Here is a 57,671-nt window from a genome sequence, read left to right on the forward strand (position 1 = left end):
TTAAAATCATATTTTTTTACCCCATGTGATTCCGTTACTTCTTAGGTAACGGAACTTAAATTTGACGCAAAGATAGACAAAAACACGAATAGAAAGCAAATATTCCTCCACTTTTTTTCGTTTTATCTGAAACATAGAGCAAAAAACTATTCGAACATGAAATAACCTTATTTTCATGCTCTATACTTTTTATTGCCTGATCTCTAGATTTTCCCTGTTGAGTATTAGGCCTTTCCATATTTTACGCCTTTGTCATGTGTGTGATTTCTATTTTCATCATAGTGTACGCTTCGTGTATGTATTATCCGTTACCTAAGAAGTAACACACATATTTTAATTCTGATGATTAACACTTTACAGTTTTTACGCTACCTACACAACAGTTTCTTATGTAAGATAAATTCCCTTTATTTACCTCTGTACGTTCTTTAAGTCCAAAGCCTTTCAAGTAGATTTGTGTGGTTTTAATAGATTTGTGCCCCAATGATTCACTAATCATTTCAATGGAGACTCCCCGATACTTCGCAGTCGTTGCCCAAGAATGGCGCAGCGTATAGGAAGTGACGGGGGATTGCAAATGTAAAGCTCTTGCCAAGTCCTTCAGAGAATTATTAAATCGACGGAGAGCGGACTGATATTCCCGGTAACCTCTTTCATCCGTCCGTTTTTTATCCCCACGAAGAATATCAAACAGATAATCCGGACAATCAGGATGAGAATTTTCCTTGCTACGAAGCTGATTAATCATTTCCTTTGCAGTATTCAGCACTTCCACACTCATCGGAGTTTTGGTTTTGATACGATTGTATCGCAGTACATTCTGATCGAGTGCCGATTTCTCCAGATGAGCTAAATCCGCGAACGACATGCCACAAAATTGGAACATCAGGGCGGCAATAGCTTGCGTACGGCGTAAACGTTCCGATTTGGGATCTTCATACAGAAGCTTATGCAATTCCGTAGCAGGCAAAGCCTTCTTTTGCCAGACATCCACGCCTGTATAGACATCATGAAACAGTCGCGGAATATAAGGCGCACTGCCCGCTTCCACTCCCCGATTGTAAATACTACGAAGCATACGCATGTACGTAGAAATCGTATTGGGCTTCAAGCCACACTCATAAAGATATTGCCCGTAACGTCGTAAACGCTCGCGGGTGATCTGTCTGAACGACACATTAGACGTGCCGCAAAATTTGCTGAAAGAAAAAATGGCATTCTTGTAGACATGCGCCGTGGAATACCGTCCCTCCTTCCGCAAACGACCGATGTAGAATTCCGCACACCGGTTAAATCCATTTTTGTTCATCATTTGCATCACTAATAATTTTATATATTATACCATTTGGCAAGCAACAAAAAAACAAATCTTTTTGCAGAATTGAAGCACACTTGACAAATGCGATATTATTTTTTCAGATTATTAACCTATAAAAAAATATCCGGATGCCCACTAAACGGACATCCGGATATCACTCTCTTTCTACCTTCTGACTAATTACCTCTCTGAATAGTTTGCCAGATTGTAACATACCGGCTTCGTGCTATTACCTACGCGGTAGATACCGAACTTAAAGTAATAACCATCATCGTCGTTACGTCCAATCATGATTTTCTCATTGTCTACAATGTGTTTATTAACCTTTTTCCCTTTTTCCTGATAGTCCATCTGTACATCGAGCATACCCGGCTTTACAATTGTTTCCGCCTCTTTGCCATAGACTGTCCAATCGATATGAATACGGAATGTAATCCAACAATCTTTCGGAAAATCGGCGAAAGGCATTTTGTAAGCAATGGTCGATGCTTTATATGTAGATGTCACAGGTTTCATAACCGGTGTCTTTTCCGGATTTGCGTTGCAACGGTCGTCTTTATCAGTCAGCCATTTACGGTCGGAATTTGCTTTGATGTAAAACCATCCGCCTGAAAATCCGAATGCCAATGGAGGATAGCCACCTTGTTCCACCAGCCATCCGTTAGCCTTTCCGGCTTGATAAACGGGATTGCCTTGTTTGTCTTTCACCGGATTACCTTGCTTGTCCAGCTTGGGTTTCTTTTCGTATCCCATGTTTTTCTTAAAAATAGTAGTCTTGTCCAGTTCCATGAACTCATCAGCTGTCAGTTTCTTCACTTCACCCTGTGGAGTCTGTACCAAAGTACGATCCGGCATTCCATGCCATTGAGCAAAAATGGTGGAAACATCACTGCCTAATGTAGAAGGGATATATACCGAAAACTCATAATCGCGGGAAGCACCTTGCGGACAAATACCTTTTCCATGATGATATACAGTTTTCATTATTTGTGCTTTCTTATATGTATCGGCTGGTTTGCCTTTGAAATCATCGGAAGTTGCATAACAATAAGAAAATTCCGCACGCCCTTTTGTTTCCCCCGCTGCATATCCGGATAATGTGTTATCATCTTCTTTCAGTTCAAAACGATAAGAAGGTTTTCCGTTGAACATAAGGTTGAAATCACGTTGAATGGCATGCGCTTTTTTAGCTCCGACTGCTACCCAGCAACCATCTATAATCTGATTGACACATGCCGAATCTGCCTGTACATTTACACGCTCGGTCAGTGGCACCAAAGTCTGTGTTTCTATAGCCGGACCGGGTTTCTCGACTTGTTCAGCCATCGCCGTGCATCCTGATGCCAGCACGCAAATAATAAAAATGCTTTTCTTCATTCTATTCGATATTAAGTTTGTTGACGGTGCAAAAATACGAAAGGCAACCTCATCGGTTGCCTTTCGTTTGTCTCAAATGTTTTCACATTTGTGTAATTTTGCTGTCAACACCTGCCTGGAGGCTTAATTGGGTGCTTCATCGTTCAAATCTTCTTCAAGCATATCGACTTTCTGTATGCTCATTTTTCCATCAGCAGTGATCGTTATAGAAAGCGGCATATACAAATCTGTCTGCGGATAACAAACACTTGCGGCATATACAATGCCCTGCGGAGTGGTCTTGTCGTATACAATTCCTTCCAATATAGATTTCGAGAGAAATTTTGCATCGACTACGGATGAAAAATCATTCTTGGTAAATGTCTTGTTCAATACCGTTTCGTTACCGCGTGTCAGGTGCAGCACTATTTTATTATCGACATAAGTATCTCCCATCTCATTTGTTACATGAGGCAGACTTTCGTCCGGAGTACGTGAAACAAAGGAATGATAATCTTTTCCTTTGAATTTAAAGTTAGTTTCGCTCTTAGACGTCTGCATACGCTGCAATCCGTGAGCATCTATACTGTCTATTCTTGCCAGCAGCGACTGATTATCTGAAGATCCTTTTTTACCGCCACATGCAGTCACAGCCACCGCCAACGGCAACAAAAGCAAATAAATTAGTTTTCTCATACGTAAGTTTTCTGTTTATAAATAGATGGCAAAGGAACAAAAAGAGCGGGATATTTACAAGTGTAACCGACATTTTTCCTACATTTGAAGGAAAGAAGGAATGGAAAGGCTATCACAAAGGGGGGCTTGACAACAGTGGCAAACCGGCCAGTGCATTTAATGCTTTCAAGAGATAAGATTATTGAATCCTTTTTTATAACTTTACGCCGAATCCAAAATATTTTATACCTGAAAAGTAAAAATGAACATGAAACACCCCAAACAGTTATTAGCTGTACTTTTGATGGCCGCCGCCTGCACTATGCAAGCGCAACGCAGTGAGGCACTGCTGGAGAAGAACTGGAAATTCAGTAAAGGAGATTTTAAAGAGGCCAGTCAGCCGGAGTTCAATGACACTAAATGGGAATCGGTTGTTATTCCACACGACTGGGCGATTTTTGGTCCATTCGACATGAACAATGATCTTCAGAATGTGGCAGTGACACAGAACTTTGAGAAAAAAGCTTCCTTGAAGACAGGACGTACCGGCGGTCTTCCTTATGTAGGTACCGGATGGTATCGTACCAGTTTTGACGCCCCTGCCGACAAAGAAGTGACACTACTCTTTGACGGTGCCATGAGTGAAGCGCGTGTCTACATCAACGGAAAAGAAGCTTGTTTCTGGCCTTTCGGCTACAATTCTTTTCACTGTAATGTGACTTCCTTATTGAATAAAAACGGTAAAAACAATACGCTTGCCGTGCGTTTGGAAAACCGTCCGCAATCTTCGCGCTGGTATCCGGGAGCAGGTCTGTATCGCAATGTACACCTGATTGTGACTGACAAAATCCATGTGCCTGTATGGGGAACGCAAATCACAACTCCTCACGTCAACAAGGATTTTGCAGCCGTACGTCTCCAAACGAAGATAGACAATGCCGGTGAGAAAACAGCCATCCGTGTAGAGACGGAAATTCTTTCTCCGGAAGGTAAAGTTGTTACCCGGAAAGAGAATACAAGCCGCATCAATCACGGACAACCTTTTGAACAAAATTTTATTGTAAACGCGCCCGAACTCTGGTCGCCGGAAAGTCCGTCGCTTTACAAGGCTGTCTCTAAAATTTATGCGGATGATAAACTGGTAGATACTTACACCACACGTTTCGGTATCCGCAGCATTGAATACATTGCCGACAAAGGATTCTACCTGAACGGGGAGCACCGCAAATTTCAGGGTGTATGCAATCACCACGATTTAGGTCCGTTGGGCGCCGCTATCAATGTAGCAGCACTGCGTCATCAGCTTACGCTATTGAAAGATATGGGATGCGACGCGATCCGTACTTCTCATAATATGCCGACTCCCGAACTCGTTGCATTGTGTGACGAAATGGGATTTATGATGATGATCGAACCGTTCGATGAATGGGATATCGCCAAATGTGAAAATGGTTATCACCGCTACTTCGATGAATGGGCGGAACGTGATATGATAAATATGCTTCATAATTACCGGAATAACCCTTGCGTCGTTATGTGGAGTATCGGCAACGAAGTACCGACTCAATGCAGTCCTGTCGGTTATAAAGTGGCCAAATTCCTGCAGGATATCTGCCATCGTGAAGATCCTACCCGTCCTGTCACTTGCGGAATGGACCAGGTGACTTGTGTACTTGCCAACGGATTTGCAGCAATGATTGATATTCCGGGACTTAATTACCGTACGCAACGCTATCAGGAGTCATACGACCAACTCCCGCAGAATCTGATTCTGGGAAGCGAAACGGCTTCTACTGTCAGCTCACGCGGCGTGTACAAGTTCCCGGTGGAGGATAAGAAAGGGGCCAAATATGAAGATCATCAATGCTCTTCATACGATGTGGAGGTTTGTCCCTGGTCGAATATTCCGGACGAGGACTTTGCATTAGCTGACGATCATCATTGGACCATCGGACAGTTCGTATGGACCGGATTTGATTATCTGGGTGAACCGTCACCATACGATACGGATTCATGGCCTAACCACAGTTCAATGTTTGGTATCATCGACCTTGCCAGTTTACCCAAAGACCGCTATTATCTTTACCGTAGCGTGTGGAACAAGGAAGCGGAAACCTTACATATCCTGCCTCACTGGACCTGGCCGGGACGTGAAGGTGAAGTGACTCCCATTTTTGTGTACACTAATTATCCTACTGCCGAATTGTTTATCAATGGCAAAAGTTATGGAAAACAAAGCAAGAATAATAGTTCGCTAAAGAACCGCTATCGTCTGATGTGGATGGATACAAAGTACGAACCGGGGGAAGTGAAAGTAGTAGCCTACGACAAAAACGGAAAAGCGGTAGCTGAAAAAGTAGTCCGTACTGCCGGAAAGCCTCATCACATCGAACTGGTAAGCAACCGTAACGAACTGACTGCAGATGGAAAAGACCTGGCTTATGTGACTGTTAAAGTAGTAGACAAAGACGGTAACCTCTGCCCAGCCGATAATCGTCAGATAAATTTCTCGGTAAAGGGAACAGGTAAATATCGTGCTGCCGCCAATGGCGATCCGACGAACCTTGAACAATTCCATCTTCCAAAAATGCATGCTTTCAACGGTATGTTGACAGCTATCCTGCAAGCCGGTGAAACTGCCGGTGAGATTGTATTTACAGCAAAAGCAAACGGAGTGAAAGCCGGAAATATTCGTATTCAGACGAAGTAAGGCATACGCTTCAGCATATAACAAACCCACCGGATTTCTTTACTGAAAAAAAGTCCGATGGGTTTCTTCATACAACTATCTCTGAAACTTGCTCACTTGTGCTCAATAAAAGCGACGTTATAAGTACTCTAGCTAAATAGCTTTCCAGAAGGCCTGAAAATCACGATACCTGCCGTAGCAGACCAATTCGTCTCCTTCTTCCACTTTCTCATTTTCCGGTAATTCATTCTTCACATGAAGCTCGGTCAAAGAAATACCCAGGCAGTTGGTGACCTTATTCGCCCGTTTCAATCCTATCATTTTTAAATGAAACTCTTCATCCAGGTTTAACTCATTCACAAAATATCCTACAAATTTCTCCGGAACCGTGAACTTCACCACATAATAATCCTGATCGATGCGGAATCCTTCCATGTTAGTACCGAAGTCGAGCAGTTGTACCAGGCTGCGGGCAGCATCTTCTTCCGGGGTCAGGATTCGTTCCAGATCAAAAGCTTCAAGCACCGCTTTATGTACGGCATCAATAGCACGGGCAAAAATACGGGGAACCTTTTTCTGCTTCAACAGGGCAACGACTCGTATCGACGCACCAAAATTCTCTCCAATCGCTACAATAACTATATCCACACTATTCAATGGCAACACTGATAATGACTGTTCGTCAGTAGCATCAATGACAAAAGCTGTAGCAACCTTATCTTTGATGGAATCTACACGACTTTCGCTTATATCCGCACCTATAATTTCGTGTCCCAAGGCGGACAGTTCTTCCGCCAACACATGGCCGTAATTTCCTAAACCAATAATAATATACTTCATAGCTTTAGTTTATTATGATGTTATCACTTGGATAACGGTATTTTGTATTCTTTTTCTGTTTGACGATTCCCAACATCAATGTTATTAACCCCACACGACCAATAAACATCAACAAAGACACCAATAGTTTGCTCGCGTCGCACAAATGAGGGGTCAGATTCAGACTGGAACCCACGGTACTAAGCGCAGAGACACATTCGAAAGTTAATGCCATAATGGAAACACCCGGTTCGAGTATGCTCAATGTAAAAATAAAAATGAATAAGACTCCCAATGACATGACTACTGTTGCATTGGAACGCCGGATTGAATCGTAAGACAATTCTCTGCCGAACACTTCCACTCGTTCAGTGCCACGCAATACGGCTACAAGATTCAGAACTACGACCGCAAAAGCATTCACTTTCACACCACCTGCCGTGGACTGTGATCCACCGCCCACCCACATCAGGAATAGATAAACCAACAATGTCTGCACGCTCAATGATGCCAGGTCGACACTGCTGAAACCGGCTGTTCGCGGACAAGTGGCATTAAAGAAAGCTTGTGTCCACTTATCTGCCACAGGCATACCGGCAAAAGAACCATTCCACTCAAAAGCAGCAATAGCTAATGTACCGATTAATAAAAGCAGGAAAGTCATGATTAACACGATTTTCGTATTCAGGTTATAGAGGTGCTGCATTTTATGCCGATCCAGTTTGCGGGTACGAATCAATTTCCAGAAACGACGGAGGTGATACAATACAATATCCTTGAAATTGACAAGGATGGGGAAACCGATACCACCAAATATAATCAATAGAGAAACGGTAATAAACAGCCAATTGTGGTTAGTCATCACCATCGGATTTCCTAAATTGCCGGAAAGCGTAGAAAAGCCCGCATTGCAAAAAGCTGAAATAGAATGGAAAGCAGCAAAGCCCAACTCTCCTTCCAGAGTCATTCCCAACGTTCCGTGAATACTAAACCAAATCGAAACCATACCGATCCCTTCAATCACTAAAGTGAAGCCTAATATATATAATAAAGTAGACAGCAAAGAACCTAATGAATTGGAACTAACCATATCACGCACAACAAGCTGGTTGTAAATGGAGGTATTCCCCATGAAGAACATGGCGAAGAAACTGGTTAATGTCATCACTCCCAATCCGCCAATCTGAATCAACAGGATAATGACAACTAATCCCGAAGTGGTGAATGTAGTAGACACGTCTACCGGTACCAGGCCTGTAACGCATACGGCACTGGTAGCGGTAAATAAAGAGTCTACCCAGGTGATACCATTTACCGTGCAGCGCGGAAGCATCAACAAGCCTGCTCCAATCAGAATAATAGCCATAAAACTGACTGCCAATATCAAAGACGGATTGGTACGCCGTCCCAACAGACGCACCAGCCCATTGGACAGATTGAGGAAAGAAAGAACTAACAATAACAAAAGATGATAAAACTTCCCATGTAAGAATTCCCAAATATGCAAAATAGCTCCTTCTTCTTCCGGACGATGGAATATAACAGGTACCAACGTGAGATATAACAATCCACTCAATATCCAGGCTAATCGCCGGTATTGCTTTTTAGTATTCCGGTATTCCAGCGAGATATGTAAAGTGACATCAATCAGAAAAATGATCCAGACAGTTTTATACAATGTCTGCAAATTCGCCACTTCATCAATAGACAAGGGAAAGCCATGTTCATATACTACTCCGACAATCAATGATAAAGATGCCAGATAAGTGAGTGCTTCTATCAGCCCTAACAAAATACGTACATAGGGTTTTAGGAGTTTATTCTGATACAATAAAAACTTATGATAAATCTTCATATCATCTTTTTTAACGGGGTCGTGCAAACTTAACTAAAATAACAATCAAACACGATTCTTTGTTGACAAAATTTTCTGAATATTAAAAATTTGACTACTTTTGGCAACAGAAAACTAAAAAACTACAATATTATGAGTAAAAAAAGAAAACGGTATATTCTACCGGAAGAAGAAATTCCACATTACTGGTACAACATTCAGGCTGATATGGTGAACAAGCCTATGCCTCCGTTGCACCCGGGAACCAAACAACCGCTGAAAGCAGAAGATTTATATCCGATTTTCGCAAAAGAACTGTGTCATCAGGAGCTGAATCAGACGGATGCATGGATAGAAATACCGGAAGAAGTGCGTGAAATGTACAAGTACTATCGTAGCACTCCGCTGGTTCGTGCTTATGGTTTGGAAAAAGCACTCGGCACTCCGGCTCATATCTATTTTAAGAACGAAAGCGTAAGCCCTATCGGTTCGCATAAGTTGAACTCTGCATTGGCACAAGCTTATTATTGTAAAGAAGAAGGAGTTACCAACATTACCACTGAAACCGGTGCCGGACAATGGGGAGCCGCTCTTTCTTACGCAGCCAAGGTTTTCGGCCTGGAAGCTGCCGTTTATCAGGTAAAAATCAGTTATGAACAAAAACCATACCGCCGCAGCATCATGCAGACTTTCGGAGCACAGGTCACTCCTTCTCCATCTATGTCTACCCGTGCCGGTAAGGATATTCTGACGAAACACCCCACTTATCAAGGTTCATTGGGAACTGCTATTTCGGAAGCTATCGAACTGGCACAAATGACTCCCAACTGTAAATATACGCTCGGTTCCGTACTTAGCCACGTGACTCTCCACCAGACTATTATCGGACTGGAAGCTGAAAAACAAATGGAAATGGCAGGCGAATATCCGGATATCGTGATCGGTTGTTTCGGAGGTGGTTCCAACTTCGGAGGTATCTCTTTCCCGTTCATGCGCCACACCATACAGGAAGGGAAAAAGACTCGTTTCGTTGCTGCCGAACCTGCTTCTTGTCCGAAACTGACACGTGGTAAGTTCCAATATGACTTCGGTGATGAAGCCGGATATACTCCATTGCTGCCGATGTTCACTTTGGGACATAATTTTGCTCCTGCTCATATCCATGCCGGTGGGCTTCGTTATCACGGCGCAGGTGTAATCGTTTCACAGTTGCTCAAAGATAATCTGATGGAAGCGGTAGATATACAGCAACTGGAGTCTTTCGAAGCCGGTTGTCTGTTTGCGCAGTCCGAAGGTATTATTCCGGCTCCCGAATCCAGCCACGCTATTGCAGCGGCTATCCGCGAAGCTAACAAATGTAAGGAGACAGGAGAAGAGAAAGTGATTCTGTTCAATCTTTCGGGACATGGTCTGATCGATATGGCTTCTTATGACAAGTATTTGGCCGGTGATCTGGTGAATTATACATTGAATGACGAAGATATTCAGAAGAATTTAGACGAGATAGGAGATTTAGCTAAATAAATTACCTACCAGTTTCAAGTTTCACCACCGATTACACAGATTAACACAGATTTAATTGTAATTCGAAGATTGTCGATATAAAAATCCGTGCTAATCTGTATAATTGGTGGTATTTTTTCATTCCCTATATTTACTTTCTCTCTATTGAATACCTCCATATAAAAGATTTTGCTATCTTTGATGCCATTATTAATCTTATGAACTAATAATGAACAGCCTTAAAAAAACAACAATCTGTCTACTCTTTCTATGTATAGGGGTTAATTGCGTTTTTTCTGAAGTTCCGGAGCAAATTAACTTCTCTTATATTTCTATTAACGAAGGATTGTCACAAAGCACCGTATTCTCTATCGATCAGGACCAAAGAGGTAATATGTGGTTCGCTACCTATGATGGAGTAAACAAGTATGACGGGTATTCATTTACAGTTTATCAACATAATGAAGAGGATCCGAACAGTATTGCTAATGACATTTCACGAATCGTAAAGACTGACAGTCAGGGACGTGTCTGGATCGGTACGCGGGATGGTTTGTCATATTATGACGAAGAAAAAGACAAATTCAGAAATTTCTTCTACGAGAAAAAGGGCAAACGGCAACAAATCAATGGTATTGCAGAAATCTCACCGGAACAGTTGCTTATAAGCACACAGGAAGGACTGACCATGTTCGATATTAAAGAATCTAAGTTTGTAGACGATTCTTTTAGTACCGCTATGCACAAGCTTATAGCTTCAGCTCTTTACAGACAGGGGGATATTATCTATATCGGTACCCCGGTCGACGGGCTTTACAGCTATTCCATTCCTCAAAAGAAACTGGAAAAGATTACTCCGATAACGGAAACGAAACAGATTCAGGCCATTTTGCAGCAATCTCCTACCCGTATATGGGTAGCTACCGAAGGAGCCGGTCTGCTTCTGCTCAATCCGAAAACGAAAGAGGTCAAGGCTTATCATCATTCTTCTTCCAATCCTAAAAGTATCAGTTCCAATTATATCCGCTCTCTGGCACTGGATTCGCAAAATCGCTTATGGATAGGAACGTTCAATGATCTAAACATTTATCATGAAGGAAGCGATTCTTTCGTTTCCTACAGTAGCAGTCCGGTAGAAAACGGCAGTTTGTCACAACGTTCGGTTCGCAGTATCTTTATGGATTCGCAAGGAGGTATGTGGCTTGGAACCTATTTCGGGGGATTGAACTATTACCATCCTATCCGCAACAGATTCAAGAATATCCAGCGTATTCCCTATAAGAATTCTCTAAGCGATAACGTAGTCAGCTGCATTACGGAAGATAAGGATAAGAACTTATGGATAGGAACGAATGATGGTGGTTTGAATCTGTATAATACAAAGACACAACAGTTTACGCACTATATCTTACAGGAAGACGAACGGGAAATCGGTATTGGTTCCAACAATATCAAAGCCGTATATGTAGATGAACAAAAATCACTTGTATATATAGGGACACATGCCGGCGGACTGACTGTTCTCCATCGAAACAGTGGAAAAATGGAAAGTTTCAATCAGCTGAACAGCCAGTTGGTGAATGAGAATGTATATGCAATTCTTCCTGATAAAGGGGGAAATCTCTTATTGGGGACATTAAGTGCTCTGGTTAGTTTTAACCCGGAAAAAAAGAGTTTTACCACCATTGATAAGGAAAAGGACGGTACTCCATTTACTTCACAACGAATCACAATCCTGTTCAGAGATTCCCATAAACGGCTTTGGGTCGGGGGTGAGGAAGGTATATCTGTCTTTCAGCAGGAAGGAATCGAGATAGAAAAGGTGCCTATTCTGCCGGAATCATCTGTAACAAAGACGTTTACCAATTGCATTTACGAGGCTGCCAACGGTATCATTTGGGTAGGTACGCGTGAAGGCTTCTACTGTTTTAATGAGAAAGAAAAGAAAATCAAACGATATACTACGGCTAACGGTTTGCCCAACAATGTGGTATATGGTATTCTGGAAGATACTTTCGGACGTCTTTGGGTAAGTACCAACCGTGGCATTTCCTGTTTCAATCCGGAAACAGAGAGGTTCCGTAATTTTACGGAATCCGACGGATTACAGAGTAATCAGTTTAATACTTCTTCGTTCTGCCGTACTTCAAGCGGCCAAATGTATTTCGGAGGTATCAACGGGATCACTACTTTCCGCCCGGAACTGTTGCTGGATAACCCTTATACGCCTCCGGTAGTTATCACTAAACTTCAACTGTTTAACAAGACAGTTCGCCCGGATGATGAAACCGGTATCCTGACTAAGAATATCAATGAGACAGAAAGTATCACCCTGAAATCATGGCAAACTGCTTTCACGATTGAATTTGTAGTATCCAATTATATTTCGGGACAACATAATACTTTCGCTTATAAACTGGAAGGATATGACAAAGAGTGGTATTATCTGACAGATAAACGTACTGTCTCCTACTCCAACCTGCCACAAGGCACTTATCACTTTTTGGTAAAAGCTGCCAATAGTGACGGAAAATGGAATACTGTACCTACAATGTTGGAAATCATAGTTCTCCCTATATGGTACAAGACCTGGTGGGCAATCATGATTTTCCTCGCCACTTTTATCGGGTTTATCACTTTCGTCTTCCGCTTCTTCTGGATGCGTAAGAGTATGGAAGCGGAACTGGAACTTGAACGCAGGGACAAGGAGCATCAAGAAGAAATCAACCAGATGAAGATGCGTTTCTTCATCAATATTTCGCATGAGCTTCGTACGCCGTTAACTCTCATCTTAGCTCCTTTACAAGAAATAATCAATAAGATTAGTGATCGCTGGACTCGTAACCAGCTGGAATATATCCAACGCAACGCCAATCGTCTGTTGCATCTTGTCAACCAGTTGATGGATTATCGCCGTGCCGAATTGGGAGTTTTCGAGCTGAAAGTGAAGAAAGAGAATGCGCATCAACTGATACAGGATAATTTCTTGTTCTACGATAAACTGGCACGCCACAAGAAGATTACTTATACTCTCCACTCCGAACTGGAAGAAAAAGAGGAACTTTTCGATCCGAATTATCTGGAACTGATTGTTAATAACCTGCTTTCAAATGCTTTCAAATATACAGAAAGCGGGCAAAGCATTACTGTTACGTTGAAAGAGGAAAACAATTGGCTGGTACTGCAAGTTAGTGATACCGGTATTGGTATTCCTATCAACAAGCAGGGGAAAATATTCGAACGTTTCTATCAGATAGAGAGTGAGCACGTAGGAAGCGGCATCGGGCTGTCATTGGTACAGCGTTTGGTGGAACTGCATCACGGACGTATTGAGTTAGACAGTGAAGAAGGCAAAGGCAGTACTTTCTCTGTTTATCTGCCACAGGATATAAACATCTACAAATCTTCCGAATTAGCTTCTAATGACGCGAAAAATGAGGAGGACCAAGTTTATTCTACCAACTCGAAAGAGATGTATTTCATTGATACGGAAAAAGTAGAAAACGAAACGATCGAAACTGGTGACAAGAAACGTGGTACGATTCTTATCGTAGAAGACAATAATGAAATCCGCCATTATCTAAGTAGCGGACTTGCCGAACTTTTCAATACACTGGAAGCCGGAAATGGTGAAGAAGCCCTGGAAAAGCTGAAAGAGAATGAAGTGGACATTATTGTGACTGATGTCATGATGCCTGTGATGGATGGTATCAAGCTATGCAAGAATGTGAAGCAGAATATCCGTACCTGTCACATTCCTGTGATTATCCTGTCTGCCAAAAGCGAAACCAAAGATCAGATGGAAGGCCTGCAAATGGGAGCAGATGATTATATCCCGAAACCGTTCTCACTGGCTATCCTGACTACGAAGATACAGAATATGATGCGGACCCGCAGGCGTATGCTTGAACGGTATTCCAAATCTCTGGAAGTGGAACCGGAAAAGATTACGTTCAACGCCATGGATGAAGCTTTATTGAAACGTGCCGTTGCCATCGTAGAAAAGAATATGGATAATATTGAATTCTCTACCGACGAGTTCGCCAGAGAAATGAATATGAGCCGTTCTAATCTGCACCTCAAATTGAAAGCTATCACAGGTGAATCGACTATCGACTTTATACGCAAGATTCGTTTCAATGAAGCGGCAAAACTACTGAAGGATGGCCGCTATACAATAGCAGAGGTCAGTACAATGGTAGGATTTAATACGCCGTCTTACTTTGCTACGAGTTTCAAAAAGTATTTCGGATGCTTGCCTACGGAGTATATTAAGAAAGCAAAGGGATAAACAACTAGAGAGGTAAATCCAAAAATATTATGATTTTTACGGATTGGATTCCATAAAAATCATAATATTTTTGGATTTACAGAGAGTTTATACATAACAAACAACCTCAATGTATAAAACAGTACTTTTCTTTTTTCAGTAGGGTTTTGAGCTAAATTCATAGTTACAAGGATTAATCTAACACAATAGTCTTTTTAATAATTCTTCTTGGAGCTATTATTTTCTTCGTTCCCTAATAAATTTGCGTTCCACTTAAGTGGAGCAATAGTTCAACTTAAGTGGTTCTATCGTTCGACTTAAGTGGAACGCAAACTAGAATGTAGAGCTAATTATTATTTATAGAAGATAGGAAACTAAACACAGTATTAAAACAGCTTATCTCTTATTGACAACTAGCGTTTAGTTCGTCTCCGTACCGTTTCCCTCCCGTATCAAAATGAATTAGTTCATTTCATAAAAGAATAGGATGAAAGTTACATTATGATGTATAAAAAGCTTAATATCAGCCTAAAAACCGTTTTTCTAAACATTATTAATATATGATTCAACAATATTAATATCAAAAAATCATTTTTTGAACAAAGTGTGAACAGGACAAATCATCATTTCTAAATAAACAGATTACATTTGCAAACAGTAAAATATAACTTTTAATAATTAAAACCTAATAAAGTATGAAGAACATCTTTATTTGTTTATTCGCAATGTTCTTTCTGTCTAATTGCACAGACGACAAAGACGAATTAATCATTGGAGAGCCCAACAACGACAAAGAAAACATTCTTCCCGATGAAGGTGAAGGAATTGAAAAAAAACTATTTGAAGTTATCAATCTAGATTATAAAGGTCTAGAAAAAGTAAAACAGTACTATGAAGCAGGAAACTATCAATTAGCTGCTAATGCATTACTAGATTATTATCGCATGCGTACAGATGTAGTAAACCCGAATGTAACTCTTTTAGGAACTACAGCATCAGCAGTGGAACTAAACATTGCAAATCAAGCTCTGGACTATCGCTTTTATGTAAGGAACTTCCCTGAAACTAGAGGAGAAACCGATGGAGTTAGAGACGAGTCGAAAGATATTTACTATTCTTTCAAAAATAGTGATGGAACAATAAATTGGGACTTAAAGGTTGACGGCATAACAGATAATGAGTTCAAATATCAGCGTCATCGTCATCAGTGGATGGTACCTCAAGCTAAAGCGTATTACATGACTAAAGACGAGAAATACATACTGTCTTGGAAAGAAGTTTTCACCGATTGGATGAAAAATTATCCATGTCCGGAAGTTATTAAGGATGAATATTTTCCATGGTCCGGATTACAAATCGCAGAGCGAGTTAGCTCACAAGCAGATTTAATGACCTATTATATACATTCTGCCAATTTCACTCCTGAATGGTTATCCATCTTTCTCACTCAGTATGTAGATCAAGTGGAGAGCATCCGCAAACTCTATAAACCGGAAGGTAATATATTAGTAACACAGTTATATTCACTTACTTTAGCTGGTGTTTTATTCCCGGAACTAAAGAAAGCAGAAGAATGGGTGGAAGAAGGTACCCGCAAATTAAACGAACAAATAAAAGAACAGTTCAATCCCGACGGTATACAAAACGAGCTTGACCCGAGTTATCATGTAGGTGCTATTTCAGACTTCTATAACGCCTACGAAGTGGCAAAAGAGAATAATAAAGCACATTATTTTTCAGCCGATTATATGCCGTCCTTACGTAAAGCAACAGAATTTGTGATGGACTTAGTTTATCCGAACTACTCTGTAGAAAATTTTAACGACACTCGTTCAGGACGTATGCAAAAGAGTATGTTGATAAAGAATTTCACACGCTATGCACAGATGTTTCCGGACAACGAAGGTATGAAATGGATGGCTACCCAAGGTAAAGAAGGTAAAAAACCAACTTATACATTAAAAGCATACGAATATTCCGGTTATTACATGCTACGTAATGGATGGGATCAAGACCCTAGTAAAGTGTCCATGTTCATTTTAAAGAACAACTATAATCCTAAAAAGAAATGGCATTGTCAAGCGGATAATAACACATTCAGCTTATTCCATAAAGGACGTAACTTCTTCCCTGATGCAGGTGTATATGCATATAGTGGTGATTCGCAGCGAAATGTATATGAGCAAACAGCTTGGCACAATACTATCACTATATTTGAAAACAACATTGACCAAATGTTAGGAAAGTTCATTTACAAGGGAACAGATGGTAACACGAATTATATTGTTACTGAAAACGCCGCCTACATACAAAAAGAAACACCGAAATCTGATGTATTAAATCATAGACGATCAGTATTCCATGTTAACCACAATGACATTGATAATGGATTCTTTGTTCTCGTAGATGAACTATATGGTCCGGAAAAGGGACAAAAATACAATCTAAACTTCAATCTTTGCGAAGGAACCAAAGACGGAAATGTTGTTGTTGACAACGATCAAGCAAATAACATATTAGGAGCGCACACTGTTTTTAAAGATGGCAATAACATTGTCATTCGTACATATTCTGAAAATGTGGATACTAAAACTGCATTGACTGCAAAAGCTAGTAACATATCAAATGATCATGGCGTAGTATCATATAAAGATCGTTTAAGATACCTTATCACGCTTAGAAAAGGAAAAGCAGAAACTGCAACTCGTGCCATTACTGTCATATATCCAACCTCCAATCCAACAGGTACCACAATTAATGCTGAATTTACCGATGGAGGTTACACAGGAAAAGCTGTTGCTATCAAAGTCACGGTAAATGGTACTCCTTATGAGTTAAGCTATACAATACCAGAAAATAATAACTAATATCATAACACTATGAATTTAAAAAAACTAACCTCTAGATTCCTGGCAATCTTATCTATAGTAGTCCTGACTCTTACAGGCTTCTCATGCACGGATACAGAGACTACCAACACAACTGGCTTTGCCATCTATTATTACAGCCTCACTGATATAGGTCCATCAATGAATGCAGTGATTGAAAAGCCTACATATACAGGAGGTGAACCGACAGATTTCGTTATCACCGGAATCACTTTTAATGGTGAACCATACACATCCGAATCATTTATCATTGACAGCAAGGATGGTAGTGTTCGAATTGTTAACTCTGATAATCTACCGGTGGGATTATATTCCATCTCTGTAGGATGTAATAGCAATGGCAACTACCATGAATTCAAAGATGCCATACAAGTAAAAATGTTGCCCAGCGTTCCCGATGGAATTAAAGTAGAACCTGATTATATTGAAATCGACTTTGAAGAAATTGGAGAATCGAAAGCTACTGCAAAAGTAATAACAGAAGGTGAACACGTCACAATCCCCAGCGGCGGTTATGCAATAGCAGATGGTCCGGAGAAAGAATTCTTCAAGATTTCTCAAAGTGGAGTTATTTCTATTAATCCAGATGAAGAGGCTATAAAGAAGATGAAACCGGGTTTGCACAAAGTATCATTAAAACTGACTACTTTAGCAGGAGAAGGTATATTTGCTGATGCTATCACATTCAATCTGACTTCCAAACCAATAGATGTAACGTATAACGCTACCAATAAAGGTATCATGGAGAAAGAGTCTGAAACGAACGGACAAACAGAATATATCAGCCCTATGCCTGTCATTGAAGGTTCAACAGAGGAAGCTAAGTTCAGTATAGCTAACATTATTCCGGAAATAGCAGAAGGAAAAGTGACTATCAATGAAACAACCGGAGCTATATCAATCGCCAAAGGACATGGTATCACAGAAGCCGGAAACTATGAAATCACTATAAAAGTTTCCAACAAATTCGCTCCTGAAGGTGTAGAAATGCCAACTAAATTCACAATTCAAGTAGTTGATGAAATCACTCCTATATCAGGATTTGAATACGCAGCTTTAGAGATAGCACAATACGCGCCTATATCAGCTCAACCCAAAGAAGGAATGCAAGGAAACTATGTCACCTATTCATTCGTAGACCTTGACCAAAAGTTTGAAGGACAATTGACTATCAATCCGAGTAATGGTAAGATCACTGCAAAAAAAGGGAATAGTATACCAGAAGGCAGATATGAAGTTAAGGTACAAGCAGATAACAGTAAGGGAAATCCGACTATCACAACTTTCTTATTAACAGTTACTCCAAATCCTAATAATATAGTGTATGTATATTACGGTAATAACCTCGGATTGGATAAGGCAACAGAAGCTTCACAATATCGTATTAGAAGTGCAGCAGAATTGGGTAGTTTGGTTTTAACTCCAGAAACGAATTTAGATGATAAAGGTATTGTTTTCAAATGGAAGATAGCCACTAAATTCAATTTAGACGATCCTAATCAAACAGGATATCCTATGATAGATGAAGCAACAGGTGTAGTTCGATTCTCCCCGGATAATTTCAAAGAAGCTGATGCTCCTATCGCTTATCTAATAGTAGAAGCCACAGCCGGAGAAGGTGATCTTGCAAGAACTTTTAAAACTTTCATTGCATTTGACTTTAATCCTAGTACAAATTCTATTAGAATAGAATATACTCCATTTGTATTCAAAGTAAACCCAAGAAAGGGAGGAATTTCTGTAGAACCTACGTTAGTCGGAGTAACAGATGTTTCACAATTTGTAATGGATTATCGTCGTTCATTCCGTTATCAAAATCTGGAAGGACCTAAAACACATAAATCGGGGGCAATCAGCACCAACAATAACAATACAAATCCTCCAACTCCAGCTGATCCAACCTATTTTATGAACCAAGTATGGCGTAATTATTATGGATCAAAAGCACCCAATTATGGAGCAAGAGCACCTATGTCCTATTATGATGGAATTTCTAATAAAATTAATAAGAAGTTATCAGATGCATTAGGTTATGTCGACCCGACCAAAGGATGGGCTGTCACCATTAATCCCAATAAATGGTTTGGTGATCCTGCGTATGGAGAAGAAAACGGACAATTTGCCAATGGTATTATGACTGGTCAAATGACCTATAGAACAGATGGAGATTCAGGCAAATTAAGCTCTGATAAGAATTGTCCCAAAGCATTCCCATTATTGATATGGTTTGATGAAAATTTCTAAATTAAAAGACATTACAATTATGTACAATATATCTACAAAAGCAATAAGCAAAAGAGGGTGGTTCACCCTCTTAGCTCTCATAGCTACAATCTGTGTTTCGGCACAAAACGTCAAAGGTGTGGTAGTAGACGAAACAGACATGCCTATGATTGGTGCTACCGTCATGGTAAAAGGAAGTCAAACCGGAACGACAACTGATTTTGATGGTAACTTTACTATCCAAGCCCAAAAAGGTTCAACACTGGTATTCAGCTATATTGGTTATAAAAATCAAGAAGTGAAAATTGCGCAAACAGACAAAAAGTTAAACATTAAAATGGAACCGGACAATGCAGTGCTTGATGAAGTTATTGTAGTGGGTTATGGTTCTATGAAAAAAAGTGACTTGACTGGTTCTGTAGCTTCTGTTGCCGCCAAGGATATAGAAGAATTTAAAAGCAGTTCTGTTATGGCAGCTTTAGGAGGTCAAGTGGCCGGTGTACAAATTACCCAAACTGACGGAACTCCAGGCGCAGGATTTGATATTAAGATTCGTGGTGTAGGAACATTAAACGGTGACGCTACTCCCCTTTACATTGTTGACGGTTTCCAAGTTGACAACATTGACTACTTGGCAAACTCTGATATTGAATCTATTCAAATTCTAAAAGATGCTTCTTCATCAGCTATTTACGGTGCGCGCGCAGCTAATGGTGTAGTGATGGTAACCACTAAATCAGGTAAGGTAGGTAGACCAGTAGTCAGCTACAATGGTTCTGCTACTTATCGTAAAATCACCAAACAATTAGACTTGCTCAACGCCTATGAATTTGTAAAACTACAGGGAGAACTAGATACCAAGTTTATCCCCGGTTATTACCGCAACGAAATCAATTCCGAAACAGGGGAGTATTACAAATATCGTACTTTGGACGACTATATTGGAGTAGAATCTGTAGATTGGCAAGGAGAAACTTTCAGTCCTACTTGGTCGCAAGATCATAACATTTCCGTAACAGGAGGTAATGACGGTACCAAATACTCTGCTTCTTTCTCTCATTACAAAGAAAACGGTATTTTCAGAAATAGCGGTTTTACTAAAACAACCGGTAAAGTTCGTATCAATCAGAAGATTAATAAGTATATTACAGCCGATGCTACTATCAATTATTCCAATACATTGAAAGAAGGTGCCGGAACTTCCGGTGATGGAGGACGTTTCAATATGTTAGGACAGATATTAAGATCACGTCCTACAGGAGGTCTGGCTAAAACCAATGAAGAACTACTGGCTAGTGCCATCGACCCGGCTATGTTGGAAACAGGCGAAAGTCTAGCACAGGTGAACCCCATCCTACAAGCTGAAAATACGACAGACAACAAGCGCTCTGAAATGTGGAGTGCCAATTTGTCTCTTACTGCAAAAATCACTAAGAAATTAACATTTAAGACAGCTGGTACATACAATACGACCAACACCCGTAGAGATGTATTCTACAAAACTCAGACAAGACAGGCCTACACTAATGGTCAAATGCCTTATGGAGAAACTCAGATGGGACGCGAAAAACGTTGGACCAATTACAACCAGTTAACATGGGTAGAAAAAATAAAGCAACATCGTTATGAAATAATGTTAGGTGAGGAACTCGCATACAGAAGTTCCGAATTCTTATTGGGACAAGCAAAAAATTTCCCTTCAGATAATATCGGTAATGACAATCTAGGTCTAGGTGCAGTTCCCAGTAAAGTAAACACCTCGTTTGGAGATAAAACCATGTTATCATTTTTTGCGCGGGGAAATTATTCATTCAACGACAAATATATGCTGACAGCTACTGTACGTGCGGATGGTTCTACTGTTTTCTCATACAAAAATAAATGGGGATTTTTCCCGGCTTTCTCCGCTGCATGGCGTATCTCGGAAGAAAAATTCATGAAACAGAATCTTCCTTTTGTATCTAACATGAAACTTCGTTTAGGATGGGGTATTGTAGGTAACGACCGTATTGCTAATTTCCTGTCATTAGACCTCTATACACAAAGTAAATATGGTATTGGTAACACAACTTCCACTGTACTGACTCAATCTCACCTGAAGAATAAAAATTTGAAATGGGAAGGTTCAAGTACTACCAATCTAGGTGTTGACCTTGGGTTCTTTGATAATCGCCTGAATGTTACAGCTGATTTCTTTATCAAGAATACCAAAGACTTGCTACTTGCGCAAAACCTAGCGTATGTTACCGGATTCTCATCACAAATGCAGAATATTGGTAAAATCCAGAATCGCGGTATCGAATTGGCTATTAATAGCACTAATATCCAAAATCGTAATTTTACCTGGAGTACAGACTTCAATATTTCATTCATTCGCAATGAACTGAAAGCTTTATCTTCCGGTGCCAACTATGCAGAAGCATATTCTAACTTCGATAGAACCAATTATACTCAATCAGACTATCGTGCCATAGTAGGCGAATCATTAGGATTGATTTACGGTTATGAATTCGATGGTATTTATCAAGTAGACGATTTCTACACTTCAGCCGCTACAGGAAAACTCATCTTGAAGCCGGGTATTACGAACAACACACGTTATGATGGTGGGGCTGCTCCGGGCGTAGTAAAATACAAAGACCAAAACGGTGACGGAAAGATCACTACCGCCGACCGCACAGTCATCGGTAATGCCATGCCGAAATGGTTTGGAGGTATCACCAACTCTTTTAGTTTCAAAGGAATAGATTTTAGTTTCATGTTACAATACAGCTATGGCAATGATGTGTTCAACGCAACCCGTCAGTTTGCAACCGGTTCACAAGACCAGCGCTACAATATGCTGGCAGAAGTCGCCGATCGTTGGAGTCCTACCAATGCATCCAACAAAGTACCCTCAACGAAAGGGTATGTAAAGGGAGACGTGTACTCACGCTTCGTAGAAGACGGTTCGTTCCTACGACTGAAGAACATGACATTAGGATACAGCCTGCCGAAAAAATGGATTAACAAAATCCACATATCCAAACTTCGCATATATGGTACTGCACAGAACTTGTTCTGCATCAGCGGATATAGCGGATATGATCCGGAAGTCAGCACAGCAGCCAGCAATCCTATGACTCCCGGTCTGGATTGGGGTGCATATCCAAAGAGCAGAGTATTTACATTCGGACTTGATGTTCAATTTTAAACGAGTATAACAATGAAAAAACTAATATATTATATATCAGCACTGGCTTTATGCACATTGTCTTTCACTTCATGTTCCGATTTATTGGATGAAGATCCGAAATCAGATATTAGAAAGAACCAATATATGAACAATGCATCTGAAGCCAACAATGTATTGTTAGGAGTTTACCGCAACATGGTGGCAGATAACCTTTATGGTATGAACTTATCATGCATATTTGATTTAACTAATGACCTGGCACAATGTGAAGGAAACAGTACCAGTAGTTTCCGTGAATATCCGGCTAATGCATTCAATCCCAACAATTCGTATGTGCAAAATACATGGGCATCCTTATATAGTGCTATTTATAGCGCCAACGACTTTATAGAGCGTCTGGAAGTTAAAATGGTTACATACAATCTAAACGATCAAGCACTCGCCACTATGTATTTAGCGGAAGCAAGAGCATTGAGAGCATTGTATTATTTTGAGTTGGTACGTTGGTATGGTAACATTGCATTAATTACTAACACATCCGAATCATCTAAAAATCCGTCAGAGTTCGTTCAAGCAGATCCTCGCGACGTATACAAGTTCATTGAAGAAGATCTTAAATTTGCTATCGAAAATTTACCGTTTGAATCAGATGACACCCTGCGTGCTAACACTCGATTCCGTTTTTCTAAAGGCGGTGCATTGGGATTGCTGACTCGTGTATATGTCACTTGGGCAGGCGAACCCATTAAAGATACAGAAAAATGGAAACAAGCTGCATTGACGGCAGAGAAGCTTATCAACTCCGGTAAACATCATATGTTAGATAATTATGAACAACTTTGGGAAAATACATGTAATGGTACATGGGATCCGGCAGAAAGTTTAATTGAGGTAAGTTTCTATGCAAATTCTGTTACTGGTACAGCCAGCGAAGACCCGGTAGGGCGTATTGGTAAATGGAATGGAGTCAGAGTTACCGAAATTCCAGGAACACGAGGACGTAATGCTGCCAACGTTAAAGTAGTACATACATTCTTCCTAGATTGGTTAAACAAAGAAAAAGGAGATAAACGCCGTGATCTTTCCATAGCTAATTACAAATATGATCCAGATAAATCTTTCTGGGCAAAACCGGAGGAAGTAGACAAACCTACAGCCGGCCAAAAAAATAAGCAAAATTATACTCCGGCAAAATGGGACACTGAAAAGTATGTAAAAGAATACAACTTCTTACTGAATAACGATAAATCAAATGTCAATTGGTATATATTACGCTATGCAGACGTATTACTCATGTATGCAGAAGCACTTAACGAATGGCATCATGGTCCCAACAATGCAGCATTAGCAGCTCTTAATATGGTTCGCCGCCGCGGATATGGACTTCCTTATAATGAAGCAAATACAACTGTTGATTTAAAATCAACATCATACGAGGGATTCCAAGAATATATCCGGAATGAACGTGCCTATGAACTCGCTTTCGAAGGAAATCGCCGCCAAGATTTAATACGTTGGGGGATGTATTATGAAACAATAGTGAATACTTATACAAAATTAATTGGTTGGTATCCGGAAGCAAACTATGTAGCTTACCAATATACCCAAAAGAATAAACACGAACTACTCCCTATCCCAGCTCGTGACATGAGTTTGATGGAAAACTTCAAGCAGAACCAAGGATGGGGCGACTAATCTTTTTCTGATAAAAAAATCTATAATTTCTCTCCAATATGCCTTAATTAGGGCATATTGGAGAAAATTAAAACCTTTTTCAACAAAATCAAAACTTGAAAAGCAGAGTTCAAACTCCTTTTGGACAATCCTGCAACACAAAGTTAAGCCTTTCCACTACTTTTGTATCAGTTACAAAACTTCTAAAAACAATCACTTAAAATGAATAACATGAAAAAGAAACTTGTTCTCTTTGCTTCGGTTAGTATTGCACTTGCATCGTGCCAGACAACCCCAAAGGAAGACTACAGTTGGATAAAAAAAGGACTGGATGTAGCTTCTGCCCAATTACAACTTTCTGCAGAAGAGGTTAGTGGTACGGGAATGTTGCCACGCTCCATCCGTACCGGCTATGACATGGATTTCCTTTGCCGTCAGTTGGAAAGAGATTCATCAACATTCAAAGATTCACTACGCGCACAACCCACTGCTGACCAGCTAGGCAAACGTCGCCTCTGCAACGTTTATGACTGGACGAGTGGTTTCTTCCCCGGCTCATTGTGGTACGCATACGAACTGACAGGAAACGATACACTGAAAACTCAAGCCATCCAATATACAAATCTGCTGAATCCGGTACGCTATTATAAAGGTACGCATGATTTGGGATTCATGGTCAACTGCAGTTATGGCAACGCAGAACGTCTTTCACCCAATGACACCATTGCCGCTGTGATGAGAGAAACTGCCGATAACCTCTGCGGCCGTTTCAACGATTCTATCGGCGCTATCCGTTCATGGGATTTCGGAACATGGAACTTCCCGGTTATTATCGACAATATGATGAACCTCGATCTTCTGTTTAATGTAGCCAAAGCGACAGGTGACAATAAATACAAAGACATTGCTATCAAGCATGCTATGACTACCATGAACAATCACTTCCGTCCGGATTATACTTGCTGGCATGTAGTAAGCTACAACAACGACGGAACTGTTGAACGCAAACAAACTCACCAAGGCAAGAATGACGATTCTTCATGGGCACGTGGTCAAGCATGGGCTGTATATGGCTACACAGCTTGCTACCGTGAAACAAACGACAGTACTTTCCTGAACTTCGCTATCAAAGTAGCTGATATGATTATGGATCGCGTTAAAACAGACGATGCTATCCCCTACTGGGATTATGATGCTCCTGTAACTAAAGAAACTCCACGCGATGTATCTGCTGCCTCTGTCACTGCTTCTGCCATGATCGAACTAAGCACCATGGTTCCCGACGGACAGAAATACTTGGATTATTCGGAAAAGATTCTGAAGAGTTTGTCAAGCGACGCATATCTTGCAAAAGTGGGTGACAATCAAGGTTTCATTCTGATGCACTCTGTCGGTTCACTGCCCAACGGTTCTGAAATCGACACTCCACTAAACTATGCTGACTATTACTATCTGGAAGCATTGAAGAGATTCATGGAATTGAAGAAGTTGAGAGTTGAGAATGGAGAGTTGAGAGTGATCCAATAATACAAAAGCAAGAGTGTTCTCAATCGTAAATTGTAAATCGTAAAATCGTAAATTATATCATGAATAAAACTTTAAAGTATATCGTTCTGCTGGCAATCGCTTGTTTTGTAGGCAAAGCTAGTGCCCAAGAACTGAAAAGCGAAGTCTTTTCAATTCTTAACCTGGACTATCCGGGATTGGAAAAAGTGAAAGCTTTGCATCAGGAAGGTAAAGATGAGGATGCTGCCAAAGCATTACTAGACTATTACCGTGCACGTACCAACGTAAAAACTCCGGATATCAATCTGAACAAAGTGACTATCAGCAAAGAAGAACAGCAGTGGGCAGATGACGGATTGAAACATACATTCTTCGTACATAAAGGTTATCAACCTTCTTACAACTATGGAGAAGACATCAACTGGCAATACTGGCCGGTGAAAGACAATGAACTCCGTTGGCAGTTGCACCGTCACAAATGGTTCACTCCGATGGGAAAGGCTTATCGCATATCCGGTGACGAGAAATATGCTAAAGAATGGGCACATCAGTATATCGACTGGATCAAAAAGAATCCGTTGGTAAAGATGAACAAGAAAGAATATGAGCTGATAAGTGATGGAAAAATCAAAGGTGAAGTAGAAAATGTACGTTTCGCATGGCGTCCGCTGGAAGTTAGTAATCGTCTGCAGGACCAGACTTCACAGTTCCAGTTATTCCTCCCTTCTCCTTCTTTCACTCCGGACTTCCTGACAGAATTCCTGGTGAACTATCACAAACATGCTATACATATCCTTGCTAATTATTCCGATCAAGGTAACCACTTGCTGTTTGAAGCTCAACGTATGATCTACGCCGGTGCTTTCTTCCCTGAATTCAAAGATGCTCCGGCATGGAGAAAAAGCGGTATCGATATTCTGAACCGTGAAATTCATGTACAGGTATACGAAGACGGCGGACAGTTCGAACTTGATCCACATTATCATCTGGCAGCTATTAACATTTTCTGTAAAGCTTTAGGTATCGCAGATGCCAACGGATTCCGTAAAGAATTCCCACAGGATTATCTGGATACTATCGAAAGCATGATTATGTTCTACGCAAACATTTCTTTCCCTGATTATACCAATCCATGTTTCAGCGATGCTAAGTTGACAACAAAGAAAGAAATGGTGAAAAACTACAAAGCATGGAGTAAACTGTTCCCGAAAAACCAGGCTATCAAATACTTCGCAACTGAAGGTAAAGAAGGTGCATTGCCGGATTATATGTCTAAAGGATTCTTGAAATCAGGTTTCTTTGTATTCCGTAACTCATGGGGAATGGATGCTACGCAAATGGTAGTAAAAGCTGGTCCGAAAGCATTCTGGCATTGTCAGCCGGATAACGGAACGTTTGAACTTTGGTTTAACGGCAAGAATTTGTTCCCGGATTCTGGTTCGTATGTCTATGCCGGTGAAGGCGAAGTGATGGAACAACGCAACTGGCACCGTCAGACTTGTGTTCACAACACAGTAACGCTGAACAACAAGAACTTGGATACGACAGAATCTGTGACTAAATTGTGGCAACCGGAAGGTGCTATCCAAACTTTAGTGACCGAAAATCCTAGTTACAAGAACCTGAAACACCGTCGTTCCGTTTTCTTCGTTGACAACACTTACTTTGTCATTGTAGACGAAATGATCGGTAGCGCCAAAGGTTCCATCAATCTTCACTATCAAATGCCAAAAGGAGAAATTGCCAACAGCCGCGAAGACATGACGTTCCTGACACAATTTGAAGACGGCAGCAACATGAAACTGCAATGTTTCGGTCCCGACGGTATGTCGATGAAGAAAGAACCGGGTTGGTGCTCAACTGCTTATCGCAAACGTTACAAACGTATGAATGTATCTTTCAACGTGAAGAAAGACGGCGAAGAAGCTGTACGTTACATCACAGTTATCTACCCAGTTAAGAAAAGCGCAGATGCCCCTAAATTTGCAGCTAAGTTCAAGAACAAAGCGTTCGATGAAAACGGACTGGAAGTAGAAGTGAAAGTAAACGGAAAGAAACAGTCATTAAAATACAAACTATAATAAAGCTGACTAAAAAGTCGGTCGCATCTCAATTTCTCCTCCTTCCGGAAGGAAGGGAATTGGAGATGCAACCGGCTTTTTAGTCACTCCCCTTCATCATTATGGAAAACTATTACACCCCCTCTGCCCTACTCCTCCCACTAGCTGCACTAAGTCTCGCTTCCTGCGGCAATCAAAAGAAAGAAGAGACCAGACAACCGAACATCATCTTCATGATGACGGATGACCATACCACTCAAGCAATGTCCTGCTACGGAGGAAATTTGATTCAGACTCCTAACATGGACCGGATTGCCAACGAAGGTATCCGTTTTGACAACTGCTACGCTGTCAACGCTCTTTCAGGACCTTCACGCGCCTGCATCCTCACCGGTAAGTTCAGCCACGAGAATGGTTTTACCGATAACGCCAGTACGTTCAACGGAAATCAGCAGACATTCCCCAAACTGCTTCAACAAGCCGGATATCAGACTGCAATAATTGGTAAATGGCATCTTATCAGTGAACCGCAAGGATTCGATCATTGGAGCATCCTTAGCGGCCAACACGAACAAGGTGACTATTACGATCCTGATTTTTGGGAAAACGGGAAGCATATTGTAGAAAAAGGATACGCCACGGATATTATTACTGATAAAGCCATTGAATTCCTCGAAGGTCGCGACAAGAACAAACCTTTCTGCATGATGTATCATCAGAAAGCTCCGCACCGCAACTGGATGCCTGCTCCCCGCCATCTGGGTATATTCAACAATACCACTTTCCCGGAACCGGCTAATCTGTTCGACGACTATGAAGGCCGCGGAAGAGCAGCCCGTGAACAGGACATGTCTATCGAACATACACTGACAAACGACTGGGACCTCAAATTGCTGACTCGTGAAGAGATGCTGAAAGATACCACCAACCGTCTTTACAGCGTATACAAACGTATGCCTATTGAAGTTCAGGATAAATGGGATTCTGTATATGCCGGACGCATTGCCGAATACCGCAAAGGTGACCTGAAAGGCAAATCATTAATCAGCTGGAAATATCAGCAATATATGCGTGATTATCTGGCGACAGTTCTGGCAGTAGACGAAAATATCGGCCGCCTGCTGAATTATCTCGAAAAAATTGGTGAACTGGACAACACAATCATTGTCTACACCTCCGACCAAGGTTTCTTCCTTGGCGAACATGGCTGGTTTGACAAACGCTTTATGTATGAAGAATGTCAACGCATGCCGCTTATTATCCGTTATCCGAAAGCAATTAAAGCAGGAAGTACCAGTAATGCCATCAGCATGAATGTGGACTTTGCTCCTACTTTCCTCGACTTTGCCGGAATAGAGATTCCATCGGATATCCAAGGATCCTCCCTGAAACCGATATTGGTGAATGAAGGCAAAACTCCTGCCGATTGGCGCAAAGCTGCTTATTATCATTACTACGAATACCCTGCAGAACATTCTGTGAAGCGTCATTATGGTATTCGCACACAAGACTTCAAATTGATTCATTTCTACAACGACATCGACGAATGGGAAATGTATGACATGAAAGCTGACCCAAGAGAAATGAACAATGTCTTCGGAAAACCGGAATATGCTGAAAAGCAAAAAGAGCTGATGCAACTGCTTCAGGAAACTCAAAAACAGTATAAAGATACAGACCCGGATGAAAAGGAAAAGGTTCTTTTCAAAGGTGACAGAAGACTGATGAAAAATCGCTAAATGATTATTTTGCGGAGTGCCCTGAAAGGGCTTAATTATATAGCGTAGGGCAACGCCCTACGTAAAAACGACAATCTGAATTTGCGCCCTGAAAGGGCATAATTGTATACAGTTCCGCCCTTTCAGGGCTTGTGGCTGGTGTGCTTTTTTCGTAGGGCGTTGCCCTACGCTATATAATTAAGCCCTTTCAGGGCACCCCCAATAAATATATAATTGTAAGAACCGATAAATTCTTATTTAACCGATAAATTCCCATTTATATAAAAAAGATTAACCAAAAACAATTATATCATGGATAGAAGAAAGTTTTTAAAAAACACAGGCTGGTCTTTCCTCGGACTGGCAGCTTCGGGCAGCTTGCTCGGTTCTTGCGCAGCAGGAAGCAAAGAGGCTAAGAAAATTATGCCATCAGCCAGCAACCTCAAAATGTATTGGGGCGACTTACACAACCACTGTAACATCACATACGGACACGGCGACATGCGCGATGCTTTTGAAGCAGCGAAAGGACAATTGGATTTTGTTAGTGTTACTCCTCATGCTATGTGGCCGGATATTCCCGGAGCAGATGATCCTCGCCTGAAATGGGTGATCGATTACCACACGGGAGCTTTCAAACGTTTGCGTGAAGGCGGCTATGAGAAGTACGTAAAAATGACAAATGAGTATAACAAGGAAGGTGAATTCCTGACTTTTGTAGGGTACGAAGCTCATAGTATGGAACATGGAGACCATGTTGCATTGAACTATGATTTGGACGCACCACTTGTAGAATGTACTTCAATCGAGGACTGGAAAGAAAAAGCAAAAGGACATAAGGTATTCGTTACCCCGCACCACATGGGTTATCAGGGTGGCTATCGCGGTTACAACTGGAAATGCTTTACCGAAGGAGATATTACTCCATTCGTAGAAATGTATTCCCGTCACGGTCTGGCAGAAAGCGATCAGGGAGACTACCCCTATTTGCATGATATGGGACCACGCCAATGGGAAGGAACCATTCAATATGGTCTTGAATTGGGTAATAAGTTTGGTATCATGGCTTCCACCGACCAACATTCCGGTTATCCGGGAAGCTATGGAGACGGACGCATCGGTGTTTTGGCTCCGTCACTGACTCGTGATGCCATTTGGGAAGCTCTACGTACCCGTCATGTATGTGCCGCAACCGGTGATAAGATTATTATCGACTTCCGCCTCAACGACGCTTTCATGGGTGATGTTGTTCGCGGTAACAGTCGTCGTATCTATCTGAATGTCACAGGTGAAAGCTGTATTGACTATGTAGATATTGTAAAGAACGGGCAGATTTTAGCTCGTATGAGCGGTCCGTTGACTCCCGTTGCTCCGGAAGGTGATACGGTACGTTGCAAAGTTAAAGTTGATTTTGGTTGGAATCGTGAAGAGAAATACGTACATTGGCAGGGCAAACTGTCGGTAGACAAAGGGCAGATTCATAGTGTAACTCCTTGTTTCCGTGGCGCAGCATTCACTTCTCCGCAAGAAGGTGAAACTGAATTCCACACACATGTCAACCGTATTGTATCCGTTGGCGACAAGGAAACCGAACTGGATATGTACAGCAGCAAGAATCCGAATACGACTACAGCAGCCATGCAAGCTGTAATTCTTGATGTGGAAATGCCGAAAGACGGTAAGGTCATTGCCGAATTCAATGGCAAGAAGTTTGAACATACGTTGGGCGAGTTGCTCGAAGGTTCACGTTCACATTTCATGATCGGTTGGTTGAGCGAGGCTATTCTCTTCAATCGTGCCATGCCGGAAAGCTGTTTCACTCTGGAACATTACATGGAAGATAAAGAGCCACAGCGGGATACGGATTACTACTATGTACGCGTTCGCCAACGTGACGGACAATGGGCTTGGAGTTCACCGATTTGGGCGGAAAGAGTGTAGTTTTTAAGTATTAAGTATCAAGTATTAAGTATTAACGTGGTATGGAGAAAGAATACGCTATAGGAATTGACCTTGGCGGAACTTCAGTAAAATACGCCCTTATTGATAATGAAGGCGTATTTTACTTTCAAGGGAAGTTACCGTCGAAAGCCGATGTTTCAGCAGAAGCTGTCATCGGACAGTTGGTTACTGCTATCAATGAAGTGAAAGCCTTTGCACAGGAAAAAGACTACAAAATTGATGGTATAGGAATCGGAACACCGGGCATTGTGGATTGTACGAACCGTATTGTTTTAGGAGGTGCGGAAAATATCAACGGCTGGGAAAACATTCACTTGGCAGACCGTATTGAAACGGAAACCGGACTTCCTGCTTTATTGGGAAATGATGCCAATCTGATGGGACTGGGAGAAACAATGTACGGAGCCGGTCAGGGAGCCACTCATGTTGTTTTCTTGACGGTAGGAACGGGTATTGGCGGTGCAGTAGTCATCGACGGCAAATTGTTCAACGGTTATGCCAACCGGGGAACGGAGCTGGGACACGTGCCTCTCATTGCCAATGGCGAACCGTGTGCTTGCGGTTCCGTCGGCTGTCTGGAACACTATGCTTCCACTTCTGCTTTGGTACGCCGCTTCAGTCAACGAATAATAGACGCAGGCATCTCCTACCCGGATGAAGAGATTAACGGTGAATTGATTGTCCGCCTTTATAAACAAGGGGATCCGATTGCAAAAATATCACTGGAAGAACACTGCGACTTTCTGGGACACGGAATTGCAGGCTTTATTAATATCTTCAGTCCGCAAAAGATTGTGATTGGTGGAGGACTCTCCGAAGCAGGAGACTTTTACATTCAGAAAGTAAGCGAAAAAGCACGTAGTTATGCCATCCCCGACTGTGCTGTGAATACTCAAATCATAGCTGCCGCTCTTGGAAACAAGGCCGGAAGTATTGGAGCTGCGTCACTTGTATTTACTCAATTATCTGCTCCAAACCTGATTAAATTATGAGAAAGAATTTAGGAATGTTGGCGCTGATTATGGCGTTCTGGTTCACCATTTCGTTTATTACTAATATTCTGGGACCACTCATTCCGGACATTATCCACAACTTCAATCTAAGTGACCTGGCGATGGCGGGATTTATCCCGACCTCTTTCTTCCTGGCATACGCCATCATGTCTATCCCTGCCGGATTACTTATTGACCGTTTCGGTGAAAAACCGGTATTATTCGGTGGCTTCCTGATGCCGTTCATCGGCACCATTCTGTTTGCCTGTATGCATACGTATCCGATGTTATTAGCTTCTTCTTTCATCATCGGATTAGGAATGGCCATGTTGCAAACTGTATTGAATCCGCTCCAGCGTACTGTAGGAGGAGAAGAAAACTATGCATTTATAGCCGAACTGGCACAATTCATGTTTGGCATCGCTTCTTTCCTAAGTCCTCTGGTATATACTTATCTGATTCGTGAACTTGACCCGGCAACCTATACAGCCGGGAAAGGTTTCTTTATCGACTTGTTGGCCGATATCACCCCACGGGAAATGCCATGGGTATCTCTTTACTGGGTATTTACCATCCTGTTGTTAGTAATGCTGATTGCTGTCGGTGTCTCCCGCTTTCCCAAGATTGAATTGAAAGAAGATGAGAAAAGCGGGTCCAAAGATTCATATCTGGCTCTATTCAAACAGAAATATGTATGGCTGTTTTTCCTGGGAATCTTCTGCTACGTAAGCACGGAACAGGGAACTTCTATCTTTATGAGCACCTTCCTGGAACAATACCACGGAGTCAATCCGCAAACTGATGGTGCGCAAGCCGTGAGCTATTTCTGGGGATTGATGACAGCCGGCTGTCTCGTAGGTATGATTCTACTCAAGTTGATTGACAGCAAGCGATTGCTGCAAATCTCCGGAATCCTGACCATCATCCTATTATTATCGGCATTATTCGGAAGCAAGGAAGTAGCTATGATCGCTTTCCCTGCTGTCGGATTTAGTATTTCCATGATGTATTCCATCGTATTCTCATTGGCTTTGAACTCTGCTTCACAGCATCACGGTTCATTCGCCGGTATACTATGTTCGGCAATCGTAGGTGGTGCCGGTGGTCCGATGATTGTGAGTACGCTGGCAGATGCAACATCCCTCCGCACAGGTATGCTGTTTATCCTTGTTTTCGTAGGATACATCACCTTTATCGGTTTTTGGGCACGCCCACTGATTAATAACAAGACCGTTCGTCTGAAAGACTTGTTCAAACAACGTTGAACGTTGAACAACAAATGACGAATAAAAAAATGCAAAGTTATATGATGAAACAACGAATATCTATTTTTCTCTTGTTCACCATTCTGCTATCCGCCAACGGGTATGCGCAAAAAGGAATCATGCGCCTGACTCAACAGACTTTGATGCACGAGGTACGCGAAACGCCTTCACCACTGGACGGGCAGCATATCACTGTCAATCCTCCTCGTTTCATGTGGCCGGACAAATTTCCTCACTTGGGTGCCGTATTGGACGGAGTGGAAGAAGAAGACTACAAACCGGAAGTAACTTACCGCATCCGGATTGCACGCGACCCGGAATTCAAATCGGAAGTGATAACCGCTGAAAGGAAATGGGCCTTTTTCAACCCATTCAAACTGTTTGAAAAAGGAAAATGGTATTGGCAATATGCCTACGTTGACAAGGATGGAAAAGAAGAATGGTCGCCCGTTTCTCATTTTTACATAGACGAGCATATACGTACATTCAACCCGCCTTCTCTACAAGAGGTGTTAGCCAAATTACCCAAGACGCATCCCCGCATCTTGCTTGATGCCAAAGATTGGGACAATATCATCGAACGGAATAAAAACAATCCGGAAGCACAGGCTTACATCCGGAAAGCCGATAAATGTCTGAATCATCCGCTGAAACATTTGGAAGAAGAAATTGATACGACCCAGGTTGTCAAGCTGACAAACATCGTTCAATATCGTTCCGCTCTGATTCGGGAAAGTCGTAAGATTGTAGACCGGGAAGAAGCGAATATCGAAGCCATGGTACGTGCTTACTTGCTAACGAAAAACGAGGTATACTACAAAGAAGGTATAAAGCGTCTTTCCGAAATTCTTTCATGGAAGAACAGTAAGTACTTCGCGGGAGATTTCAACCGTTCCACCATTTTGTCTATGAGTACTTCTGCGTATGACGCATGGTATAACCTGCTGACTCCGGATGAAAAGAAACTACTCTTAAGAACGATTCGTGAAAATGGAAAGAAATTCTATCATGAATATGTCAATCACTTAGAAAATCGTATTGCTGATAACCATGTTTGGCAAATGACTTTCCGTATCCTGAATATGGCTGCGTTTGCTACGTATGGCGAACTGCCGATGGCTTCCACCTGGGTGGATTATTGCTACAATGAGTGGGTATCCCGTCTGCCGGGCCTCAACACGGATGGAGGATGGCACAATGGCGATTCTTATTTTCAGGTCAATCTCCGCACATTGATTGAAGTTCCTGCTTTTTATTCCCGTATCAGCGGATTCGATTTCTTTGCTGATCCCTGGTATAACAACAATGCGTTCTACGTCATCTATCAACAGCCTCCATTCTCGAAATCCGCCGGGCAAGGAAACTCACATGAAAGTAAGCTGAAGCCAAACGGTACACGAGTTGGGTATGCAGATGCCTTGGCACGCGAATGTAACAATCCATGGGCAGCCGCTTATGTACGCACTATTTTGCAGAAAGAACCGGATATTATGGAAAAGACTTTCCTCGGAAAATCCGGAGACTTGACCTGGTATCGCTGTACAACAAAGAAAGCGCTCCCCAAAGAAGGCCCTACTCTTGCAGAATTACCGATGGCAAAAGTATTCAATGAAACGGGAATCGGTACGATGAATACTTCTTTGGGAGACATAGATAAGAATGCAATGCTGTCGTTCCGTTCCAGTTCCTACGGTTCCACTTCCCATGCACTAGCCAATCAAAATGCTTTCAATACATTCTACGGAGGTAAAGCCATTTTTTACAGTAGCGGACATCGCACTGGTTTTACAGACGATCATTGTATGTATTCTTACCGTAATACTCGTGCGCACAACAGTATTTTGGTGAATGGAATGACGCAGAAGATCGGGACAGAAGGATATGGCTGGATTCCACGGTGGTATGAAGGAGAGAAAATCGCTTACATGGTAGGAGACGCTTCCAATGCTTATGGTAAAGTGACTTCTCCCCTATGGTTGAAACGTGGCGAATTATCCGGTACGCAATATATGCCCGAAAAAGGATGGGATGAAAACAAACTGGATATGTTCCGTCGTCATATCATCCAATTGGGAACTACCGGAGTTTTTGTGATTTATGATGAATTGGAAGGAAAAGAACCCGTAACATGGAGTTATCTTTTACATACCGTAGAACTGCCTATGGAAATACAGGAACTGACGAATGAAGTGAAAGTTATTGGTAAGAATAAAGCCGGGGGTGTTTCTGTTGCCCATCTTTTCAGTTCGGCAAAAACGGAACAAGCGATGGTAGATACTTTCTTCTGTGCGCCAACCAACTGGAAAAATGTGACGAACGCACAAGGGAAAGCGTTGAAATATCCTAATCACTGGCATTTCTCTTCTACAACGGTTCCGTGTAAAACCGCCCGTTTCCTGACAGTGATGGATACGCATGGAAAGAACCGCCCGGATATGCAGGTAGTTCGCAAAGGTAATACCATTCAGGTAGGCGACTGGACTATAACTTGTAACCTGACAGAAAAAGGGAAAGCCGCCATCTATGTAAGCAATAAAACGGAAAAAGTTTCTTTAAACTATGATGCCGGTAAAAAGGAAGGCGCAACGATAGTCACAGATCAGGTAAAAGGCAAACAGGTTAACAAAGTCCTGACAGACTATTTACCGGATTTTGAGATTTAATTTCTCCCCGCTTTAGATGAAGAAACATATACTCCTATAAAAACGTTATATTTGCAGAGTAAAATTAAATAAAGAAGTAACCATGAAATATATCGGAGCACATGTAAGCGCGTCCGGGGGCGTAGAGTTCGCCCCCGTTAATGCGCATGAAATAGGAGCAAATGCTTTTGCGTTATTCACCAAGAATCAACGCCAATGGGTAAGCAAACCTTTAACAGAAGAAAGTATCAGCCTCTTTAAAGAGAATTGCGAGAAATACGGTTTTCAGCCGGAATATATCCTGCCACATGACAGTTATCTTATCAACCTGGGACACCCGGAAGAAGAGGGACTTCAAAAAAGCCGTGCCGCTTTTCTGGATGAAATGCAACGTTGCGAACAGCTTGGATTGAGACTTTTAAATTTCCATCCCGGCAGTTCTCTCAACAAAATTTCAATAGAAGATTGCTTGTCGCTCATCGCAGAAAGCATTAATATCGCTTTAGAAAAAACAAAAGGCGTAACAGCCGTTATTGAGAACACTGCCGGACAAGGAAGTAATCTAGGTAGCGAATTCTGGCAACTGAAATATATCATCGACCGGGTAAACGACAAGAGCCGGGTGGGTGTTTGCCTCGACACCTGCCATACTTATACGGCTGGTTATGACATTGTCAATGAATACGATAAAGTGTTTGATGAGTTTGACAAGGAAGTGGGATTCAATTACCTTCGAGGTATGCACTTGAATGATTCAAAAAAAGCACTGGGTACCCATGTAGACCGTCACGATAGTATTGGTGAAGGATTGATCGGAAAAGCATTTTTTGAAAGATTGATGCAAGATTCCAGATTCGATAATATGCCGTTGATACTAGAAACGCCGGATGAAAGTAAATGGAAAGAAGAAATTGCATGGCTAAAGAGCATGGAATAATGTTTTCACCACAGAGGACACGGAGGACACAAAGGTGAATTTGGTTTATGACTTACGGTTGTGACCCTAATTTTGATGCGTAATCCTCCTCCATAAAGTTGAAAAAACATGAAAACATCTGCCACCTGCAACCAAAAGCGTGTAATGCACTAGTTGATACATAGTTGGAGCGTGGCAGATACTGTTGCAGATAGGTTGCAGATCAAAGTATCTGCAACACAGTATAAGCCTTGCATAAGCCAATTCTCCAGGAGGGCAAAAGTTTATTGTATACATTAACCTCCCGTTTCCAGGCGGGGAACTGTCGTTTCCGGCATTAGAAATTACAGTTTCCACGGCAGGAAACGACAGTTTCTAAGGCGGGAAACTACAGTTTCTACGTAAGGATACTGTCGTTTCCCCGTAGAGACACTATCATTTCTCCATAGAGTGATCCCAATTATCCCATAGCTTTGCACAAAGGAATCAAGGCTTTTTCTTTGATTATATAACGTGTTGCAGATACTTTATCTGCAACCTATCTGCCGCAGGTATCTGCCACGTTCCAACTACTTATTAACTAGTGTATTACACGCGTTTCGTTGCAGGTGGCAGATGTTTTTATGTTTTTCAACTTTATAGTAGGAAAAACTTTCGTTCATTTCTGCACCGTTTCATTCTTTTTTATACTGTTATGAATTTATACTGCCAACACCTATACTCAATAAATATTCGCCATACTCACTAAAGGTTCATACAATTTCTCTATATCCTGTGAGTCCATCTCTATTTGAACTTGATCTCCAGGCATTAATTTCTGTCCTTTGGGAGGCCAATTCTTACGGTCACGATGCACATTTATAATTATGCAACGTTCCGGTAAACGAAGTTCATCCACCATCTTGCCATCTAAATAAGACCCGCTCATTACTTCTACAGACAATGTATAACGGGGCTCTTCCTTAAAGGCAGGTGAATGAATCATATCATCATATAAAATTACATTGAACGGTTTTATCTGAAGCATTTCCGTAAAGTAATAGGTTAATCCACCTACAACAATGGAAGGATAAAAGACTTCCAAATGTCCCGTAATCTCGGTTATTAAGACAATAGCCGTCAGAGGTGTACGAATGACTGCTACAAGAAATGCCGACATACAAATCAACATGATATAACTGATATTCTCATAAGCAATCACACCCTGTTGAACCATAATCAATCCCACTATTTGCCCCAAAAGTCCTCCTGTCACCAGTGTAGGGATAAAACTTCCTCCCGGTAAACCCGAAGAAAAAGAAAAGGTACTAAAAACGAAATGCAACAACATCATGCCAACAATCCAAAGAATATGTGTATCCGGATGCATGGCCTGTGATAGCAAGAACTGTTCCCCTCCTCCCGTCAGATTAAACTCGGCCATAGAAATCAAAAAAGCAATAAAAAGCAAATACAGCATCTTCACGTATTCAGGATGCTTAATAGCGGGATAAATACGTTTCATCTGAAGAGTAGTGACAGAAAAGAATTTTCCAAAAACAGAAACTACTGCCGCCAACAAAAGAAACAGTTTCACCTGCCCCCAAAAAGTCATTCCAGGCACAATGGCATCTATATGAAAATAAGGATTGATGGGAAAAATCCAACTGGCAACCCCGCCTGCCACGACTCCTGCCAAAAGCGTGGTAATGGCTGTTTTAGGTGCATCGAACCGCTCGATAGATTCGATAACCAACAATGAGGAAGCTAATGGGGCAGCAAAAGCAGCCGCCAATCCGGCACCTGCACCGGCAGACAATAATTGTTTCCGTTCGCCACTAAGCACCCTCCCCCATTTTGATACCAAATATCCGACATACGAACCTATCTGTACGGAAGGTCCTTCACGCCCCAAAGACAATCCGGTACTTAATGCAAGTATCCCACCCACAAACTTCGCAACCAATTCCAGAAAAGGATGCTTATAATCAACCCTCCCATTAATAACTCCACGTGTTTGCGGAATCCCCCCGCCGGTAATAAGCGGCATTTTCTTCACCAGCCAGGATACGAATACAAGTATTCCCCACATCAACAGGAAAAGAGGGATATACCAATACCACTTGGGATGAGAATCAAAGAAATCATGGCGGAGATTAAAGAAGAACTGTAACAGGTAATGATAAGGCACGGCAACAAGCCCCGTCAGTAATCCTACGAAGATACTGACAAAGTAAAGCCGCGCATCAATTAACTTCAATTTAAAGATTCGCCAACGGCCTTTATCCTTCAATCTACTAAAGAAATCAAACATTCGACAAAGTTTTCATTGTTTACGTACGACACAACAACAATCAAAACTCTATTGTGGTTTCAAGCAGACGAAAATTTAATCTTTAATTATCGCCCCATCATATTCAGACGAAGTATAGCGTGTACCATAAAGTATGAACCCAGTGCATTATAGTCTGTGTCGCGAATGGCAGTAGCAGTAATTGTGCGTATCATTGAAACGTCCTGACGGAGAATATCGTATATTTTGAAGCGGAGAAGTAATTGTTTCCGCTTCAGAAAAGCTTTCGACAACTGACAGTTCCACATCAGGTTTTCGCGGGCATAACCACTATAACCATAACCGGAACGTTGAAAACATGTAAGATCACTGAACAGTTCTATGTTCCACGGAAAATAATACTGCATTTCTGTTCCAAAACGATAATCATAAGTCTCCGTACGTGTCTCTTTTACATTATTATGGGAATTATTATAAAGTAACTCCGCACGGGCACTGATTTCCATTTTTTTTGTCCGGTAAGTTAATTGCAGGCGTTGGCGGGCTGTCAAATGTTTCACTGTGCTTTTCACAGGAGCTTCTTTGTTTATTGTGCTATATCCGTTCTGATTTCTGCATTGCAAATATGAATAAGTACGAAACCTCCAATTCCGGTTCTTAAAAGGAGTATTAAGAGAAAAAGACCCCATAATACGCCAGTTTCCGTTCATATTAAGGGGAGTAGTGGTCCGCACACCAGATTCACTGTCATAAGTCACCTGATTGGTAACACTATTAATAGTGTTCTCCGCCAAAACAGAAGCAACCATATTCCGTTGATGCTTGGCATTATATGAATTAAAGTTCAGCGTAAACGTATTCGTATAGGAAGGTTTCAATGAAGGATTACCAACCCTGATATTTAACGGATTGGTGCGGTCTGTTATCGGTTGAAGATCGCGTATATTGGGCTGGCGACTTTTCCCCCGATATACAATCTGCAAACGGGTACGCTTGGAGAACTTATAGCGGAAATTGACGGTAGGAGAAACATTAAAGACTGATTTTTCCAATGGTTCTTCCAACGATTCTTTTTTCTCTAAAAGAGAATGGCTGACAGACTTTTGGGGTTCAAAGTCAGCACCTATATTATAGTTGTATTTCTTCCGGGAAGTGCGGATAGCAAGATTAAACAGGTGATTGCTGTACTGATTCTCAAAACAGTTACTTGCGTCTTCGTCATAATCAGGAGCAAATTCTTCCGTCTTCTTATCCCAGTTATAAACAAACCGGTCGGAATTGTTAATCCGATGCTGATAACTGTAACGAAACTGAAGAAAATGAAGCCAGGGCAAGGGTTCCACGTACACCAGTTGCAGTCGGTAGTTATAGCCGTCCACCTTATCTTCAATCCTCTGATTCTTAACATTCTTCGTGTTATTCTTAAAGTAATGCGTAGTAGAAAGATTCGTTCTATCGGTTGAAGAAGCATTTGTTCCATAATCAACCTTCAAAGCGATGTTTCTTCCCATCCGGCTAAGTTTCCGGCTAAGCTGAAGCATCATGGTCATGTTATAAGAAGAGCTATGAGTGGTTCCGGATGATTTCCTTTCATTCAGCAATACGTCATTGCCCCACCCTTGCTGGAAGCCACTACTGCCTCTGTCATTAACAGCCGTACGATATTGAGGACGGAAAATCAATGTTGTAACGGAGTCCATTTTCCATTCTAAAAAAGCATTTGCTACGAGATTATCATTTCCCTGGCGATTGTGTCCGGTACTTTCAGTAATAGATTTGTCTTTACGAAGATAATTATCGACTGTAGTACGACTATCCTCCAACCGGTCTGTTCCCACATATTGAATGTTCGATCGGAGTTTGACACGCTGCCAGTCATAAGTGACGTTCACTCCCAAAGAACGGGAAGTGGTCAGTCCTTTTTGAGTGCGAAGATTACCGGAGGAACTGGCAGATTCTCCTTGCATCTCCGAAAATCCCTGATTGTTTGTATTATTCAGATTCCCGATAACCGTCAATTGAGAGTTACTCCGGAAACGATTTAAAGTATTAGCTAGTTCATAACGGTCTTTGCTTCCATATCCGCCCATGAAATTCTCCATCCAGCCCCGTTTCATATTTTTCTTGACCGACAGGTCAAGAATCATTTCCTCTTCGCCATCATCAATACCAGTAAGACGGGCAAGATCGGACTGGCGTTCGTAAGCTTTCAGTTTCTCTACCATCTCTACAGGGAGATTTTTAAGTGCTGCCTTCGGGTCGTCGGAAAAGAACTCCTTCCCATCCACCAGAATCTTTTTCACTTCCTTTCCATGAATCAACAGTTTGCCATCCTCGTCTATTTCGCCGCCGGGAAGTTGTTTCACCAATTCTTCCAGCATAGAGCCTTCAGGAGTACGATAGGCCGAAGCATTAAAGACGGTAGTATCTCCTTCGGTCACAACCATCGGTGCTTGTCCCACAACAACGGTCTCTGTTAATGAAATGCTCTCCGGAGTCAAAGAAATATCGCCTAAAATCGGTGTTTTGTTATCTGTTGAAGCTGATATAGTCCGAAAAACAGGGGTATATCCGATATAAGAAATATGTAACAGAATGGATTTACTTTTAGGAATAACGACGGCTAACTGAAATTTGCCTTGTGCATCTGTTGCCCCACCCGCCAGTAAGGTACTATCCGGTAAAGCCAAAAGCCGGACCGTAGCAAACGGTACCGGCTGATTGGTTTCAGTATCAATCACACGACCGGAAAAACGCTCTTTGCCGGACTGAGCAAAAACAGTCAAACTAATCAGTAACAAGACATAACAAGTAATCAAACGGTACTGAAAAGAATAAATATGGCTGCCTATGTTCAATTTGTGTTGATTTAGTAAAATAAAACTATAATAAAATAAACCTAATCTTTATTTCGGGGCTTGACGCGGAGCACGAGGTCTTTGTCCCTGGTGGTGTCCCTGTCCCGGTTTCTGACCTTTTCTGCGGTCAAATTCTTTTCTGAATTTATTAGCATTCATCTTTTCCTGCTGATAAATTTTCAGAATCTGCTTCTGCGAAAGTATCTTGCTGAATTCATTGTAATACTTTTCACGAACATCCAGCATTTTACGACTTTGAGTAAACTGGTTCCGCAACATGGTTGCAATCTCGTCGTCAGTCATGGACGGACGTTCTTTCTTAGCATTAGCGTCTGTGCCTTGTGCTTTAGTTTTCTCTGTTCTCGCCTTATGAGTCATCATACGACATTCACGCAATTCTTTCAGATACTTCTCGTATACCGGAGTAAATTTAGCTGCCGTTGCATCATCCAACATCAATGTATTTACTATTTGTTTAGTCTGCATCTGCACCATTTGTTCCGGTGTAGGACGCTGTTTTTTTTGTTTATTATCCGTATTCTGTGCAGACAAAGTCATCTGGCTTCCCATCAGGAGAACGGCCAAAATTACATAAATAAATTTAGTCTTCATAATCTTCACGTTTAAAATAATTAATTGAGTTACTTAATTCAAAAATATATCATTTTCAGAGAAGCTGACGAGCTCTTCCAACTCCTCATCTGATAGTTCTTTAATCCATTTATCTACCGGTTCCGTACCATTGGCTAATACTTTCGAAGAAGATGTTGTCACCTCATCTGCCTGTCGCAAAGACGGAACAAACAGAAATCCGACCCATACGGCTGCTATGGTAATCACCGTAGAAATAATCAGCTTCGTATGAGACTTCCGCTGTTGCTTCACTCCGGCACGTTCCATCACCTTTCGTTGCACGTCCTCGAAGAATCCATCGGGGGTACGGTAAGGTGTCCGTTTTCCAATATCATCAAAATCAAAATCCTTTTTCATCGTTCTATCTGTTTAATATATATTCCTTTATCTTCTCTTTCGCATAGTGGTAATTCACTTTTAGTGTATCCACTTTACTATCCAGTACACGGGCGATCTCTTCATATTCAAGTTCATCGTAATAACGCAAGTTGAATACCAGCCGTTGCTTTTCCGGCAGACTTAAAATAGCTTCCTGAAACTTTACTGCCAACTCATTCTCATAATCAATGTAATCGGAAGCCTTCAACTTACCCATCAACTCTTCCTGAACATCTTCTGCGGAAACAACTCCCTCATCTTTACGTCCGTTAAGCAAGCGTAAACTCTCATTCGTCGCAATCCGGTAAATCCAGGTTGACAATGAACTTTCTTCGCGAAACTGATCGATATGCCGGAATACCCGGATAAAGACTTCCTGAAGCACATCTTCCGCATCTTCATGAGATACAACCAGTCTACGGATATAATTATATATCGGCATCTGAAAAGAGTCCATCAGCATCTTGAATCCCCGTTCGCGATTCGAGGCACAAGCTTCACGAATTTTATTCTCGTTTATCATCAATTCTTTTTCTGAACTTTATTAGTTAGAACGCGGAAGACTGACGAAGTTAAATAGGAGATTTGGTATTTTGCTTTTATTAACAAGAGAGGGAGAACTGGCGGAAATCATTGTCGGTATATACGATAGGAATAAACGCATGATTCCTGATGACGTTTTGATGAAGGTAGAAAATTATAGTGACGCTATATGCTCGGGATAGTGACGGTATCGTTGTCTCATACCGTCACTATCTTTGCCGGATAGCGTCACTATGTTTTTAGTAGAAATACTCTATTTATAAGCTGTAAACAAGGAGATAATTACCAGAACTTATTGTGTTCCGCACTATATTCAAAGCCTGCGGCTTTCAACTGATTCACTAATTCATCCTTGTTCACATTCATATCTTCACAAAGTTCGTCAAGTGAAGAATAGCAGTCGCGCAACTTCATATTGATGACGCTGAACAACATCATCGGATCTTTCGGTAATTCCATAACATACAATCTTTTAAACCGGGTGCAAAGGTACAGCAATCCTGTTGAATGGCAAAATAAATCAATCTCCTATTTCTTCTATCTTCAAAGAGATTTTTTCTATTAGTTTGCTGATTTCTTCTTCCAATGGGATCACATTGAAGTCTTTCCAAAAGTTCTCATCGTATTTGAAATATGTGTCGGAGAAGATTGTACGAGTAGGCAATCTTTCTGTACGGGGAAACGCGACTACCTGTCCGGTTTCCACCTTGCAAGTAATCATCTCAAACCAGATATGAAGATCACGACTGCCGAACAGCATTTTTATACGTTTCACTTTGAAATGAAGATCGCCCCGGATATGATGTATGTAATAAGTTCCTTGCCACGGTTTATAAGAAATGGTATATACCACTTTTTGAGGAATCATGCGTATGTTGCGTGCGCGCCTTTCGACGAACATACCCGCCGCATTTTTCACATATACAGGATGAACTTCCAGACGGGCTTGCAATAAGGCGCTCGTTTCAGAATCAAGGAATAGTTCTCCGCAAAAAAGAGGTTCACTGATTCCTTTTTTCTGTTCAAAATGCACCACATTTACAAACCGGTCTTCTAAAAATGTCACGCCCTCCGAAGTATAGGTATAAATGCTATTCTCGATACTGGGAATCAGGAATTCGGGCATATCTTTTATGATATCCATCTGAATACAAGCCTGAATTCCCGACTTCACTTTTACCAATAAGCTATCTTTCGCTTCCACATTACTTAGCCGACTCATTTTCAACAGCTTCACTTGATCCGGCACTGCAGAATGTGAGGATGTCTTATAAACCTTGAACACTGCTTCCGACAAGTTTTGAAATTTGTTTTTCAACTGAACTCCTTCACGATAAAAGGTAGTCAGATACACGGGAGTATGCGAATAGTTCTGTTCCCTCCGTTCAATCATTTCCCGCAAAAGTTTCTTTGGTTCACTTCGACGAATCACTACTTCCTGCAAAGGAACCACTTTAGGTTCGAGACTAAGTATATTGTGCCGTCCAATCAACAAAGTAAACTCTATATCTTGTGAAAGATAACCTATATGAGAAAAGGTAATCGAATCGTTTTTTAAAGAATCGGGTAAGGACAGTTTAAAATCTCCATTCTGATTTGTTATGCTGCCGATAGATGTCCCCCTCACTCCAACAGTAGCTGAAGAGATGGGCACACCCGTCTCCTTATCCAGCAAAGTGCCGGTAATGGAAAAGTTCATAGGCTGCTTCGGAATGGAATCCTGTTGTATATGAATCTTTTTCTCCGAAGGGAGAGTAATCAGAATATGAGTGCCAATCACCTGAAACTCCAAACTGCTATCTCCTACTATATCGTACACTGCTTGGCGAATAGATCGTTCTCCTCCCTTTATCTTCACGACAGCATCATTATCAATGACTTTACTGTCATAAATAAACATATATCCCGACTGTTGGGAGACATTACCTAATAATGAATAAACAGTGCCTTTTGACTTGGGAAGCCGAACTATCCGTTCCAATACATCGCCCCCATCCGCTCTCATCGTATCGACTACGAAAAAGAGCATGAATAGAATGGATAGATAGCGATAAGCCTGTTTCATTTTCTCAAGTTTAAATGAGTTTTATTCTGATAACAAAAGAATATCCCCTTGCCGGACACATTGCAGACCGAATGCGCTAGCTATCAGAGTAGCTACGACTTCAGAAGACTCATCAGAAAATTCAACCGTCAACCTGCGTTCCTCTAATGCAGGTGAAGCCACTTGAATCTGCAAACTATCCGAATTCAGATTCATCACTTTCAGAATGTTCGCCAAAGATTCATCTTTAAAACGTATGTGTTTAAAGAAGCTCCCCCACTCTTCATTCTCTTTATCCGCATCGAGAACGACTAATCGTTGCGATTGCACCACTACTGCCTCTCCCGCTTTTACATAACATTCCTGATTTCCTTTTTTTAGAGTAACTTTCACAATCCCTCTTTGTACAGATAAACGGAACGGAGCATGTTCATCGCTCTGTACACTGAAAGCGGTTCCCAAAACTTCAATTTTAGCTTGTTCCGTATCAATCCAAAAGGGTTGTCCCTGCTTCTTTGCTACGTCGAAGAAAGCATTTCCCTGCAAACTCACTTCCCGTTTATCAGCAATAAAATGCTTCGGATATAATAAGGAGGTTTCCTTTGCCAAAAGTACCACAGAACCGTCTTCAAGAGTCGTTGCCAAAGTCGAAATGCCTTGATTTTCCTGTGTAAGAAAATTCTGTGCCGGTTCTCTTTCAGAACCGGTCATCCAATACAAAGCTCCCCAGACGACGCCTATCAAAACGGCGGCAACTGCTCCGTATCTGATCCATTGTGAATGTTTGCGTATAGAACGGCCTTCATCAACTTTCGCAAGTAAACGGTCATTGTCCAGGCGATTATACAATCGGTTCCATGCCTGATCTGTCTTTATTTTATAAATTTCTGTTTTCATCACTTCATGTGAATATAAGTTTCAACTTCTTCTCGTAATGTCCGGAGGGCTTTTGTCATTTCAGCTTCTACTGTTTTTACTGAAAGAGAAAGCTGTGTCGCTATCTCCACATATTTCCGCCCCTCCAAACGGTGCATCTCAAAAATCTGTCGTCTGCGGACTGGCAGCTTTTCAAGAGTGTTATTTATGAATTTCTGTAATTCCTCATACTCCATCTGTTGATGAGGATCTGTCGACTGCTCCGGATTGGAAGTGTTCAATACTGCTTCACGGTATCTATTCCTAACTTCTTCGTGTTCACAATACTGCAAAGATTGATTGCGAGTCGCCCTGTACAGATAGCTTTTAACGGACTGGAAAATCTGTAAGCGCGCCCTTTCTTTCCAAAGTACATAGAAAAGCTCTTCTACAATCTCTTCCGCTACCGCCATCTGCCCGGTAATGCCTGCCGCATAACAGCAAAGAGGAAAATAGTAACGGCGAAAGAGTTCCTCAAACGCTTTTATGTCACCTTCCTTTATCTTTTTTAGTATGAGCAGTTCATCCAGCATACTTGCTTTTCTTTATGATTGACCTCAAATATAAGAAAACTATCCCTGTTTCAATTCGATTGCTTTTTCAATTTATCCACTGCGTGCTCCAAAGATTCCGTAGGTTCGATGATATTGTAGTTTCCCCAAAAGTCAGGATTCCAGTATTCGTCTACCTTATCATAAAATATCTGATTCAGGCTGAAGGCTTCTTTGTTGGGTATATTCTCCAATACTCCTTCTTTTCTATCGGTCACTACCATTTCGGAAGCTACCGTATAGCTCGTGGAAAACAACTTTCGCTTCCAGTCACATTTAAAACGGATTGTGTTACGAATATAGTTCAGATACGTTTTTCCATCTACATCTTTATAAGTGACCAGATAAGAGAGTTCTTGCGGTTTGAATCTTAAACCGAGAGGTTTCTTATACAGAATTGCGGTGGTCGCCTTCGATTTATTCTGCATATCCAGACTCATTTCTATACGGGTGAATGACAACCGTTCACGATCGATATACAATTTACCATATAATAAAGCGTACATGAGAATGACTTTCGGGCGGAAATTAATAACATACTGCATACGATTATCTATAAGCATGGATTCTGCCATCCAGAATTCGTAATTATTCAATTCTTCAAAATCGAGTAACGCTCCCTTATTCTTCACGACATCCAAAGTGACGCCCAGATTAGGTCCACCCACAACTTTGACAGCTAATGTGTCACTTGCTTTCTGACTAAGCAGGCGACGTCCCTTCTCCACTCGCACTTTGTCATAGTTTATATTTCTATTGGTATAGGCTGTTTTGGACACATCGAGCACAGCTTCCGATATACCGATGTAACGACGCCCTTTCTGTACGGTTTCCCGGTAAAATCCCGTCAGCATATCACGCTTATCACTATAATTTAAAGGGATCTTATTGATTGCTTTCTCTACAATCATACGTGGATTTTCGGCAAACACCACCACTTCATTCAACAGATTGGAATGAGGCGTCAGCCAAACCGTCAACTTAGCGGCTGTTTCTTTCTCCAAAGAGATATGAGTATTTACATAGCCGATATGTGAAATGTCCAGTTCACGCGGGGTTTCCGTTTTTTTAATCTTCAAAGCAAATTCTCCTTCCGCATTGGTCACAGTACCGATATTGCTACCATGCACCGATACATTTACGTTCTCCAGAGCTTTTTTATTTTGCTTGTCTTTCACCATACCAACGATCGTAAGATAATCTCCGGCATCTCCTTGCGCCCACACTGGAAAGCTACAAAGCAGCAAACAAACTGATAGCCATCCAACCAAGTGTTTTTCTACATTCTTCATACTGATGCTTTTTAAAGGTAAATAAATTGCGTTTCTACTAATAAGAGCGCTCAAACCGGAAATACCCTACAGCTTTTACAAAAAAAAGAAAAAGAAATCAGATTTCAATACCATATCCGGAAATTAATAGTAATTTTCCTGGCAAATTAATGATAAAAGCAATCACTATGATACGCAAATTAGACAAGACCGAATACGCCCTAGCTGCATCGTTAGCATTAGAGGTATATATACAATGCGGAGCGGAAGACTTCGATGAAGAAGGTTTGAATTCATTCAAAAGCTTTATCTCCAGCGAGCAACTGATGAATGAATTAGTGATTTACGGCGCTTTTGAAGATAAGAATCTGGTCGGCATTATGGGGACGAAGCATGAAGGGAAACATCTTTCTTTATTCTTTATCCGAAAAAAGTACCAATGCAAAGGTATCGGCAAACAGTTATTCTGTTTCGCTATCAATGATTGTCCGGTAGATGAAATGACTGTTAATTCGTCCACATACGCCATTCCTTTTTATCAAAGTCTGGGATTTGAAAAGACTAAAGAGAAGCTATGCACTAACGGGATAACTTATACGCCAATGATATTCAAGAGGACAGTCAGAATCAGTTCCATCGCACCTTGTGGAATGGACTGCGCATTATGTTATGCTTTTCAAGATATAAAAAAGCCTTGCCCCGGTTGTAGAACCAAAACAGGAAAAATTCGGGAAAGTTGCCAAAACTGTATTATTTTCTCATGTGATAAGAAAAAGTATTATTGTTTTGAATGCACAAATTTCCCTTGCAAACGATTAAAAGCACTAGATGCAAGATACCAAAACAAATACAAAATGAGTATGATTATGAATCTTACATTCATAAAAGAACAGGGAGAAGAAAACTTCTTAATATGGCAAAATCATAAATACACCTGCCCCAAGTGCGGAAAACTGCGAACTGTGCATTACGACTACTGTATTCACTGTAAACAACAGAAGTTAACATAACTATAATGAATACCTCCCGATAGAGCTACAATTATAATTGTTAATTATGCTTGTGAATATGTATTTCATATAAAAATAGTTTCTACCTTTGCGACCGTTATGATGAAGTACATATTCTGTATACTATTAGGCGTATTTCTGAATTGGGGATTCCATCTGATTTCCGATGAAGCACAGGAGGCATACCGGTTAGAAACCGGTAGTACCAGTATACAAACCTATACCAAATCATACACCTCCAAAACTAATATCATACAGCTGGATAAAGAACAGAAACTAGTCAAAACAAAAGAATACACCGGAAAGCAAGATTACAATAACGATAATGGCGTTTTAAATCCATTCTCCTTCCGCCACCTCTCTCCTTTAAAGATACTACGATTCAATATTCCTTCTGTCACTATCCGTATACTAAGCTCTCTGAAGATCCAGCTTCCTCAAAACCAATGGACAGGTTTTTCATATTATACCAATCTTTTTAAATATTCTGATAGATATCATATCTATTCATTAGGCCACATACTCATTTAGCCATTTTATATTTTTCCGGCATAAGACTATTCCAGTCTTTGATGCCTCACTTTCGGTTTGCATCCTCCATTTGAGTAAAAAGAGTATTCACTATGGTCTGGAAGCCAATAACATTCTTTTTTTACCATAACAACCAAAGTATATAAAATGGACTTTTTATTAGATTTCATCCTTCATATCGATCAATATATGGTTATGATTGTGCGTGATTATCACGCCTGGACGTATGCCATTTTGTTTTTTATAATCTTCTGTGAAACCGGATTAGTGGTCACTCCTTTTCTTCCCGGTGATTCTCTACTCTTCGTTGCAGGAGCTATTTCTGCCTTACCTGACATGCCTATCAGTGTGCATATACTCGTTATCATTTTATTTGCCGCTGCCGTATTAGGCGATTCCTGCAATTACATGATCGGACATTTCTTCGGTCGAAAGCTTTTTAATAATCCCAATTCCAAGATATTCAAACAAAGCCATCTGGAGAAGACACACGAGTTTTATAAGAAATATGGTGGGAAAACAATTATTCTGGCCAGATTCGTCCCGATAGTACGCACGTTTGCCCCCTTCGTAGCAGGAATGGGAAAGATGAACTATTACTATTTTATGATGTATAATTTAGCGGGTGGTGCGGCTTGGGTCGGCATATTCTGCTACGCCGGTTATTTCTTCGGAGACCTTCCGTTTGTACAAGAGAACTTGAAACTGCTGATCGTTGCCATCATATTCATCTCTATATTGCCTGCAATCATAGAGGTAGTACGGGCCAAACTAAAGTCTTAAAACACCAAACTATAATCTGTATTCATTTGTTACTAATATAAATAGAGAAGAAAAAACAATTTAAAGTTTTTACACTTATGAAAAATTCTTTTTTTAGTCGGTTTACTCCAAAAGAGCCCAAATTTTTCCCATTGCTGAAACAACTTTCAGAAGTGCTTTGTGAGGCATCCGTTGTTTTAACAGAAAGCTTGCAACATGACTCACCAACAGAACGTGCAGACTACTACAAGAAAATCAAAGAGCTGGAACGTGAAGGGGACAAACTGACGCATCGGATTTTTGATGAATTGGGCACTACATTCATCACTCCTTTCGACCGTGAAGATATTCATGACTTAGCTTCCTGCATGGATGACGTCATCGACGGAATAAATAGTTGTGCCAAACGAATCTCTATTTACAATCCCCGTCCTATCTCGGAAAGTGGCAAAGAATTAAGCCGTTTGATTCAGGAAGAAGCGACCTACATCTGTAAAGCCATGGATGAACTTGAAACATTCCGTAAGAAACCGACTTTCCTCCGGGAATATTGTACGAAACTACACGAAATAGAGAACCAGGCAGACGATGTATATGAGTTCTTTATCACTAGACTTTTCGAAGAAGAAAAGGATTGCATTGAACTTATCAAAATTAAGGAAATCATGCATGAACTGGAGAAAACGACCGATGCCGCAGAGCACGTAGGCAAGATTCTGAAAAACCTGATTGTAAAGTACGCATAAAGTAAGCCGGAACACATGGAATTATTAGTGACTATCATTATTCTGGCTCTGATATTTGATTATATCAACGGCTTTCACGATGCAGCAAACTCAATAGCTACAATCGTATCTACCAGGGTGCTTACCCCCTTTCAAGCTGTACTATGGGCTGCTTTCTTCAATTTCGTTGCTTTTTTCATTGCCAAATACATCATAGGCGGATTCGGTATTGCCAATACAGTATCCAAAACGGTGGTAGAACAATATATCACTTTACCTATTATATTGGCAGGAGTCATAGCAGCCATCACCTGGAACCTGGTAACATGGTGGAAAGGTATCCCGTCTTCATCCTCACATACGCTTATCGGAGGATTTGCAGGAGCTGCCATTATGGCAAACGGGTTTGAAGCAATTCAACTTAATATCATTCTTAAAATTGCAGCTTTCATCTTTCTGGCTCCTTTTATCGGAATGGTGATTGCTTTCGGTTTCACTCTGTTTGTGCTTTACATCTGCCGCCGTGCACATCCTCATACAGCTGAAGTCTGGTTTAAGAGGTTGCAGCTCGTTTCTTCCGCCCTCTTCAGCGTCGGACATGGATTGAATGACTCACAGAAAGTAATGGGTATTATTGCCGCTGCCATGATAGCCGCTCATTCTATGGGATTGGGTATGGGTATCAACAGCATCAATGACCTTCCCGACTGGGTTGCTTTTTCGTGCTTCACCGCTATCTCACTCGGCACCATGTCCGGAGGTTGGAAAATAGTAAAGACAATGGGAACCAAAATCACCAAAGTAACCCCATTGGAAGGAGTAATTGCCGAAACAGCCGGTGCTTTCACTCTCTACATTACGGAAATGCTGAAAATCCCCGTTAGTACAACACATACTATCACAGGTGCAATCATCGGAGTAGGTGCAACTAAACGCCTCTCTGCCGTTCGCTGGGGAATAACAAAAAGTCTCATGACTGCCTGGATTCTTACAATTCCGGTCAGTGGACTCCTGGCAGCAGCTATCTATTATATTGTTTCCCTCTTTTTATAGAGGAAAACAATATAATGAATAATTGACTGCCGACACTCTCGAAAAAGAAAAGAGCTGAACATCCATGTCCCTTGGCTCTTTTCTGTCTAACTATCAGGAAGAAAAAAATGAATAAATCCATCACTAAATGTCACATTTACCAACTTTGATTGCCGACCTTGCGCTGATATTAATATCGGCCAGTGTAATAACCTTGCTGTTCAAATGGATGAAACAACCTTTAGTCTTAGGTTACATCATTGCCGGATTACTAGCGGGGCCTTATATAAATATTTTCCCCACAGTGGGAGATATCGAAAATATCAATATATGGGCGGAAATAGGTGTTATATTCCTGCTCTTTGCACTTGGACTGGAGTTTAGTTTTAAAAAGCTCATGAATGTAGGTTCCACAGCTTTTATTACGGCCACCACCGAAGTCGTCAGTATGTTGCTCATAGGTTTTCTGGTAGGACAATTGTTAGGATGGGGCACAATGAATTCCATCTTTCTTGGGGGAATGTTGTCTATGTCGTCTACCACAATTATCATCAAGGCCTTTGATGATTTGGGGTTACGCAACCAGCGTTTCACGGGCATCGTATTCGGTACTCTGGTAGTGGAAGACCTGATTGCCATTTTAATGATGGTACTTCTTTCTACAATGACGGTAAGTCAGGACTTTGTGGGTGAAGACTTATTGATTAGTGTTCTCAAAGTCGTTTTCTTTTTAATCCTGTGGTTTCTCATCGGTATTTTCGTTATTCCGGCTTTTCTTAAAAAAGCAAAGAAGCTGATGAATAATGAGACGCTTTTGATTGTTTCAATCGGTCTTTGTCTGGGAATGGTGGTATTGGCCACCTATACAGGCTTTTCAACGGCGTTAGGTGCATTTATCATGGGATCTATTCTTGCCGAAACCATCGAAGCCGAGCACATCGAACATATCATACAACCGGTAAAAGACCTCTTCGGAGCTATTTTTTTCGTATCAGTCGGTATGCTGGTGAATCCGGCGGTATTGGTAGAATATGCCTGGCCTGTTATCATCATTACTCTGGTTACCATTATCGGTAAAGCCATTTTCTCTTCATTTGGCGTACTCTTATCCGGAGAGCCACTGAACACTTCTATCAAATCCGGATTCAGCCTGGCACAAATTGGAGAGTTTGCTTTCATCATTGCCGGACTGGGTGTTTCGCTCAAAGTGCTCGATCCGTTTATTTCACCTATTATTGTGGCTGTATCTGTTATCACCACTTTCACGACTCCTTATTTTATCCGTTTAGCCAACCCTTTTGCCGAATGGCTTTACAAAATATTGCCTACTAAAGTACAGGAGACATTAGATCGTTATGCTTCCGGCAAGAAAACCATGAACCACGATAGTGACTGGAAGAAATTACTAAAAAACATGATTGGCAGGGTTATTATTTATAGCGTATTGCTCACTGCTATCTGGCTGCTGTCTATACAAATCATTTATCCCGCCATCAGTGAAATGTTTGCTCCTGTTACCCTATGGATTAATCTGGTGATGTGTCTGGGTACCCTTTTGCTTATGACTCCTTTTTTGTGGGCACTCATCTCCAACAAATACAACTCTTCCGAATTATTCCTGAAGCTATGGAGAGATGAGAATTACAATCACGGACGACTGGTTTCTCTCGTTCTAGGCCGGGTATCTGTTGCTCTTTTCTTTATCACTAGCGTAGTTATCAGCTATTTCAAGCTGAACTGGGGAATAAGTGTGATTATTGCCATAGCTGTTGTGGCATTGATTCTTATTCTTAGGGAAGACCTCACGCAATATTCACGATTGGAAACGAGATTCCTAGCCAATCTTAACCGACGGGAAGAGGCTGCTAAAAAACGACACCCGCTAAAAACAAGTTTCAATAGCGAGTTCAATGACAAGGACCTTGATTTGACGTCTGTCGTAGTATCGCCTTATTCCGATTACATCGGCAAGTCTTTAGGAGAACTTTCATTCAGGCAAAATTTTGGAGTGAATGTGGTTGCAATCACGCGTGGTGATTTGAATATATACATTCCGAAAAGTTCTGAACCTATTTATCCGCAGGATAAACTGATTGTAGTCGGTACGGATATGCAATTGCAGGAGTTCAGAAATAGAATAGAAGATGTAAAAAATACAAAAGATACGGACGCAGTAGATAAAAAGATGACTCTCCACTCTTTCACTGTAGATGACGAATTCCGTTTCTTAAATAAAACCATTGCACAGTCTCATTTGGGAGAAAAGTACGACGGTATCGTTGTGGCTATTGAACGGAATAATGAATTGATCCCTCTGGATAAAGATACGGCTTTCCAATTAGGAGATCTCGTTTGGATTGTGGGTAACCGCGAGAAGATTAGAGAAATACTGTAATAAAGTCCGGGTTCAAATAAATCACATTACATATAAAACAAAAGAGAGCTGTAAACATTTAATCTACAGCTCTCTTATTTTGATTTATTGTATATTCAGCGATCTTTACTTCACTTCCTCAAAGTCAGCATCCTGAACATTATCCCCGTGCTTGCTATTATCTTGCTGACCAGCACCACCGTTCATATCAGGACCAGCCTGTGCGCCACCTTGTGCACCACCCTGTGCGTACATTTCAGCACTTGCAGCCTGGAAGGCAGTATTGATTTCTGCCATAGCAGTATCGATAGCAGCCAAGTCCTGTGCTTTGTGAGCATCTTTCAATTTCTGCAAAGCAGCTTCAATCGGAGCTTTCTTATCAGCAGGCAACTTATCACCTAATTCCTTCAACTGATTTTCAGTCTGGAAGATTACGCTGTCAGCCTGGTTCAGCTTATCAATTTTTTCACGTTCTTTCTTATCTGCTTCAGCATTAGCTTCAGCTTCAGCCTTCATCTTTTCGATTTCTTCCTTGCTCAAACCGCTGGATGCTTCGATACGGATAGCTTGTTCTTTACCGGTAGCCTTATCTTTAGCAGATACTTTCAAGATACCGTTCGCATCGATATCGAATGTAACCTCAATTTGAGGAACACCACGACGAGCCGGAGCAATACCTGACAAATTGAACTGACCGATTGATTTATTCTGGGCAGCCATCGGACGTTCTCCCTGCAATACATGAATCGTAACTTCACTTTGATTATCAGCAGCAGTAGAGAATGTTTCACTCTTACGAGCCGGAATGGTAGTGTTAGCGTCGATCAACTTAGTCATTACACCACCCAGTGTTTCGATACCCATTGACAGCGGAGTAACATCCAACAATACTACACCTTTGATTTCGTCTGTCAAAACAGCACCCTGCACAGCAGCACCAATAGCTACTACTTCATCCGGATTCACACCTTTAGAAGGAGCCTTGCCGAAGAAATCTTCTACCAATTTCTGAACAGCCGGAATACGTGAAGAACCACCAACAAGGATTACTTCATCAATATCAGCATTGTTCAAACCTGCATCGCTCATTGCTTTCTTACATGGTTCAAGACAAGCCTGGATCAATTCGTGAGCCAGAGATTCGAATTTTGCACGAGTCAAAGTCTTCACCAAGTGCTTAGGCACACCACCTACCGGCATGATATACGGCAAGTTGATTTCTGTACTTGTAGAAGAAGAAAGCTCAATCTTAGCTTTTTCAGCAGCTTCTTTCAGACGTTGCAAAGCCATCGGATCCTGAGTCAAGTCAGCACCTTCATCGTTTTTGAATTCCTGTACCAACCAGTTGATAATTACCTGGTCGAAGTCGTCACCACCAAGATGAGTATCACCGTTTGTAGAAAGTACTTCAAATACACCACCACCGAATTCGAGGATAGAGATATCGAATGTACCACCACCAAGGTCGAATACAGCAATCTTCATATCTTTGTGAGCCTTATCCAAACCGTAAGCAAGAGCTGCGGCTGTCGGTTCGTTTACAATACGTTTTACTTCCAGACCGGCAATCTGTCCGGCTTCTTTTGTAGCCTGACGTTGAGAGTCGGAGAAATAAGCAGGAACGGTGATGACTGCTTCTGTTACTTCCTGTCCAAGGTAATCTTCGGCAGTCTTCTTCATTTTCTGAAGAATCATTGCAGAGATTTCCTGCGGAGTATACAGACGTCCGTCGATGTCAACACGCGGAGTGTTGTTGTCACCTTTCACTACTTTATAAGGAACACGAGTCACTTCTTTTTGTACCTGATCCCAATTTTCACCCATGAAACGTTTGATAGAGAAGATTGTACGTGTAGGGTTCGTAATAGCCTGACGTTTTGCAGGATCACCCACTTTACGTTCGCCACCATCAACGAAAGCGACAACAGAAGGAGTTGTACGCTTACCTTCACTGTTTGCAATTACTACAGGTTCGTTACCTTCGAATACGGCAACACAAGAGTTTGTAGTTCCTAAGTCAATACCAATAATTTTTCCCATGATCGTTATTTTTTTATTTATTATTTATTCAATGATTTCTTTTTGTCCGGTTGTTTCTCTGCTCTTATCAGGGAGCTTCGCCGCGAACGGACGCTTATTAAAAAGCAAACCGTGTGCCAAAAGGAAATTATACGAATGCATGACATAATATCTGCCAAAAAGACAGTTTTAATAAATAAACACTGCTGACATAGTCATATTCAAAGCCAATCAGTAACTGTTTCTTTAAACAAATACAGGCGGCTCT

At 41.3% G+C, this 57,671-nt stretch carries 37 protein-coding genes; 21 read left to right on the top strand and 16 right to left on the bottom strand.

Annotated elements, in window-relative coordinates; translation table 11 throughout:
- Positions 1-346 precede the first annotated feature (346 nt).
- From DW862_RS17030 to DW862_RS17040, 3 genes are all read right to left on the bottom strand, one after another.
- Positions 347-1,312, bottom strand: coding sequence for a tyrosine-type DNA invertase cluster 3b (locus tag DW862_RS17030; RefSeq protein ID WP_120069587.1), 966 nt, complete (start codon positions 1,310-1,312; stop codon positions 347-349).
- A gap of 186 nt (positions 1,313-1,498) precedes the next feature.
- On the bottom strand, positions 1,499-2,695 hold the full coding sequence (locus DW862_RS17035; protein ID WP_008021459.1) for a heparin lyase I family protein: 1,197 nt from the start codon (positions 2,693-2,695) through the stop codon (positions 1,499-1,501).
- A gap of 123 nt (positions 2,696-2,818) precedes the next feature.
- Entirely contained in the window at positions 2,819-3,370 is a 552-nt protein-coding gene (locus DW862_RS17040; RefSeq protein WP_004316589.1) for a DUF4738 domain-containing protein, read from the bottom strand.
- A gap of 241 nt (positions 3,371-3,611) precedes the next feature.
- On the opposite strand from DW862_RS17040, the gene galB reads away from it, so the two are divergent.
- A complete protein-coding gene (gene galB, locus DW862_RS17050) occupies positions 3,612-6,059 on the top strand; it encodes a beta-galactosidase GalB (RefSeq protein ID WP_120069532.1) in 2,448 nt (815 codons plus the stop codon).
- Positions 6,060-6,191: 132 nt separating this feature from the next.
- On the opposite strand, the gene DW862_RS17055 is transcribed toward galB, so the two are convergent.
- Positions 6,192-6,878: a TrkA family potassium uptake protein gene (locus DW862_RS17055; protein WP_008021453.1), complete on the bottom strand. Its 687-nt coding sequence runs from the start codon at positions 6,876-6,878 to the stop codon at positions 6,192-6,194.
- Positions 6,879-6,882: 4 nt separating this feature from the next.
- Positions 6,883-8,712, bottom strand: a complete 1,830-nt coding sequence (locus DW862_RS17060) for a TrkH family potassium uptake protein (RefSeq protein ID WP_008021450.1) — start codon at positions 8,710-8,712, stop codon at positions 6,883-6,885.
- Between the two features lie 132 nt (positions 8,713-8,844).
- On the opposite strand from DW862_RS17060, the gene DW862_RS17065 reads away from it, so the two are divergent.
- The 14 genes from DW862_RS17065 (at position 8,845) to nfo (ending at position 37,506) form a co-directional block, all read left to right on the top strand.
- Positions 8,845-10,215 carry a TrpB-like pyridoxal phosphate-dependent enzyme gene (locus tag DW862_RS17065; protein ID WP_120069538.1) on the top strand — a complete coding sequence of 457 codons (1,371 nt, stop codon included), beginning with the start codon at positions 8,845-8,847 and terminating at the stop codon, positions 10,213-10,215.
- A gap of 208 nt (positions 10,216-10,423) precedes the next feature.
- Entirely contained in the window at positions 10,424-14,485 is a 4,062-nt protein-coding gene (locus DW862_RS17070; protein WP_004302193.1) for a two-component regulator propeller domain-containing protein, read from the top strand.
- Between the two features lie 674 nt (positions 14,486-15,159).
- Entirely contained in the window at positions 15,160-17,331 is a 2,172-nt protein-coding gene (gene hepC / locus DW862_RS17075) for a heparin-sulfate lyase HepC (RefSeq protein WP_008021444.1), read from the top strand.
- A 12-nt stretch (positions 17,332-17,343) separates the two neighbouring features.
- Complete coding sequence (locus DW862_RS17080; RefSeq protein WP_120069541.1) at positions 17,344-19,596, top strand: surface glycan-binding family protein; 2,253 nt, start codon at positions 17,344-17,346, stop codon at positions 19,594-19,596.
- Positions 19,597-19,615: 19 nt separating this feature from the next.
- Positions 19,616-22,768: a TonB-dependent receptor gene (locus tag DW862_RS17085; RefSeq protein ID WP_120069590.1), complete on the top strand. Its 3,153-nt coding sequence runs from the start codon at positions 19,616-19,618 to the stop codon at positions 22,766-22,768.
- 12 nt (positions 22,769-22,780) lie between these two features.
- A complete protein-coding gene (locus DW862_RS17090; RefSeq protein ID WP_120069544.1) occupies positions 22,781-24,445 on the top strand; it encodes a RagB/SusD family nutrient uptake outer membrane protein in 1,665 nt (554 codons plus the stop codon).
- A 201-nt stretch (positions 24,446-24,646) separates the two neighbouring features.
- Positions 24,647-25,951: a DUF4995 domain-containing protein gene (locus DW862_RS17095; RefSeq protein WP_120069547.1), complete on the top strand. Its 1,305-nt coding sequence runs from the start codon at positions 24,647-24,649 to the stop codon at positions 25,949-25,951.
- A 59-nt stretch (positions 25,952-26,010) separates the two neighbouring features.
- The gene (gene hepC, locus DW862_RS17100; RefSeq protein WP_008021435.1) at positions 26,011-28,011 is read left to right on the top strand and encodes a heparin-sulfate lyase HepC; all 2,001 of its coding nucleotides are present in this window, start codon (positions 26,011-26,013) and stop codon (positions 28,009-28,011) included.
- Between the two features lie 101 nt (positions 28,012-28,112).
- The gene (locus tag DW862_RS17105) at positions 28,113-29,729 is read left to right on the top strand and encodes a sulfatase (protein WP_165861938.1); all 1,617 of its coding nucleotides are present in this window, start codon (positions 28,113-28,115) and stop codon (positions 29,727-29,729) included.
- 291 nt (positions 29,730-30,020) lie between these two features.
- Positions 30,021-31,649, top strand: a complete 1,629-nt coding sequence (locus DW862_RS17110; protein WP_165861545.1) for a Tat pathway signal sequence — start codon at positions 30,021-30,023, stop codon at positions 31,647-31,649.
- A 41-nt stretch (positions 31,650-31,690) separates the two neighbouring features.
- Positions 31,691-32,662, top strand: a complete 972-nt coding sequence (locus DW862_RS17115; RefSeq protein WP_008021430.1) for an ROK family protein — start codon at positions 31,691-31,693, stop codon at positions 32,660-32,662.
- Entirely contained in the window at positions 32,659-33,927 is a 1,269-nt protein-coding gene (locus DW862_RS17120; protein WP_008021428.1) for a sugar MFS transporter, read from the top strand. Before DW862_RS17115 ends, DW862_RS17120 begins: the two co-directional genes overlap by 4 nt.
- A gap of 41 nt (positions 33,928-33,968) precedes the next feature.
- The gene (locus DW862_RS17125; RefSeq protein ID WP_165861939.1) at positions 33,969-36,590 is read left to right on the top strand and encodes a DUF4962 domain-containing protein; all 2,622 of its coding nucleotides are present in this window, start codon (positions 33,969-33,971) and stop codon (positions 36,588-36,590) included.
- 82 nt (positions 36,591-36,672) lie between these two features.
- Positions 36,673-37,506: a deoxyribonuclease IV gene (nfo, locus tag DW862_RS17130; RefSeq protein WP_120069555.1), complete on the top strand. Its 834-nt coding sequence runs from the start codon at positions 36,673-36,675 to the stop codon at positions 37,504-37,506.
- 700 nt (positions 37,507-38,206) lie between these two features.
- Here the strand turns inward: nfo and DW862_RS17135 are convergent.
- The 10 genes from DW862_RS17135 to DW862_RS17180 all read right to left on the bottom strand — a co-directional run bounded on the left by DW862_RS17135 (position 38,207) and on the right by DW862_RS17180 (position 48,971).
- Complete coding sequence (locus DW862_RS17135; RefSeq protein WP_120069559.1) at positions 38,207-39,778, bottom strand: ClC family H(+)/Cl(-) exchange transporter; 1,572 nt, start codon at positions 39,776-39,778, stop codon at positions 38,207-38,209.
- A gap of 86 nt (positions 39,779-39,864) precedes the next feature.
- A complete protein-coding gene (locus DW862_RS17140) occupies positions 39,865-42,615 on the bottom strand; it encodes a TonB-dependent receptor (RefSeq protein ID WP_049703158.1) in 2,751 nt (916 codons plus the stop codon).
- A gap of 48 nt (positions 42,616-42,663) precedes the next feature.
- Positions 42,664-43,227, bottom strand: coding sequence for a hypothetical protein (locus DW862_RS17145; RefSeq protein ID WP_118194771.1), 564 nt, complete (start codon positions 43,225-43,227; stop codon positions 42,664-42,666).
- Positions 43,228-43,260: 33 nt separating this feature from the next.
- Positions 43,261-43,605, bottom strand: coding sequence for a hypothetical protein (locus tag DW862_RS17150; RefSeq protein ID WP_004316888.1), 345 nt, complete (start codon positions 43,603-43,605; stop codon positions 43,261-43,263).
- 4 nt (positions 43,606-43,609) lie between these two features.
- Complete coding sequence (locus DW862_RS17155) at positions 43,610-44,149, bottom strand: RNA polymerase sigma factor (RefSeq protein ID WP_004316889.1); 540 nt, start codon at positions 44,147-44,149, stop codon at positions 43,610-43,612.
- A 302-nt stretch (positions 44,150-44,451) separates the two neighbouring features.
- Positions 44,452-44,628, bottom strand: coding sequence for a DUF4250 domain-containing protein (locus DW862_RS17160; RefSeq protein ID WP_004316890.1), 177 nt, complete (start codon positions 44,626-44,628; stop codon positions 44,452-44,454).
- 61 nt (positions 44,629-44,689) lie between these two features.
- Positions 44,690-46,234 (bottom strand): carboxypeptidase-like regulatory domain-containing protein, encoded by a 1,545-nt coding sequence (locus DW862_RS17165; protein ID WP_120069562.1) that lies wholly within the window; start codon positions 46,232-46,234, stop codon positions 44,690-44,692.
- A 21-nt stretch (positions 46,235-46,255) separates the two neighbouring features.
- Positions 46,256-47,110, bottom strand: a complete 855-nt coding sequence (locus DW862_RS17170; protein ID WP_120069565.1) for a FecR family protein — start codon at positions 47,108-47,110, stop codon at positions 46,256-46,258.
- A complete protein-coding gene (locus tag DW862_RS17175) occupies positions 47,110-47,661 on the bottom strand; it encodes an RNA polymerase sigma-70 factor (RefSeq protein WP_120069568.1) in 552 nt (183 codons plus the stop codon). The genes DW862_RS17170 and DW862_RS17175 overlap by 1 nt, the downstream gene beginning before the upstream one ends.
- A 50-nt stretch (positions 47,662-47,711) precedes the next feature.
- Complete coding sequence (locus DW862_RS17180) at positions 47,712-48,971, bottom strand: carboxypeptidase-like regulatory domain-containing protein (protein ID WP_120069571.1); 1,260 nt, start codon at positions 48,969-48,971, stop codon at positions 47,712-47,714.
- A 167-nt stretch (positions 48,972-49,138) separates the two neighbouring features.
- Between DW862_RS17180 and DW862_RS17185 the strand changes: the two genes are divergently transcribed.
- From DW862_RS17185 to DW862_RS17210, 6 genes are all read left to right on the top strand, one after another.
- On the top strand, positions 49,139-49,960 hold the full coding sequence (locus DW862_RS17185; protein WP_120069574.1) for a GNAT family N-acetyltransferase: 822 nt from the start codon (positions 49,139-49,141) through the stop codon (positions 49,958-49,960).
- 99 nt (positions 49,961-50,059) lie between these two features.
- Positions 50,060-50,491: a hypothetical protein gene (locus tag DW862_RS17190; protein ID WP_009040725.1), complete on the top strand. Its 432-nt coding sequence runs from the start codon at positions 50,060-50,062 to the stop codon at positions 50,489-50,491.
- Positions 50,492-50,638: 147 nt separating this feature from the next.
- The gene (locus DW862_RS17195; protein WP_004316898.1) at positions 50,639-51,274 is read left to right on the top strand and encodes a DedA family protein; all 636 of its coding nucleotides are present in this window, start codon (positions 50,639-50,641) and stop codon (positions 51,272-51,274) included.
- 77 nt (positions 51,275-51,351) lie between these two features.
- A complete protein-coding gene (locus tag DW862_RS17200; protein WP_120069577.1) occupies positions 51,352-51,999 on the top strand; it encodes a DUF47 domain-containing protein in 648 nt (215 codons plus the stop codon).
- Between the two features lie 15 nt (positions 52,000-52,014).
- Positions 52,015-53,031, top strand: coding sequence for an inorganic phosphate transporter (locus tag DW862_RS17205; protein WP_008644519.1), 1,017 nt, complete (start codon positions 52,015-52,017; stop codon positions 53,029-53,031).
- A 127-nt stretch (positions 53,032-53,158) separates the two neighbouring features.
- The gene (locus DW862_RS17210) at positions 53,159-55,405 is read left to right on the top strand and encodes a cation:proton antiporter (protein WP_120069580.1); all 2,247 of its coding nucleotides are present in this window, start codon (positions 53,159-53,161) and stop codon (positions 55,403-55,405) included.
- 105 nt (positions 55,406-55,510) lie between these two features.
- Here the strand turns inward: DW862_RS17210 and dnaK are convergent, their stop codons facing one another.
- Positions 55,511-57,424 carry a molecular chaperone DnaK gene (gene dnaK, locus DW862_RS17215; protein ID WP_008021329.1) on the bottom strand — a complete coding sequence of 638 codons (1,914 nt, stop codon included), beginning with the start codon at positions 57,422-57,424 and terminating at the stop codon, positions 55,511-55,513.
- Positions 57,425-57,671 lie beyond the last annotated feature (247 nt).

The organism is Bacteroides sp. AM37-9 (genome assembly GCF_003603455.1).
In the GTDB taxonomy this organism is placed as follows: Bacteria; Bacteroidota; Bacteroidia; order Bacteroidales; family Bacteroidaceae; genus Bacteroides; species Bacteroides xylanisolvens.

Excerpts from the sequence above, each read along its gene's own strand:
- DW862_RS17065 (WP_120069538.1), top strand. The coding sequence starts at position 8,845 with ATGAGTAAAAAAAGAAAACGGTATATTCTACCGGAAGAAGAAATTCCA.
- galB (WP_120069532.1), top strand. The coding sequence starts at position 3,612 with ATGAACATGAAACACCCCAAACAGTTATTAGCTGTACTTTTGATGGCC.
- DW862_RS17210 (WP_120069580.1), top strand. The coding sequence starts at position 53,159 with ATGTCACATTTACCAACTTTGATTGCCGACCTTGCGCTGATATTAATA.
- DW862_RS17145 (WP_118194771.1), bottom strand. The coding sequence starts at position 43,227 with ATGAAGACTAAATTTATTTATGTAATTTTGGCCGTTCTCCTGATGGGA.
- DW862_RS17080 (WP_120069541.1), top strand. The coding sequence starts at position 17,344 with ATGAATTTAAAAAAACTAACCTCTAGATTCCTGGCAATCTTATCTATA.
- hepC (WP_008021435.1), top strand. The coding sequence starts at position 26,011 with ATGAATAAAACTTTAAAGTATATCGTTCTGCTGGCAATCGCTTGTTTT.
- DW862_RS17030 (WP_120069587.1), bottom strand. The coding sequence starts at position 1,312 with ATGATGAACAAAAATGGATTTAACCGGTGTGCGGAATTCTACATCGGT.
- DW862_RS17200 (WP_120069577.1), top strand. The coding sequence starts at position 51,352 with ATGAAAAATTCTTTTTTTAGTCGGTTTACTCCAAAAGAGCCCAAATTT.
- DW862_RS17155 (WP_004316889.1), bottom strand. The coding sequence starts at position 44,149 with ATGATAAACGAGAATAAAATTCGTGAAGCTTGTGCCTCGAATCGCGAA.
- hepC (WP_008021444.1), top strand. The coding sequence starts at position 15,160 with ATGAAGAACATCTTTATTTGTTTATTCGCAATGTTCTTTCTGTCTAAT.
- DW862_RS17205 (WP_008644519.1), top strand. The coding sequence starts at position 52,015 with ATGGAATTATTAGTGACTATCATTATTCTGGCTCTGATATTTGATTAT.
- DW862_RS17055 (WP_008021453.1), bottom strand. The coding sequence starts at position 6,878 with ATGAAGTATATTATTATTGGTTTAGGAAATTACGGCCATGTGTTGGCG.
- DW862_RS17090 (WP_120069544.1), top strand. The coding sequence starts at position 22,781 with ATGAAAAAACTAATATATTATATATCAGCACTGGCTTTATGCACATTG.
- DW862_RS17185 (WP_120069574.1), top strand. The coding sequence starts at position 49,139 with ATGATACGCAAATTAGACAAGACCGAATACGCCCTAGCTGCATCGTTA.
- DW862_RS17160 (WP_004316890.1), bottom strand. The coding sequence starts at position 44,628 with ATGGAATTACCGAAAGATCCGATGATGTTGTTCAGCGTCATCAATATG.
- DW862_RS17125 (WP_165861939.1), top strand. The coding sequence starts at position 33,969 with ATGATGAAACAACGAATATCTATTTTTCTCTTGTTCACCATTCTGCTA.
- DW862_RS17115 (WP_008021430.1), top strand. The coding sequence starts at position 31,691 with ATGGAGAAAGAATACGCTATAGGAATTGACCTTGGCGGAACTTCAGTA.
- DW862_RS17085 (WP_120069590.1), top strand. The coding sequence starts at position 19,616 with ATGTACAATATATCTACAAAAGCAATAAGCAAAAGAGGGTGGTTCACC.
- DW862_RS17120 (WP_008021428.1), top strand. The coding sequence starts at position 32,659 with ATGAGAAAGAATTTAGGAATGTTGGCGCTGATTATGGCGTTCTGGTTC.
- dnaK (WP_008021329.1), bottom strand. The coding sequence starts at position 57,424 with ATGGGAAAAATTATTGGTATTGACTTAGGAACTACAAACTCTTGTGTT.
- DW862_RS17165 (WP_120069562.1), bottom strand. The coding sequence starts at position 46,234 with ATGAAACAGGCTTATCGCTATCTATCCATTCTATTCATGCTCTTTTTC.
- DW862_RS17195 (WP_004316898.1), top strand. The coding sequence starts at position 50,639 with ATGGACTTTTTATTAGATTTCATCCTTCATATCGATCAATATATGGTT.
- DW862_RS17170 (WP_120069565.1), bottom strand. The coding sequence starts at position 47,110 with ATGAAAACAGAAATTTATAAAATAAAGACAGATCAGGCATGGAACCGA.
- DW862_RS17110 (WP_165861545.1), top strand. The coding sequence starts at position 30,021 with ATGGATAGAAGAAAGTTTTTAAAAAACACAGGCTGGTCTTTCCTCGGA.
- DW862_RS17095 (WP_120069547.1), top strand. The coding sequence starts at position 24,647 with ATGAATAACATGAAAAAGAAACTTGTTCTCTTTGCTTCGGTTAGTATT.
- DW862_RS17135 (WP_120069559.1), bottom strand. The coding sequence starts at position 39,778 with ATGTTTGATTTCTTTAGTAGATTGAAGGATAAAGGCCGTTGGCGAATC.
- DW862_RS17060 (WP_008021450.1), bottom strand. The coding sequence starts at position 8,712 with ATGAAGATTTATCATAAGTTTTTATTGTATCAGAATAAACTCCTAAAA.
- DW862_RS17105 (WP_165861938.1), top strand. The coding sequence starts at position 28,113 with ATGGAAAACTATTACACCCCCTCTGCCCTACTCCTCCCACTAGCTGCA.
- nfo (WP_120069555.1), top strand. The coding sequence starts at position 36,673 with ATGAAATATATCGGAGCACATGTAAGCGCGTCCGGGGGCGTAGAGTTC.
- DW862_RS17150 (WP_004316888.1), bottom strand. The coding sequence starts at position 43,605 with ATGAAAAAGGATTTTGATTTTGATGATATTGGAAAACGGACACCTTAC.
- DW862_RS17070 (WP_004302193.1), top strand. The coding sequence starts at position 10,424 with ATGAACAGCCTTAAAAAAACAACAATCTGTCTACTCTTTCTATGTATA.
- DW862_RS17180 (WP_120069571.1), bottom strand. The coding sequence starts at position 48,971 with ATGAAGAATGTAGAAAAACACTTGGTTGGATGGCTATCAGTTTGTTTG.
- DW862_RS17175 (WP_120069568.1), bottom strand. The coding sequence starts at position 47,661 with ATGCTGGATGAACTGCTCATACTAAAAAAGATAAAGGAAGGTGACATA.
- DW862_RS17190 (WP_009040725.1), top strand. The coding sequence starts at position 50,060 with ATGATGAAGTACATATTCTGTATACTATTAGGCGTATTTCTGAATTGG.
- DW862_RS17040 (WP_004316589.1), bottom strand. The coding sequence starts at position 3,370 with ATGAGAAAACTAATTTATTTGCTTTTGTTGCCGTTGGCGGTGGCTGTG.
- DW862_RS17035 (WP_008021459.1), bottom strand. The coding sequence starts at position 2,695 with ATGAAGAAAAGCATTTTTATTATTTGCGTGCTGGCATCAGGATGCACG.